Below are 56913 nucleotides of genomic sequence, written 5' to 3' on the forward strand. Positions count from 1 at the left end.
CATCAGGCCGAAGGCGCTGGCGACGGCTACGCCCTGGCTCATCAGCGTCTGGTATTCCTCCATCTGACTGGTGTGGCCAGCGAGGAACGTCCTGCCCGTCAGTTGGGTGATCTGGTCGCGGACCAGCTTCTGCTCGTAGAAGCCGTCACCGAGACGCTTCTGCGTCATCTGCGGATCGATGCCCAAGGCTCCAAGCATGTAGTCGCTGGAAATGAATCGTGTGTATTGCGTGAAGCGCGGGTCCGTGGCGACGAGGTAGGTGTCGCCCGGCGCAGGACGAATCGTGTACAGCCCGTTGGTCGGCAGGGTGAGGTTCGGAACGCCTCCCCCAGGTGCCGCGCCGGCGGCCAATCCAGTACTGCCGTCGCCACCGCCCGTCACCGTCGCCCCCACGGTATCCACCGACCTCACGCTGACATCCGGGGCGCTGGTCTTCACCGCCTGATTCGCCGTGGCGATGGCCGCGAGCGCCGCCACAGTGGTGGGCGCCTGCCGCGTGCTCGGATGGGGAACGACCTCGGTCTTGCTGCTGTACCCAGTTCGCTGGTGCCAGTAGAACGTAGAGGTGTCCTGCGTCGTGATCTTTTGCTGCAACACCGTGCCGACATCCTCGACCTTCCCGGCAACACGCACGAGGTTCGCACCCGCTGCCATGGTCGATGACTGGTTGAAGATGCTGCCGCCCTCGCTGTTGATGCGGATGTTGCCGCCGGCCTGGATCTTCGCGGCTTCGGTGGCGCTGATGAGCCGGTCCGTCGCCGTTGTCGTGACGGTATCGCGAGAAATCTCGGTGTAGTCGGCGCCGAAGTTTTGCTGACGCACATCGTCCGGCCGGATGTGGATGTTCGGGTCCCAATCGGGCCAGAAGGTGATGCTGTAGGTGTCGCCGTTGTCGAGGATCGCCTCGTAGTACTGCGTCGCGCGCGTGGCGATCGGGCGTGAGCAGATGCCGGTTTCGGCGTTGCAGTTGCTTGGCAGTCCGACGCCCAGACGATATTCCTCGATTGGGGATTCCGTGAAGGAGAGCGTCCGCTTGTCGGTGTCGAGTTTGGTGACGGTCGATTTGTCGACGGTCACCGTGATTGGCGTGCGCAGTGCGTTTGTCTGGGGCGTGCTGACCGGCGCGCGACCGGTGCCCCACGTCCAGCCCGGAAAGGTGATGCTGCGGTGCCAGTTCAACTCTCCGTCCGGAAGACCCGCCTGCCAGAGCCTGAGCGTCTTCACCGCCATCTGCACTGGCGTCCCCGCTTCGGTTACGATGCGCGTGCGTGTATTGCGAACGTCCTTCGCAGCGATGTCGATGTCGCCCCCGGCCTCGATCGTCGCGGATCGGTTGACCAGTTCGCCCACCTGGTTGCGCAGTAGACCCGTCTCGGGATCGCGCTCGCCGTCGCGGGCCACCTGCAGGTTGCCTGCGCTGTAGAGCGTGGCGCCATCGAGGTTCCGCACGGAGTCGGCGGCATAGACATGCAGGTTCCTCACCGCCGCGACCAGCGCAGCCGGCCCGTGGTTGACCACCTCGCTACCTTGCACGGTGACGTCGTTGCCGATGATCGCGCCGGTGTTGGTGGTTGTCGCACTGCGGGTCTGGACGGTATCGCCTTCGATGCGGCCCGCATTGGCGAGCGATTGCGACGCTTCGACTGTGGTGCGCGTGCCAACCATGCCGGCGCCCGCGGCATTCACGACCTCTGCACCTAGCACGGTCAGGCCGCCGACTGCTGCGAGCGTGCCGGTGTTGGTGAGCTTGCCGGTGGTCGAGACGCGCATGTCGCCATCGGCCCGCAGCCTGTTGTTCGCGTCGTTCTCGTAGTTGCCCGCGACGTCCAGTGACAGGTTGCGCGCCGCCGCGATCTCGCCGCTTCCCGAGATCGCGCCCGCCACGGCCACGTCCCGGTTTGCCTTGATGGTGCCCCGGCGATTGTCGAGCGAGGCGACCTGGAGGCTGACATCGGTGCCGCCGAGGAGTTGGCCGCCAGCGTTGTCGAGCGTGGCGCCAGCGTGGTCGAACGTGAAGCCCCTGCCGCCGAGGAAGATACCGCCGCGATTGCTGACGGCCATCGCGCCGTCGAGCCGCAGCCCACCGGCAGCCTGTACCGAGCCGTCGTCGTTGTCGAAGCGGCCCGCCGAGGCGATGGTGGCAGTGTCCTGGGCGCCGATCTTTCCACCCCGGTTCGACACGCTCCCGGCCGTCAGCGCCAGTGCGCCCTGGCTCGCCATCTGGGCCCGGTCGTGGAGCAGGGCGCCTCGAGCGGAGGCGGACAGATTTCCGCCCGATATGCTTGTGGCGCCCGTCAGGTCGAGATCGGCCGCGCCGGCCTGCAAGTCAAGATTCCCGCCAGCGGTGCTCTGGCTGCCCGCGAGGTCGAGTCCCGCGCCTTGCAGCAGCATGTTGCCACTGGCCTGGTTCTGGCCCGTAGCGGCGAGCTTGCCGGTGGTGGCGGTCACGCTGAGGTCGGCCGGCGAGGCGACTGTGCCATCGGGGCTCACGCCCGCGGCCAGCGTGCCGGTGGATGCCACACTGCCGCCGGTGGCGGAGAGCCGCCGCTGCGCCGCCAGCGTGCCGCTGTTCGATAGCGTGCCGTGCGCGTGGATCGACACCTGCTGCATGCCATAGGTCGTGCCGCTGTGCTCGATACCGCCGCGCGAGCGCGCGTCCAGATTGCCGCTGGCTGAAGTCTGCCCGGCCATGACGAGTCGCCCCGCCGACGTCAGCGTCAGGTCTCCGGCCTGCGCCGCTGCCACCCCGCGCAGTGACACGCCCACGCCGTGCTCGGTGGATGCCAGCAGGATCTTGTTGGCGTACATCCCGCCGAGCTCGGCCACGTCGATGCCGATGGACGGGGCAGGGCCGGCGCCGTCGATTGGCGTAGCCGCGAGCGTGTCGCGGCTGACCTGGTTGGCGCCGCCGATGACGTTGAGTTGGTTCGCATACGTCGCGGCATTGACATGCACCGCGCGCGCGATGAGATCGATCCGATCGACATGGGCGGCATTCAGCCCGTCTCCGCGCACCGCGATCTGGCCGCCAGTCACCCGGAATGCATCCAGGCTGCCGCTGCCGCCGTACATGGGCGTGCCCGTGGTCAGCGTGGCGCGGCTGGTGTTGATGAAGCCCGCACCTTCGACGAGGATGCCGGTGGGGTTGGCCACGATCACCTCGCTGCGCGGCCCCGCCACTTCGAGGTAGCCCCGTAACTGGCTTGGGTTCGAACTGGTGACCTGATTGACGATGATCCGCGCGGAACCGCCTGGCAGCAGGTTGGCGTTGCCGTTGATGAAGCCGGCCTGCTGGGTCGGCACGGCGGTCGGCGAGTTGTTGAGAATGACACCCGACCTCGGCACGTCGAACCGCGTGTAGTCGTTGATGGAGACCCCGGCGCCCGACGGCCGCGTGATATCGATCTGGGGCAGTCCGTTCGCAGTCTGGCCGATGGTCGGGCGATGCGGGCCAGCGTGGGTGTCCGCCACCACCTGCGCCCACCCGTGCACCGGCACGCCCGCTGCAATCCAGGCCGAAAGCGCCAGCCACCGGAGGGTGAAACGCACGGGAGGCGCGCCAGCGCAGTCCGATTGGACCCGGCTGCCACCATCCCGGCCTTTACCTCGGCTCACGGCGCATTCCTCCACGGCCATGAGCATGCGGCGATGCGGGTTGAAGACGAGACGGTAGCGACTGCGGTTCATAGGTTCGGCCATGCGTGTAGTGCGGGATGGCGCGGACTGTAACCGGCGGGTTGTTGGTCAGGACTTAACGACGATCAAGGCATCTGGAATCAGTTATTTTGGATTTTTTTCTATTTACATCAACCGGTTAGGCGGAAAGCGGGAGCGGCAGCAGCATCTTATTATTCAATTAACCGCCCAGCGCATTGACCGACTACGAATGCCGGGACGAAAAAAATCCCGGCTGCCTGCGTACAGGGGCCGGGGTTTGAATCGATACCTTTGGATCGGCACCGAGGAGACATGGATACGGTGCGGGCGACGTGTATTACGATGTCGCCACCGTTGGCGAAGCGCCTTGCCATCCGAAGGAAGAGAGCAGGGCGCTTGGCCAACGGACCGGCCGGAGCCGGTTCGCTGGAGCTTACTGAAGCTTAGGCAGCAGCCGTCGGCTTCTTGGCAGCCGTGCGCGCAGTGGCGCTGGCTTGCTGGGCAGCCTTCGAAGCGGCCGTGGCGGCAGCCTGGAAGTTGCTTTCGGCCATTTCAACAGCTTGCTTCGTGGCCTTCTGGACCGACTCGTAAGCGTTGTTGGCAGCCGAGATGGCCGACTTCACGATGGCTACGGTCGATTCCGAACCGGCCGGGGCGTTCTTGGCGAAGTTGTCGACCAGGGCTTGCACGTTCTTCGAGCCTTCGGCCAGTTGGGCTTCCGCTACCTTGGTGAACTCGCTTTGGGTTTCCGAAGCGATTTCATACAGGTGGCGCGTGTAGGCCAGGGTCTTTTCGGCAACCGGCTGAACCAGCGCGGCCTGGATGGTCAGGAATTCCTGTGCGTCCTTGGCCGACAGTGCCTTCTTGGCGTTGTCGACGTTTTCGGCGAACGTTGCCTTGACCACTTGCAGGTTCAGCTCGACCAGCTTTTCCACGCCTTCAAAGGCTTTCGAGGTCAGACCAAACAGGGTCTCGAGGTTGGCTTTTTGTGCGGCTGCAACTTGTTCCGGGGTCAGAATCATGCTGGTCTCCAGTGGTGAACTTCAAGGTCTAGCAAAGTGAAATTAAGCCGCCCAGATGTCAAAGCCATGACTTGTTTGTATCTTGGCTAGCCCGAGCGTATGTCCGTTTGTCAGCGCCGCGTCCCCGGCCTTTTTTGGTCCTGAGGGCTTTGATGCGCCGCAACAATTCCAATTCTAAGAATTCGGCGATAGGTGTCAAGCGGTTTTTGTGCATCGCACAAAAAATAGAGGGTGGGTGGGGGTGATAAGGGCAGGGTGCTACACGTACGCAGTGTCATACAAGGGTAAATACCGATGCGGCAACTTGGTGCGATGCACGAAAGGCAGGCGTTTGAAGCGCCATGACGCATTGCGTGCAGGACGGTGCTACCATCGCTGACTGCCCGGTCGGTCAATGATGTGAAGCCATCACAAGCCGCCCGTATCTGCTCCGCCCCGTTCCCATGTTCGCCTTCTACGCCGACCACTTCGTCCTGCCGCTGCCTCCCGGCCATCGGTTCCCGATGCGCAAATACAGCATGCTGCGCGATGCCGTGGTCCGAGAGGTGCCGGGCTTGGTGCTGCATGAAGCCCCACGAGCCGACGATAGCGACCTGACGCTGGCCCACACCCCGGCGTATGTTGCCGAAGTCTCATCCGGACAACTCGATGCCGCGCGTCAGCGCGAGATCGGTTTTCCGTGGTCCCATGAAATGGTGGAGCGCTCTCGACGTTCGGCCGGTGCCACGATTGCCGCATGCCAGACCGCACTCACGCAGGGCATCGCCGTGAACCTTGCCGGCGGCACGCACCATGCCTATGCCGACAAGGGCGGCGGTTTCTGTGTGTTCAACGATGCCGCCATCGCCGCGCGTCGATTGCAGCGTGATGGCGCCGTGCGTCGCGTGGCCGTGATCGACCTCGATGTCCATCAGGGCAATGGCACTGCATCGATTTTGCGGGACGATTCCAGCATCTTCACGCTCTCGCTGCATGGCGAGAAGAACTACCCCTTCCGCAAGGAAGCGAGCGATCTCGACGTAGGCCTGCCCGATGGGTGCGACGACGATACGTACATGGCGGCGCTCGCCGGCGCGCTCGACATGCTTCATGCCCGCTTTGCTCCCGACCTGCTGATCTATCTGGCCGGCGCCGATCCCCATGAAGACGATCGACTGGGGCGCCTGCGGCTGACCATGGCGGGCCTGGCGCGACGCGACAAGATGGTGTTCGACTTCGCGCTGTCGCAACGTCTTCCCGTTGCGGTGGCAATGGCCGGTGGCTATGGCAACCAGATCGAAAACACCGTGGCTGTGCATACGCAGACGGTGGCTCTGGCTGCGCAGTATCATGCGCGCCATTCGACAGAAAGCTGCGTGCAAGATGCAGCGGCCTTTGTCACCGCATCATGACTTTGTTGCAGTCATCGCAAAAAGTTTGGAACCTTGCGGCGTGCCGCGTGCTCATACGACCTTTCGTGTGGCGTCGGCAGCGCTATCCCACTGGCCTGTTGCCGTTGTAGTCCGACTGACTTCCTCTCGATGAAGCCCGAACCTGCTCACCGCTCCGCGTACAAGCACTTCCAGCCGATCACCACACGTTGGATGGATAACGATGTCTATGGCCACGTGAATAACGTTGTCTACTACAGTTATTTCGATACGGTCGTGAACACGTACCTGATTCATGCGGGTGCATTGGATATCGAAGCAGGCAGCACTATCGGATTGGTGATCGAGACGCAGTGCAATTATTTCTCGTCGCTGACTTTCCCGGACACGGTGGTGGCCGGATTGCGTGTGGCGAAGCTTGGCAACACGAGCGTGCGCTACGAGGTGGGGCTATTTCGCGGGGATGCCGAGATCGCTGCGGCGCAGGGCCATTTCGTGCACGTCTACGTGGATCGCGAGACGCGGAGGCCGGTAGCGTTGCCGCAGCCGTTGCGCCAGGCACTTGAGAGGCTGGTCGTGAACCAGCCCCATGACAACAACGCAGTGAACAAGAACTAAGGAGACCGCCAAGTATGTCGAACCCCGATGAGGCAGCCTGCGTCGATCGCGCCATCACCACGCGTCGATCGGTGCGCGCATTCCTGGATACGCCAGTGCCGCGCCAGACCATCGAAGACATCCTGGCCGTGGCCAGCCGTGCGCCTTCGGGCACGAATACGCAGCCGTGGAAGGTCTACGTACTGTCCGGCGACGCCAAGGTGCGTTTCTGCACCGATGTGCTGACGGCATACGACGATCCTGAACGCGATGCCAAGTATCGCGAGGAATATCCGTACTACCCGCGTGAGTGGGTCGATCCCTACCTGGCGCGCCGCCGAAAGGTGGGCTGGGACTTGTACAGCCTGCTCGATATCCGCCGCGAGGATAAATCGCGCATGCACGAGCAGCACGCGCGCAACTTCCGTTTCTTTGATGCGCCGGTCGGACTGATCTTCACCATCGATCGCATCATGGAGCAGGGAAGTTGGCTGGATTACGGCATGTTCCTCCAGAGCATCATGGTGGCGGCGCGCGCACGTGGGCTCGATACGTGTCCGCAGGCGGCTTTCACGCAGTTTCATCGCATCATCAAGGAACACCTGAAACTGACCGATGAGGAGATGGTGGTGTGCGGCATGTCCCTCGGCTTTGCCGATCCCGATGCTACGGCCAACCAGTTGATGACGGAGCGTGAACCAGTTGGACAGTTCGCGCGTTTTCTGTCCTGACTTATCCGCTGGCGAAACCTTTCGGTATCGCCGGGAGTAGTTGCACTTTGTTGTATTTGTGGTAGCGAGTGAATGACTTAAGCGGCTCATTTTTCATAATGTGGAAATGTTTGTAATTCCAACTTTAAAGAGCCGCTGTAAGTCATTAATCTTGCTATAGATTTCTTAATTTTCTAAACTAGCGCCATTCCGCAGCCGCGCTGAGCAGACCATGTTCCGGACCGAATCCTTTATGTCTCGACTCTTCGGCCTTCCCCAACTGACGGCCTTTGCCACCACGGCATTGGTGTCCGTTGCCTTGATGACCGCACCGGTAGCGTACGCAGCGACGAAGTCGACTGCGACGAAATCGTCGGCCAAAAAGACCGAAAAAGTTTCAAAATCCGCTAAATCCGTAAAATCCTCGAAGAAGACTGCAGCCATTAGTGCCGCGCCGTCCTCGCGCAAGGTGATTGTCGTGAAGAACGGCAAACGCACCGTGGTGGCCAGCCGTGCCGCCCCGGTCCGTGCCGCGTTCGTGCCGGCCAAGCCGTCGTTGGGCGAGGCCATGGGCCTGCGCGATACCGATGACGCGCTGTCGCTGCGTTCGTCCGTCGCCCTGGTGCTGGATCAAAACACCAACGAGGTGCTGTTCCAAAAGAATTCCACGGCCGTGCTGCCCATCGCCTCCATTACCAAGCTGATGACGGCGCTGGTGGTGATGGATTCCCGGTTGCCGATGGATGAAATGCTGACGGTTTCCGAGGATGACCGGGATACCGAGAAACACAGCAGCTCGCGCCTGCGCTTTGGGACCACGCTGACGCGCCATGAGATGCTGCTGCTCGCGCTGATGTCGTCCGAGAACCGCGCCGCGTCCGTGCTGGGCCGCAGCTATCCGGGTGGCCTGCCGGCGTTTGTAAGCGCGATGAACAAGAAGGCGCGCGAACTGGGCATGAACGACAGCCACTTCGTCGACTCCAGCGGGTTGTCGAGCAGTAACGTCTCCAGTGCGATGGATCTCGCGCGCCTGGTCAATGCGGCGTACCGCAATCCCACTATCCGCGAGTTTTCCACGCAGACCGAGCACGAAGTGAATGTGCTGGGCCGCTCGCAGCACTACGTCAGCACGAATCGCCTGGTGCGCGGCGGCAATTGGGAGATCGGCCTGCAGAAGACTGGCTACATCTCCGAGGCCGGCCAATGCCTGGTGATGCAGACGCGCGTCAATGATCGCAACGTGGTGATGGTGTTCCTGGATTCGGTGGGCAAGCTGTCGCGCTTTGCCGATGCCACCCGGGTGCGAAGCTGGCTTGAGCATCAGCCTCCGTCGGCAGGGGGCCAGCCTCGCCCTTTTCCTTCGACGCCCAATCTTACGCAGGGTCCTAAGTCCCCTGCGATGGTCCTGGTGTCCCATCACTCGCACGGCACCTGATCACATTCAGATTGCTGCAACGAAAAACGCGCCGGAGGGCTTGGCCCCCGGCGCGTTTTTCATTGCATGGCTTGCCGAGCCGGACTGCGATCAGGCCGCCACCGTATCGGGCACATAGCCCATGCCGCGCGAGATCTGCAGCGCGGTTTCCTTGAGGTTCTGCAGCCAGCTATCCTGCAGCCGATCCGCGGGTGCTGACAGCGACAGGCCAGCCACCAGCCGACGCGAATCGTCGTAGATGCCGGCGGCGATGCAGCGCACGCCAAGCTCCAGTTCTTCGTTGTCGCGTGCATAACCGTTCGAGCGGACCCAGCTCAGCTCGCGTTCCAGCCGGGCAATCTCGGTGATCGATGTGCGCGTATGGCCGGCCAGGCCGGTGCGCGTGGCGTAGTTGCGTACGCGAGCCGATTCGTCAGCGGCCAAAAACAGCTTGCCGACCGAGGTCAGATGCAGCGGCGCGCGGCCACCGATGGCGCGCACCACCTGCATGCCCGAGCGCTCGCTGTACGCGCGCTCGATATACACGATCTCATCGCCCTGGCGTACCGACAGGTTCACGGTTTGACCAGTGACGCGATGCAGCGCGCGCATCGGCGCCAGCGCCGCGTCGCGCACCGACAGGCGCGCCTTGACGAGATTGCCCAACTCCAGCAGCCGCATGCCCAGGCGGTAGCTGCCTGGATCGGAACGATCGACAAAGCGGCACGCCACCATATCGTTGAGGATGCGGTGCGCGGTAGAAGGGTGCAGGCCGGTAGCCAGCGAGAGTTCCTTCAGGCTGACGGGGTCTGCGTGCTGGGCCAGCGCATCCAGTAGCGTCATCATGCGCTCGATCACCTGGATCGAGGTCTTGCCGGGTGACTTGTCTGCTTCTGCCATAGGGAAAATGTTGCCGTGCGGCAAAAATTAAGCGTCTGCCTGATTCTATCTCGCATTGTGAAAATTTCAACTGGTGAAATGCGATTCCCGAGATTTCCTTCCAGACATTGCGCGATGAGCGGCCGCATGAAATGAAGCATGCGCCTCATGAAAAGGTGAGGTGCACAGCACCGCCCAAGGGTTTCCCCATGCACGCCGATGCCCGCAGTGGCCGGGCAGGCAGGCATAATTGCGGGGTTTCCGGGTCTGGAGTAAAGGTTTAACGATGCGAATCGGACTGTTCGCCACCTGTCTGGTGGACCTCATGCGTCCCGAGATCGGGTTTTCGGTGCTGAAGCTGCTGGAGTCGGCGGGCTATGAGGTCATGGTGCCCGAGGCGCAAACCTGTTGCGGGCAGCCCGCCTACAACTCCGGCGAACGAGGCGTCTCGCGTGACCTTGCCGAGAAATTCCTGCGCGAATTCGAGATGTTCGATTATGTGGTGGTGCCGTCAGGTTCATGCGGCGGCATGATCCGCCAGCACTATCACGACTTGCTGCGCGACGATCCCGAACTTAACGGCCGCTACGAGCGGCTGCGTGAACGGGTGTACGAACTTACCGATTTCCTGGTCAACGTGGCGAAGATCGAATCGCTTGACTCGGGTTTTTCCGGGCACGTTACGTATCACGATTCCTGCTCTGGGCTGCGCGAACTCGGCGTCAAGCAGCAGCCGCGCGCACTGCTTGGCAAACTGCCCGGCGTGCAACTGACCGAGATGAAGGATTGCGAATCATGCTGCGGGTTTGGCGGCACGTTCTCGGTCAAGTACGGCAATATCTCCACGGCAATCGTCGACGAGAAATGCACGAACATTCAGGCCAGCGGCGCCGATGCCGTGGTGCTGGGAGACCTCGGCTGCATTCTCAATATCGAAGGCCGCTTGCGGCGGTCCGGCGATTCGCGCACGCGCGTGCTCCATATCGCGCAGGTGCTGGCGGGCGACGCCTGAACGCGTCCACGCCAACCCACAATCGGAGCCCCCACGATGCAAGTCCACAGCATGGAATTCAAGGCGCGCGCCGGCCAGAAGCTGGCCGACCAGCGCTTGCAGCAGAATCTCAAGAAGCTCTCCACGAAGTTCGTGACCGCGCGGGCCGATGCCATTCGCGATATCGACTTCGATGCCACGCGCGCCGCGCTCAAGGAGCGGCGCAACCGGGCGCTGGAAAACCTCGACGTCTGGCTCGCCACGTTCGAGGAGAACGCAACGAAGCGCGGCGCCACCGTGCTGTTCGCGGAGTCCACTGCGGACGCAGCCAGGCTTGTGGCCGAGATCGCGCAGAAGCACGGCGTGAAGAAGGTCATCAAGAGCAAGTCGATGGTGACCGAGGAAATGCGGCTGAACCAGGTGCTTGGCGAGATGGGCGTGCAGAGCATCGAGACCGATCTCGGCGAGTACATCCTGCAGATCAACGATGCCGAACCGCCGTCGCACATCATTGCGCCGGTGATCCACAAGGACAAGGACGAGATTGCCGATCTCTTCGCCAAGGTCCATAACAAGCCGCGCCTGACCGATATTCCGGAGATGACGCGCGAGGCCCGCGAGGTACTGCGTCCGGAGTTCCTGTCCGCCGACATGGGCGTGACGGGCGGCAACTTCATCATCGCGGAGACCGGCTCGGTGGCCGTGGTCACGAACGAGGGCAACGAAGGCATGTGTACGATCATGCCGCGCGTCCACGTGGCCGTGACTGGTATCGAGAAGGTGCTTCCGACGCTGGAGGACCTGGCCACGGTGATGCGCCTGCTGCCACGCTCGGCGACCGGGCAGGCCATCTCCAACTATTTCTCGATCCTGACCGGGCCGCGCGCGGAAGGCGAGCGCGATGGTCCCGAACATATGTACTTCGTGCTGGTCGATGGGGGACGCAGCGGGCTCATCGGCGGCGAGTTTCAGGAGATGCTGCGCTGCATCCGCTGCGGGGCCTGCATGAACCATTGCCCGGTCTACCAGAAGATTGGGGGGCACGCGTATGGCTGGGTGTATCCGGGGCCGATGGGCAGCGTATTGACGCCGAGTTACGTGGGGCTGGCCAACGCCGTGGACTTGCCGCAGGCGGCTACGCTGTGCGGTGAATGCAACCGCGTGTGTCCGGCGTCGATCCCGTTGTCCGACCTGCTGCGCAAGCTACGCGAAAAGCAGATGGAGCGCGGCCTGCGGCCTTGGCAGGAGCGCATGGCGCTGCAGGTCTGGGGCTATGTGGCGCGTCGACCGGATCTCTACGCGTTCGTCACTCGCCTCGGCGCGCGGCTGATGGCGCGCATGGGCGGGCGTGGCAAACTGATTTCCCGATTGCCGATGGCCGGCAAGGGGTGGACCGATACCCGCGACATGCCGGCCCCAAGCGGTCGCACGTTCCGAGAACTTTATAAAGAAAGGAGGGCGCGTTGATGGGCGCCAATCAATCTACGCTGGCCGCGATGCGGCAGACACTCGATTCGCACATCGCCGGCCAGTTGCCGGTCAGCGAACTGGTCGCGCAATGGCGTGCCTCGGCGGCGTCGCTGACGTTGCCACCGGTATTCGGTCAGGCGATGGAAGAATTGCTGCGCCGCATGGAGATGGCTGCAGCGTTTGCGCAAGACAGCTGCTCGTTTTCGAGCACGGCCGTGACGGATCAGTTGGGAAAATGGCTGGAGAAGGCGGGGACGGTTTGATCTGAACCTACCGCGGTAGCGCTCCCCTCTCCCACATCGTGGGAGAGGGGCTGGGGGAGAGGGCAGGAGGTTCTGCTTGCCGACATGCTGCAATTTGAACCGCTGGCCCTCTCCCCCGACCCCTCTCCCGCAGGCGGGAGAGGGGAGTAACTTCCAGAGTTAATCACCCCAACAACAACGCATCATCATCCAGCTGCTCATGCCGTGTCTGCTCGAACATCTTCAGCAGATCCGGCACGTCGAGCCCCTTGCGCTGCTCGCCGGACACGTCGAGCACGACCTGCCCCTGGTGCAGCATGACCGTGCGCTGTCCATAGTCCAGCGCCTGGCGCATCGAGTGCGTGACCATCATCGTGGTCAGCTTGCTTTCCTCGACGATGCGTGCGGTCAGTTCCAGCACGAACGCTGCAGTCTTTGGGTCCAGCGCGGCGGTGTGCTCGTCCAGCAGCAGAATGCGCGACGGCTGCAGTGATGCCATCAGCAGGCTCACTGCCTGACGCTGGCCGCCCGAAAGCAGACCAATACGGTCCGTCAGGCGATTTTCCAGGCCGAGGTTCAGCAAGCGCAGCTTGTCGCGGAACAACTCGCGCGAGGGCTTGTTCAGCGCCGGGCGGAAGCCGCGACGCGAGCCGCGTGCCATGGCCAGCGCCATGTTCTCCTCGATCGTCAGCGCCTCGCACGTACCGGCCATCGGATCCTGGAACACGCGCGCCACCAGATGGGCGCGATCCCAGGCCGGCTGGCGCGTCACGTCCGTGTCATCGATCATGATCCGGCCGGTGTCGACCATCGTGTCGCCGCTCACCGCGTTGAGGAACGTGGACTTGCCCGCGCCGTTCGAGCCGATCACGGCGACGAACTGGCCCGCCGGGATTTCCAGGCTCAGACCGCGCAGCGCGCGGTTCTCGATTGGCGTGCCCGGGTTGAACGTGAGTTTCAGGTTTTCAGCGCGCAACATGTCAGGCACCTCCATTCTTGCGGCCGAACAGCTTCTTGCGCGTGGCCGGCAGCACCAGCGCCAGCGTCACGAGCGCGGCGGTGACAAGATTCAGATCCTGCGCCTTGAGGCCGATGAATTCCGAGTTCAGCGCCAGCGCGATAAAGAAGCGATACAGGATCGCGCCGATCACGACGGCCAGCGTCACGTAGACGAGGCGACGCGCCGGAATGATGGTCTCGCCGATGATCACGGCAGCCAAGCCGATCACGATCGTGCCGATACCCATCGAGATGTCGGCACCGCCCTGCGTCTGGGCGAACAGCGCGCCAGCCAGCGCCACCAGCGCGTTCGACAGTGCCATGCCGGCCAGCGTGGCACGGCCGGTGGGCACGCCCTGTGCGCGCGCCATGCGCGGGTTGGCGCCGGTTGCGCGCATGGCGAGGCCGAGTTGCGACGAGAAGAACCAGTCCAGCGCGAGCTTGGCAAGGATCACGACGACGAACAGCACAAGCGGGCGCAGCACGTAATCGGGCAGCCATTCGGGCTGGAGAATCGTGAAGATCGTCGGCTCGGTGATCAACGGCACATTGGGTCGGCCCATGATGCGCAGGTTGACCGAGTACAGCGCGATCATCATCAGGATACTGGCGAGCAGATCCATGATCTTGAGCCGCACATTGAGCCAGCCGGTGACAAAGCCGGCCATCGCGCCGGCGACAATCGCCACCAGCGTCGATACGAACGGGTCTTGACCGGCGGAAATCAGCGTGGCCGCCACGGCGCCGCCCAGCGGGAAGCTGCCATCGACGGTCAGGTCGGGGAAATTGAGGATGCGGAACGAGATCAGCACCCCGAGCGCCACGAGGCTGAAGATCAGACCGATCTCCAGGGCGCCCAGCAGGGAAAACAGGGACATGGGGGAATCCTTTGCGGGCCGTCCGGATGGCCCGGGTAGGGCCATGGGGGCGCTTCGGGCCGCGCGCCGCAGGGTAGGGCGCGCGGCGCGGCGGTATTACTTGATGACGGTCTTGGCTTCCTTGACCAGATCCGGGGCCAACGTCACGCCCTGCTTGCCAGCGGCGGTGGTGTTGACGAACAGTTCCAGGTTGTCGGAAGTTTGCGAGGCAATCGCACCGGGCTTCTCGCCCTTCAGGATGCGAACCACGACCTTGCCGGTCTGATGGCCGAGATCGCCGTAGTTGATGCCCAGCGCGGCAATGGCGCCACGCTTCACGCTGTCGGTGTCGGACGCCACCAGCGGGATCTTCGATTCGTTGGCCACCTTGACCAGCGATTCGTAGGCCGAGACCACGTTGTTGTCGGTGTTCGTGTAGATCACGTCGACCTTGCCGATCAGGCTCTTGGCAGCCGGTCCGATGTCCACGGTACGCGGTGCGGCGGCTTCCTTGAGCGACAGGCCCTGCTTGGCCAGCAGTTCCTTCAGTTCCTTGACCACCACCACCGAATTGGCTTCACCGGGGTTGTAGACCATGCCGACGGTCTTGGCGTTGGGAACGACGCGCTTGATCAGCGTGACCTGCTTGTCGAGCGGCAGCTTGTCCGAGACGCCCGTGACGTTGGTGCCCGTGGCGGTCCAGGTCTTCACGAGCTGGGCAGCCACCGGATCGGTCACACCGGAGTACACCACGGGAACGGTCTTGGTGGCGGCGACCACGGCCTGTGCCGACGGCGTGGCGATGGCCACGATGGCGCTCGGCTGGTCGCCCACGAACTTGCGTGCGATCTGTGCGGCGGTCCCCGGATTGCCCTGGGCGCTCTGGTATTCCCACTTCAGGTTCTTGTCGGCGTCGTAGCCGGCAGCCTTCAGTTCGTCGCGCACACCGTCGCGAATGGCGTCGAGCGCCGGGTGATCCACGATCGACAGGACCTTCACGGTAGCCGTCTGGGCCTGCACGGCGCCGCCGTAGAGCAGGGCCAGCGCGACCGCGCTGCCGAGGATGGTCTGGGTGGTGGATGCCTTGAGACGCAGCATGTAATTGTTCTCCCCCGAAGGATCGGTGCTATCAGTCAGCCGCAAGCGGTACACGGCCGTCCTGCCAGGGCGACCACGTACACGAAAAGCGTGCTGCATGACGGCCCGGCGGTCCAAGGAGGACGCTGCGCGCCTGGCGGCAGGTGCAGGCGCGCGCGTGACCGCATCGGATGCGACGGCGCGAAGCCTGCGAGGATACCATTTTCGGGGGTGGGATGGCTCGCTTTTAGTGCTGCATAGCGGCATATCCTGCCGTAAAACGCCTCCGGGGGACGAGGCTACCGCAAGAAATTGCGCCGAAAAGCCGATTTTGGCGTGTTTTGGCTCACCTGCCGCAAGCGGCTCCTGCTACAAATTGCGTCACGGTGCAAGGCGGGTAAACACATAGTCCCGGTCCTTCACGAGCGCGTTGTGGCAGGCAAAGCAGGTCTGATGCTGGGCCAGGTCGGCCGGCTTGCCGTCAATGAAGCGCCCGTAGCCCCAACCGCCCGATGCCGCGTACTTCTTCGAGTCCTTGACCATGACCTGCACGGTGGTGGCCTTGCCTGGAACCAGCGCGGAGGCGAAGTCGGGCGACTGCGTGTATTTCCACGCCAGCTTGACCAGTACCGCGCCGTCCGGGAACGGCAGCTTGCCGCTCTTGTAGGCGTCGATGGCGATCTGGTTGCCCACCACGGTACGGAGTTCGTTGAGTGGCTCGTGTTCCAGTGCCGGTGCCACCAGTTCCCACTTGCGATAGCCCTCGGGAATCGTCACGCCGTAGATCGGCGAGGCATTCGGATTCGCTGCGGCCTTGTCCGCCGACTTCTCTGCGGCGATGGCGTGCGCGGCGAAGAGCGTGGCGCACAACGTGGCGGCGCCTGCTGCAACGATGGCGGCAGTGTGGATCTTCTTCATGGGGCTTCTCCAGGCGGGGTTTGGTCTGGGCTCCATTGAGACGGGGCCGTGTATTGCCTTTGTGTCTGGGAAGGGGCGGGCTTGTATCGGCGTGTATCACGGCTTTGCCGCGATACGTCGGATCACACAACGCCCACCGCAAGCTACGGATGCGATACGTCGGCGCCTTACAGTGGCCCTCATGGCAGCGCGATTCAACGTTGCCGTGCATTTGGAGAAATACCATGCGAAACCTGAATACCGCCTATATCGATGGCCAGTTCGTGCGCGTGCAGGGCACGGAAACCCTGGAGATTGCCAACCCGGCAACCGGTGCGCCGCTCGCCGTGGTGACGCTGGCAAATCGTGCCGACGCACGCCGCGCCATCGCCGCCGCGCGAGATGCCCAGGCGCTGCTGCGCCAGACTGGCAAGGCCGAGCGCATCGACATGTTGCGGCGTCTGCAGACTGCGGTGTTGCGCTACACCGATGCGATCCGGGATGTCACCATCGAAGAGTACGGAGCGCCGGTGGCGCGGGCCCAGTGGGTCAGCCAGTACGCGTCGCAATGTTTCGCCAGTGCAGCGCAGGCGCTGGAGGATTACCCGCTGAGCTACGAGGTGGGCACGGCCACGGTGACGATGGAACCGGTAGGTGTCTCGGCGTTGATCGCACCGTGGAACAGCACGGCGGGCACGGTGTGCAGCAAGCTGGCGTCCGCGCTCGCGGCGGGTTGCGCCACGGTGATCAAGCCGAGCGAACTGAGCCCGCTCCAGACCCAGGTTCTTTGCGAAGCGCTGCACGAGGCTGGCCTGCCTTCCGGTGTGTTCAATGTGCTGCTGGGCCGTGGCGCCGATGTGGGTGACGAGATCTGTACCAGCCCGCATGTCGCGCGGATTTCCTTTACCGGCTCCACGCAGACCGGCAAGGTCATTGCGCGGGCCGCAGTGGAGACCATGAAGCGCGTGACGCTGGCGCTATCGGGCAAGTCGGCGGTCATCGTGCTCGATGACGCCGACCTGGCCCACGCGCTGCCGTTGGCGGTGGGCGGGGCGTTCATGAACAACGGCCAGGCTTGCGTGGCCGGCACACGGCTGCTGGTGCCGCATGCGCGCATGGCCGAAGTAACGGAGCGGGTGCGCGAGATCGTCGGGAAGCTCCAGGTGGGCGATCCGCGCGACCCGGCCACGACGATCGGCCCGCTGGCCAGTCGCGCACAGTTCGATCGCGTGCAGCGTTTCATCCGTCGCGGCCTGGAGCAGGGCGCCGTGCTGGTGGCCGGTGGCGAAGGCCGTCCGGAAGGTCTGCCCGAAGGTTTCTTCGTGAAGCCTACGGTATTCGCCGGCGTCCACAACGATATGGAGATCGCCCGAGAGGAAATCTTCGGCCCGGTCCTGTCGATCATCGGCTACGAGACCGAACAGGAGGCCGTCGATCTTGCTAACGACTCGGTCTACGGCCTGTTCGGCTACGTGTACTCGGCGGATGTGGCGCGTGCGCGGGGCGTGGCGGCGCAGATGCAGACCGGATCGGTGCTGGTCAATCGCATCGATCCGGAGGTGCTGGCGCCGTTCGGCGGGGTCCGTCAATCGGGTGTGGGCCGGGAGTTCGGCCTGGCGGGGCTCGTTTCATACCTTGAGCCGAAGACGGTGGCGGTGCGCTGATTTTCCCGAAACAGCCGGGGTGGCGATATCGTCACCTCGCATAGGGTGCAGTAAATGAACGTATAGGGTGGGCGAACTCACGTTCAATGGTGCGTGCACTGCGACCATGGTGTCATACCGTTCAGCCGTTCTGTGAGGCGGCTTACGGAGAATGTGATGACCATGCAACCGACCCTTTCGCACCGCATCGCCGCGCCTGCGGCGCCACTGACCGCGGCTGAGACCGGGCCGGCCAAGGGCGTCCTGCGTCGCTGCGGCGATATTTTTGCGCGCTACGATCGCGTACGCATCGGTGTGTCGGCGCTCCTGGTGATGCTGCTCGGGGTTGCTGCGTGGGTCGGCCTGCATGGGGTGATGGGACGCGTGACCGCAGCGGCGGAGATAGCAATTTTCGTGTTGCTGGCCTGCGTGATGGGCTTCGCCGTCGTTGCCGCGCTCTGTGCGGCGCATCTGCTGGCGGTGCAGGCGGCCCTGGGTACGCTCGCCTCGCGGATCGAGAATCCGCCACCGTCCGACGATGTGGGCCAGTTCCTGCCAGTGGAGGGGCCGGCCGTCGTCAGGCGGCTCGTACAGACAATCAATCTGGCGAAGCAGCAATGCGTGGAGCGTGAATCGGAATTGCTGGCGGTGCAGGCGTCGTACGCCCACGACTTGCGCACGCCGATGACCCGGTTGATGCTGCGCAGCGAACTGATCGACGATGCCGTGCTGCGCGGTGCCATCGAGCGCGATCTCGACGAAATGCGCGAACTAGCCGAGGCCAGCCTGGCCTGCGCCCGCATGCAGGGCAGTGCGCCCCAGTCATTGCGGCATGTCGATGCCGATCATTTGCTCGATGCGCTGCTGGTCAACTATCGGGACGCCGGTCTTCCCATCCCGCTGGAGGGCCGCATCGGATGCCCCGTGCTGACGTGCCCCCATGCGCTGCGACGGATACTCGTCAACCTGATCGACAATGCACTGCGCTATGGCTGCAATGTGCAGATGTCGGTGCGCGTGGAGGCGCAGCGGCTGACGGTTTGCGTCCTGGATTCCGGCCCGGGGATCTCTCCCGCGCAACTCGAAACGGTGTTCCAGCCCTGGTATCGCGCGCCGGAAACGGCGGCGCGCGCACAGGGCAGCGGGCTCGGGCTCGCCATTGCCCGACGGCTGACGCAGGCGATTCGCGCGGACCTGCGGCTGGCCAATCGCAGTGAAGGCGGCCTGGAAGCGCGCCTTACGTTGCCGCTCTGAGCGCGGTGGCACACTCGCGCACGAGCGTGGGGCCGCGATAGATCAGGCCGCTGTACACCTGCACCAGCTCGGCACCGGCATCGATCTTTGCACGCGCGCCGGCACCGTCGAAGATGCCGCCCACGCCGATGATCGGTAGCGCATCGCCAATCACTTTGCGCAGCTCTCGCACCACACGCGTCGACGCATCGAATACGGGGCGGCCCGACAGCCCGCCTGCTTCCTCGGCATGGGGCAGGCCCTTGACCGCATCGCGTGAGATGGTCGTGTTGGTGGCGATCACGCCATCAATCTGGTGGCGCACCAGTGCATCGCCGATATTGCGGATCTGATCGTCATCGAGATCGGGAGCGATCTTCAGCGTGACCGGCACGTAGCGCTTGTGCTGGTCGGCCAGCCGCTGTTGCGCGGCCTTGAGCGTGGACAGCAGGCTGTCCAGTTCGCTGGCGCCCTGCAACTGGCGCAGGTTCGTGGTGTTCGGCGACGAGATGTTGACCGTCACGTAGCTTGCGTGCGGATAGACGCGTTCCAGGCAATAGAGGTAGTCGTCCGCCGCGCGCTCGATTGGCGTATCGGCGTTCTTGCCGATGTTCAGTCCCAGCACGCCACCCTCGGCCTTCCAGCGCGACGCCTGCACGTTACGCACGAACGCATCCACGCCGCCATTGTTGAAACCCATCCGGTTGATCAGCGCATCCGCCTGCGGCAGCCGGAACATGCGCGGACGCGGGTTGCCGGGCTGCGCGCGGGGCGTCACGGTTCCCACCTCGATAAAGCCGAACCCGAAAGCGGCCAGGCCGTCGATATAGGCGCCGTCCTTGTCGAGTCCGGCTGCCAGGCCCACAGGATTCGGAAAGCGGATGCCCATCACGGTGCGCGGATCGCTGGCAATGCTGTTGCCGATGCAGCCGGCCAGCCCCAGGCGCCGGGCGCGCATCAGGTTGTTGAGCGTGAAATGGTGGGCGTCCTCCGCATCCATCGAGAACAGGGCGGGGCGAAACAGGGGGTAGAGCGCGTTGAGCACGGGGCAGGAGCGGCCGGCGGCCGGCGTGAAGTCGGTATCAGGCCGGCATTGTAGCCGCTCAGCGATGGCTCATTCCTGTGCCGGACCCGGCTGGCGTGGCGCAGGCGGTGGAGCGGCGGGTGCCGACGCTTCGTCGAATGCCTGCCACTGGTTGCCCGTCAGCACCTGCAGCGGCTGGAAGCGCGCCTTGTAGGCCATCTTGCGGCTTTCGGCGATCCAGTAGCCCAGGTAAAGGTGTGGCAGTCCAAGTTCGCGCGTCTGGGCGATCTGCCAGAGGATGTTGTACGTCCCATAACTGGCGCCCTCGATCAGCGGATCGTAGAACGTGTAGACCGAAGACAGGCCGTCATCGAGCACGTCGATCATGCTGACCATGCGCAGCTTGCCGGCCTCGGCCGAGCCAGGCGGCTCGCGGAACTCCACGAGCCGGGAGTTGACGCGGCTCTGCAGCAGGAACTGCTCGTACTGGTCGCGGCTGTCCTGATCCATGCCGCCCCCGGCATGACGCATCGACTGGTACATCAGATAGAGCGCGTAGTGTTCTTCGACATAGGTCAGCGGCGCCACCAGCGCCTGCAGCCCCTGATGCTGGCGCCAGGCCCGGCGCTGGCTGCGATCGGGCCGGAACTGGTCTGTCACCACACGGCAGGGCGTGCAGGCACGGCATTCGTCGCAATAAGGACGATACGTGAAGATGCCACTGCGGCGGAAGCCGGCGCGTACCAGCCGTGAATAGACGTCGGCATTGATCAGGTGGGCCGGCGTGGCCACCTGCGAGCGCGCCATGCGACCATCGAGATAGCTGCAGGCGTAGGGCGCCGTCGCATAAAACTGCAGCGCGGATAGCGGTAGTTCCTTTAGCTTGCTCATGACGTCTAGGGGCGGAGGTCGAGCACCGGCTCAGGGCTGTTCCAAGGGTGTGATAGGCAGTCTATCAGACACGATGGAGGACGGTGAGCCGGGGTCCGGCGCGGCTCATTTGCGCGTTACGAAGGCGGCATGCATTTTGAGAGTCGTCCCATATCGCTTTCGCGCCATCACTCCTTACCATGTGGGGCATCTGGCACATGAATGGAGAAGAACATGAGACCCCTGGCGATAACGGACGCTGGCACGGCAGGAAATGCCGGGTTGGCGGGGGACGGCGGACGATGGAGCCGATACGCCAACATGGCAACGGTTGTCGCGGTCGGCATCACAGTGATCGCCGCCGTGTTTGGCATGCTGCAGCAGCAGACGGGGATGATCCAGCAGAGCATTCGCGCCGAAGTCGGGAAGGCTGTCCGCGAGGAGGTGGAGCGGATTGTCCCGCAGGTGGTCCGTGACGAGGTGCAGCGTGTGCTTCCGCAAGCCATCCGGAGCGAACTTGCGCCACTCGAAACAAAGATCGAGGAGATGGACAAGCGGCTGACCGGCACCATCGACGAATTGGACAAGCGGCTGGCCGGCAGAATCGAAGAAATGGACAAGCGGTTGACCGGCAGGATCGATGAAATGGACAAGCGGTTGTCGGGCCAGATCGACAAGGTCGAGCGCCGGCTGGACCGGGTGGATCGACGGCTGGAGTTCCTGTCCGATAACGCTTCGCAGCTCAACTCCCGCATCGGCCGGCTGGAAGGGGCGCTGCTGCCGCGCCAGTAGCAGTCAGCCGTGAGCGGCGTTGGCCTGCGAACCCGTCCAGTGGGTCAGAGCCGTTTTGTCGAAGCGCCAGGGTTGAATGTCCGGCGCGGCAGTCGCTTGCCGCACATGGGCCACAAATTCTCCACGCGGAATTGGCTGGGCGCCAAGGGAGGCCAGATGGTCGGTCTCCTGCTGGCAGTCGATCATGGCCACGCCGTGATTCGCGAGAAAACCGCACAGGGCCGCCAGCGCGATCTTCGACGCGTCCGTGCGATGCGCGAACATCGACTCGCCGTAGAACATGCGGCCCAGGGCCACGCCATACAGCCCGCCAACGCGCTCTCCCTGATACCAGGTTTCCACGGAGTGTGCGCGGCTTCCCCGATGCAGTGCACTGTAGGCGGAAACGATCTCGTCGGTAATCCACGTGCCGAGCTGTCCGTCGCGCGGCGTCATGGCGCAGGCCCGCATCACTGCGACGAAGTTGTCGTCCACGCGGATTTCCCAATCCGGGTCGCGCAGTACCCGTCGCAGCGTTTTGCGCAGGGAGGGGGATATCTTGAGGGCCGCAGGGACCAGGACCATGCGGGGGTCGGTGCTCCACCACAGCACCGGCTGACCATCGGAGTACCACGGGAAGATGCCCTGCCGGTAGGCGAGCAACAGCCGCTGGGGTGTGAGGTCTCGGCTGGCTGCGAGAAGACCGGGCGCGTCACTTGTTTCGCCAAGCGCGTGCTCGACGGGTGGAAACGGATCCTGCGGGTCAAGCCAGGTGATCATGCGCGGGAGGGTGCGAAGCGCCTGGTAGCCGTCAGGGTGCGACCGTGGCGGGACTGGTCAGCGGACGCATCGGCTTGTCGATGTCCATCGTGTGCAGTCGGAAATCGCCTGCCGCAATCCTGCCCGACGCACGATCGGCGAAGAAGCTGCGCAGCGTGTGAATGACGGTGGGAAAGGCCAGTTCGTCCCATGGCACCTCGGACTCGTCGACGAGCTTGACCTCGAGGCTTTCCTCGCCGGGGGCTATATCGAGGTCCTGCAATTGTGCGAGGTAGAACAGATGCACCTGATGGACGTGCGGCACGTTGAGCATCGAGAACAGTTCGCCTACCTGCACGCGGGCACCGGCTTCCTCCAGTGTCTCGCGTGCTGCCGCTTGCGCCGTGGTCTCACCGATTTCCATGAAACCGGCAGGTAGTGTCCAGAACCCATAGCGCGGCTCGATGGCACGTTTGCAGATCAGGATCTTGTCTTCCCAGACAGGGATCGTGCCAACGACGTTGCGCGGATTCACATAGTGGATGGTGCCGCAGCCGTCGCAAACGCTGCGCGGACGATTGTCACCTTGAGGCACGCGCAGGACCACCGCATGACCACAGTTCGAGCAGAATTTCATGGAGGAGCGTCCGGGAAGAATGGCGCCAAGTGTAACACCGCGCCGCCCGGTCGCTCCTGTGGCGCCATGAGTGAAAAACCCTGTGAAACGCAGTTAGCGTCCGCTACCCGGCGCGGTTGTGCCGGTGCCCGGCATCGTGCCCGGAGTCGTGGCCGGGGTCGTGCCAACGGCCGGTGGCGTAGTCCCCGGTGCGGTTCGCGGATGCATGCCACCCGGATCGGTGGTGGTGCGGCCAGTCGTGTTGTTGCGGCGGGTGCTATCTGTGTTGCGGCCCGAGTCGTACGTGGACCCAGTGGCCGTCCCATCCGAGCGCGGGGACGCGCCGGTTGCATTGCCGGGTTTGGTGGCTGTGGGGCCGGGGTTGGTACTGGTGCCCGGCGCACCGCCGCTCACACCAGTGCCTGCACTCCCACCACCGGAGCCGCCACCACCAGAACCCTGTGCCAAAACTGCGCCGCTAGCGAGCAACGCTGAGGCTGCCAATACTGCCATGGTCTTTTGCATCTTCATCTCGGACTCCTTGGAATTCGTTGCGAAGGAGCTAGAGGGTCTGCAATTCCCGTTCCGGCCGGGCTTATCGCCCGAATCACCATGAGTTGTGATGCGCGCGCCATGTCGATTGAAGAATGCGCGGGACACGGATGAAGAATTTGCGGGGAGGTTGTGCAGAGGGAGGGGGCGGGGGCGCTGCAGCGAAATGCAAAGCAGAAACCCAAACAAAAAACCCGCCAAGGAAGGCGGGTTTGTTTGATTTCGACAGGTTGCGATGCTTGGTTGCGGGGGCAGGATTTGAACCTGCGACCTTCGGGTTATGAGCCCGACGAGCTGCCAGACTGCTCCACCCCGCGTCCGTCGAAGAGGTGATTATAGGTGACCTGTTGGCGCATTGCAACAGAAACTTTGCCGATCCCTTTATCACGCTCGACCGGGCGCTTCACGGCGTCCGTAAAGCATTGGAGTGCGGATGCTCGGCGTCGTTCAAGCGGTGGGCGGTATTTCGCTTGTGCGGTGCCGCAGGGTCTGCCAATAAGAACTTTCGAACTCGAAGCTGTCGCGCTGCTGCAGGTCGTCGCGCTGCCAGATCACGCGGTCGCGGCGGACCGTCAGCATCCATGTGGTGGTGGCCAGCGGTTGGGGTGGGTCGAATGCCTTGGGCGTCAGCACCGCGCCGCAGATGCCAGGCTCGGGATCGCGCACGGCTGTGTAGAGGATCAGGCCGATGCGGGCATCCCGAGCCGATTGGGCCAGTGCCTGGCACGCGGTGTAATCGTTCGGGTCCAACCAGCTTTCCGACGCCTGGTCGAAAGGAGGGGCGGTCAACGCAATGCCGTCCGTGCGCACACCTACCTGGAACAGCGTCTGCGCACGAGCGTCGATGCGAGGCAGGTCGGGGCAGTCCATCAGGAAGCTCCAGCGCCAGTAGCCCAGTTCCGCGCAAGCCGTGCGGACGGTCTGGGCGCCATAGAACACGCCGGGGTCCGGGCCGCCGCGAAAGCGCGATCCCCACGCCGTGGGTGGATAACGGAACGGGGTGAACATCAGGTAGTGCAGGTGACGGGCGTCGGGAGGGATCGCCGGTTTGCCGGCGTCGAGCACGGCTTCGAGGACAGCCTGTTCTTCCAGTGTGTCGACGAGGGGCATGGTCGAGACCACATGCTGGGCTTCCACAGCCCGCCACAGTGTGAGCGCGAATGGCTTGCGCTCAGATGCGACCACGGGTGGCGTCCAGGTAGTGAACGACACGGACGAGACCTTCGGTGGTACGGATCAGTTCGAGCGGCTTGCCGCCGAGGGCGAGGTTGTCATGGGTGAGCCAGAGACGGGCTTGTTCATCATGGCCCAGGATGGCGTCGAGCGAGCGAAACAGGCGCACAAACAGGACGCCGAATTCCCATTCCTTGCGATGCGTATCGAGTACATAGCCGCCTGAGGCCATGCGAGACACCGATGCGGTACTGATGCCCAGCACGCTGGCCACGATAGCCTGGCTGATGCCCAGGAAGCCGGCCGCCCGCATGACGGCCTTGGTCAGCGTCACGCCGGGGTCGGGGCTGCCGCCGGGTTCGGTCTCCGGAATCTGCCTCGATTGCATCGCTCTGCTCCTGTTTCTTGAGAAACATTATAGGTAGCAGGTTTCAGAAGGGAAGGCGGATTTCCGGGCGAGCGCGCTAGGGGCAACCCTTAATAGGTTTCGATGTGGAGGCGTCCCTCGGCGCGCAACGCCGTCTCGATATCGGACCACGCGTGCCCCGCACTCGCACAGACATCGGCGAATGCCTGCAGCACGCCTTCCTCCATGCCTTTGAGTCCGCAGATATAGATGTGACCATGCGGGTCGGCCAGCAGGGCGGCCACGCTGGCCGACGCCTCGCGGATGGCGTCCTGCACGTAGCGGCGGGGTACGTCGGCGTCGCGCGAGAATGCGAAGTGGATATCGAGGAAGTCCTTCGGCAGCTTCAGCAATGGGCCGAAGTACGGCAGCTCCCGGCGATTTCGCGCGCCGAAGAACAGCAGCCGCCGGCCGGCGAAATGCTCCATGTTGCGACGCATGCGCTCGGTCATCGCGCGCATCGGTGCAGAACCCGTGCCGGTGCAGATCATCATGATGCTGGCCTCGCGATGGTTCGGCATCAGGAACGTGCTGCCGAACGGCCCGACCACCTGCACCGTGTCGCCTTTGTTCAGGTCGCAAAGGAAGCTCGACGCCACGCCTCGCACCGGATTGCCATCGTGATCGACATCCACGCGTTTCACGGTCAGGGCGAGGTTGTTGTAGCCGGGGCGCTCGCCATCGCGCGGGCTGGCGACCGAATACATGCGGATGTAGTGCGGCTTGCCGGACGCATCCACACCAGGCGGCACGATGCCGATGGCCTGACCCTCCAGGATCGGAAAGAACTGACTGCCGAAGTCGAGCACGATGTGATGGATGTCGCTCGATGCATCGGCCTCGGTCAGCCGGTAGTTGCCTGCCACCGTCGCGGTGGCAGGCGTGCGCAGGCCGTGGAGATTGACATAGGGGTGCGCGGCCGACCACGGCGCGCGGGCCGAGGTGTGGCGGCTGGTTTCCACCTGCTGAACGGGGGTGTCCACTGCCCCAGGACCATCGGGTGCGGCATCGATGGCGATAGCGGTAGCAGAAACTTCGGGCGGCACCTCTGCGGGCAGCTCATCCCACAGCAACTGCGCGTCGATGGGATAGGCATCGGCCTTATGCACCGTGCGCCAGTTATCAATGGCGCCCGTGGGGCAGGGCGAGAGGCAGGCACCGCACGCGTTGCAGACATCGGCCTTGACCACGTAGTTGCGGTCGTCGTGCGTGATGGCGTCGATCGGGCAGGTGTCTTCGCACGTGTTGCAGCGAATGCAGATTTCCGGATCGATCAGGTGTTGCTTGATGAGGTCGGCGGCGCCCATGGTGAGTCGAAGTTCGTGTCGGGTTGGATCGGAGTCAGTTGAAGCGCACGTATTCGAAATCCACGGGTTGCCGGTTGATGCCGATGGCCGGCGGTGCGATCCAGTTGGCAAACTTGCCCGGGGCTACCACGCGGCCCATCAGTGACGCCACGAAGCGGCGGTCTGCTTCCGTGGCCAGCCACTTGTCTTCGTTCGCGTTCCATTCGGCCTCGCTAATGACCTCGCCAGCGGGCGACACGTGCAGGTTGGCCAGCGTACCGATCTTGCGGTTGAATGCCTTGTGCGGCACGGTCAGGCGGAAGTCGATGCCGGCTTTCTCGATCACCTTGTTCCAGCGCGCCACGCCGCCCATCGAATCCTTGATGTAGTCGTCGCGCAGCACCTCGTTCAGCGCGTTCAGCATCGGCACCTCGCGTTCGCCGAGCCGGCCATCCTTGACTTCGAGAATGCGGTAGACATCGCTCTTGAGCACGTGGTCGTCGGCGCGCTTGCCTTCCTCGAAGCGGCCCTTTAGGCCGGCACTATAGAAGGTGGCCGCGTTCGACGACTGGTCAGCGCCGAACAGGTCGATGGTCACGCTGTAGTGGAAGTTCAGGTAGCGCTGAATGGTTTCCAGATCGATCACGCCAGCCGCGCGCACATCGGCGGGATCGCGGATATCGCGCTCGCGCATCACCTCGCAGGTGCGCTGGATCACGCGTGACACCCCGGACTCGCCCACGAACATGTGATGCGCTTCCTCTGTCAGCATGAAGCGGGTGGTGCGGGCCAGCGGATCGAAACCCGATTCGGCCAGCGCGCAAAGCTGGAACTTGCCGTCGCGGTCCGTGAAATACGTGAACATGAAGAAGGCCAGCCAGTCCGGCGTGCGCTCGTTGAAGGCCCCCAGGATGCGCGGGTTGTCCTCGTCGCCGGAGCGTCGGCCCAGCAGCGCTTCGGCTTCCTCGCGGCCATCGCGGCCGAAGTGCCGGTGCAGCAGGTAGACCATCGCCCAAAGGTGGCGGCCTTCCTCCACGTTCACCTGGAACAGGTTGCGCAAGTCGTACAGCGATGGCGCTGTCAGGCCCAGGTGACGCTGCTGCTCCACCGAGGCCGGCTCGGTGTCGCCCTGCGTGACGATGATGCGGCGCAGGTTGGCACGATGTTCGCCGGGTACTTCCTGCCAGGCCGCTTCGCCCTTGTGCTCGCCAAAGTGGATGCGGCGCTCGGCATCGGCCGGTTGGAGGAAGATGCCCCAGCGATAGTCGGGCATCTTCACGTGATCGAAATGCGCCCAGCCGGAAGGATCGACCGATACGGCCGTGCGCAGGTAGACATCGTAGCCGTGGGAGCCATCGGGACCCATGTCCTGCCACCAGTCGAGGAACGCCGGCTGCCAGTGTTCCAGCGCGCGTTGCAGCGTGCGGTCCCCGGCCAGATTGACGTTGTTCGGAATCTTCTGGCTGTAGTCGATGTTCATGGGGTCTCCTCTTATATGAATGGGTTTGGCAGGGGAGGGGTCAGACCCGGTCCCAGTCGAAGCGCGGCTTGTTGCCCGTGCCGAAAACCTTGAGCGCGCCCTGTTCGCCCACGGCATTGGGGCGATTGAAAATCCAGTTCTGCCACGCGGTCAGGCGGCCGAAGATACGGGTTTCCATCGTCTCCTTGCCGCCAAAGCGGAGGTTGGCTTCCAGCCCGGTCAATGCATCGGGCGAGAGGCTTGCGCGTTCTTCGAGCGCGATGCGAATTTCATCGTCCCAGTCGATGTCGTCGAGCGCTGCCGTGACGAGTCCCAATTGCTCGGCTTGATCGGCGTCGAGTGGTTGTCCCACCGCTTCGCGCACAGCGGCGATGTCGGATGCATCCTCGTAGAAGCGCGCTGCGAGCCGCGTGAGGCCATTCGGCATCGGATATCGGCTGAAGTTTGCCGAGTGAACGTGGAGGCAGGGCGTCTCATCTTGAGCGTCGGGCAACAGCAGCATGTAGGTGCGATCCGCTGCGAGCGCCAATTCCAGCAGCGTCCCGGCAAAGCACGAGCCCGGCTCGACAAGTGCGAACAGGCTGCGCGACGACACGTCGAGCCGCGCCAGCGTACGGCGCAACATGCCGATGGTCTCGCGCACGAACCAGTGGCTGGCGTGGGCATCCATCAGTGCATCGGCGGCCAGTACTTGCGCGGCATCGCCCTCGGTCTTCAGAATCCACATGCCGATGTCGAGATGGTTCGTGCGCAGTGTGAGGATGGCGTCGTCGAGTTCGCGCGCCATCTTGAGCGGCCACCACTGGGCGCCAGCGGCGAGCAGGCCGGGCAGATCGGTCGGTTGGTCCGATGCAGGTGCCGCAACCGTGATGGTGGCGCGGCGCGTGTCGGGATCGACATCGACGTGTACGGTGTCATAGCGATAGCCGTTGTCCTCGACCTTGCGTGCGAGCGGCGTCAACGTGATGCCAGCAGCGTCCGAGGGCCGATCGCTCTGGGCAGCCAGTGCCTGCGCACGTTCGCGCACGTGCTCGGCAAATCGCGCTGGCTTGACCACCTCGTCCACCAGCCGCCAGTCGCGAGCCCGCTGGCCGCGCACGCCCTCGGTGGTCAGGCAAAAGATGTCGGCGTGGTCGCGGCGGACGCGGCGCTTGTCCGTCACGCGGGTGAGACCGCCGGTGCCGGGCAGTACGGCGAGCAGGGGAACCTCGGGCAGGCTGACGGCTGACGAGCGGTCGTCCACGAGCACGATCTCGTCGCAGGCCAGCGCCAACTCATAGCCGCCACCAGCCGTGGTGCCGTTGCAGGCGGCGATGAACTTCAGGCCGGAGTGGCGGCTCGCGTCCTCGATGCCATTGCGTGTTTCGTTGGTGAACTTGCAGAAGTTCACCTTCCACGCGTGGCTGGATTTCCCAAGCATGAAGATATTGGCGCCCGAGCAGAAGATGCGGTCACGGGCGCTGGTGATGACCACAGTGCGGACTTCCGGATGCTCGAAGCGGATGCGTTGCAGCGCGTCGTGCAGTTCGATGTCCACCCCGAGATCGTAGGAATTGAGTTTCAGCGTGTAGCCGGGACGCAGCCCACCTTCCTCATCAACGCCCATCGCCAATGTGGCGACCGGGCCGTCAAACGCGAGCTTCCAGTGGAGGTAGTGCGCAGGATCGCGCTCGAACGTGACAGGCGAGGGCGCGGGTTCGGCGACGTTGAGGTCCGTCGGCATGGGGATGTCTCCTTCGGTGCACTATAGTGCCGTATCGTTTGGCATGAAATATAGTGCACTGTCAGGCGCGTTGCAAGGCCGCCGGAACCCTACCTTTTCCCGCTCGGGTCGAAGGGCGTCAATGCGGCGCCGGTACCAGCATGGCCTGCAGCGCCTTGAGGGAGGTGGAAGCGTCCTGACCGCTGGTATCGAGCGATACGTCGGCACGCGAGTAGAGCGGCGTGCGGGCCTGCAGGATGCGGCGCAGGTCGGCCATGGCCTCGCGGTTGCCTTCCATGGGGCGCATGTCGCCCTGGGCCACCACACGCGCCATGTGTTCCTCGGGCGAGGTCCGTACCCAAACCGTGAAGCACCGGGCCAGCAGCAGGTTAAATGTGGCCGGTTCCGAGACAAGGCTGCCCGGCGCGGCCAGCACCATGGTGTCGTGCTCGCGCAGCACGCGATCTAGTGCGCGGCTTTCATAGCGACGATAGGCCGCCTGGCCGTACAGCGAGTGGATTTCAGACAGGCTGGCGCCGGCTTCACGCTCGATCACTGCATTGAGTTCGACGAACGGCATCCCCTCGGCCGCGGCCAGTGCGCGCCCCAGCGTGGACTTTCCGGCGCCGCGCAGGCCAATCAGCGCGATGCGTCGATGCCGTGCATCGCGTGATTCCGCCGGGGCAAGCGCGTGGCGGGCGGCGTCGCGAACGCGCGCCAGATCGCCGGCTGGCAGTTGGGCGAGCCATTGCACCAGTTGGGAGAACTCGGCGGCGCGATGGCCGGACTGGCCCGCACCATCGATATGGCCGTCCACCTCTGCCAGTACCACGGGCAGGGGTACGTCGAGTGCGCTGGCCACCTGGCGCAGCAGCAGCACCGACGCATTGCCGGTGCCGGTCTCCAGATTGGCGAGATAACGTTCCGAGACATCGGCGCCGCGCGCCAAGTCCTTGCGCGACATGCCGCGCGCCGCGCGTAGCGAGCGGATGCGCTCGCCCAGGTGCGTGAGATAGGGGTCGCGCTCGCCCGTGGCGCGAGGTTCGGCGCTGGTGCCTGGCGTCAGGAGCGATTCGGGATCTCGGCGCATGCTGGGTTCGGTCAGAAGAAATGTGTGAGACGTTTCGGTAATGCGGTGAAGCGGGGCGCGCGCATTATACGGCGGCTACCCTCGGTTATATAGTGCATACCCTCGCTTGCATAATAGTCGATATGAAATAAAATGCATCGCATAACCTCCGGCGGATGCGCGGACCGGACAAGAAGACAAACTGCTGACAGCCACACGGGCCGCATTTGGACTTTCGATGACCCGGTTGGCCAGAGGAGTGAGACATGCCCCCAACTTCCAGTGCCGCCGAGGCGACCCCGGTGACGGCGCTTCCTGCGCGCTACAACGCCGCCGACGACTTGCTCTCGCGCAATCTTCGCGCCGGCCGTGGCGGCAAGCCCGCATATATCGATGATGCGGGCGCGCTCACCTATGCCGAACTCGATGCGCGCAGCCGGCGTTTTGCGGGGGCGCTGCGTCAGGCAGGTTTTCGTCGTGAGGAGCGCGTGCTGTTATGCGCGCTCGACACCATCGATTTTCCCACTGCATTTCTTGGCTGCCTGCTGGCTGGCGTGGTGCCGGTGGCAGTCAACACACTGCTTACCGTGGACGACTACGCGTACATGCTGGAGCACAGCGGCGCGCGCGCCGTGGTGGTGTCCGCTCCCCTGCTGCCCATGATGCGCAACGCCATGGACAAGGCAGCGCTGTCGCCAGAGATCATCGCGGCCGCTCCCCACACCGACCCGGGCGAGGGATTGCCCACCGTGGGGAACTTGGCGGACACCGCCGCGCCTCTCGAACAGGCCGTGGCGACGGGCCCGGACGATATCGCGTTCTGGCTCTACTCGTCGGGCTCCACAGGGCGGCCGAAAGGCACAGTGCATACCCACGGCAACCTCTTTCATACCGCCGATCTCTACGCACGCCAGGTGCTCGGCATTCGCGAGGACGACGTGGTGTTCTCGGCGGCCAAGCTGTTCTTTGCCTACGGACTGGGCAATGCACTGACCTTTCCGATGTCGGTGGGCGCCACGACCGTGCTGATGGCCGAGCGGCCCACGCCGCAAGCGGTATTCCAGCGGCTGACCGCGCATCGTCCCACGGTGTTCTGCGGGGTGCCGACCTTGTTCGCCGGCATGCTTGCCAGCGCAGACCTGCCCGAGCGGGCCAGCGTAGCGCTGCGCGTCTGCACATCGGCCGGCGAGGCGCTGCCGCGCGACATTGGTGACCGCTTTCTGGCGCATTTCGGCTGCGACATCCTCGATGGCATCGGCTCCACGGAGATGCTGCACATCTTCCTGTCGAACCGTCCGGGCGAGGTACGCTACGGCACCACGGGCAAGCCTGTGCCCGGCTACGAGCTGAAGTTGCTCGACGAACAGGGGCAGCCCTGCGCAGCGGGTGAGATCGGCGATCTCTATATCAAGGGGCCATCGGCGGCGCTGATGTACTGGTGCAATCGTGACAAGAGCCGCGATACGTTCCAGGGCGCCTGGACGCGCAGCGGAGACAAGTATGTCTGCGATGCGGATGGCTATTACACGTACGCGGGCCGCAGCGACGACATGCTCAAGGTGGGCGGCATCTACGTATCGCCGTTCGAGGTAGAGGCGGCGCTGGCCCAGCATCCGGCCGTGCTGGAAGCCGCCGTGATTGGCGTGACCGATGCCGATGAACTGGTCAAACCAAAGGCATTCGTGGTACTGCGCCCCGGACAGCAATGGCACGACGGCATGGCGGGCGAGTTGCAGGCGTTCGTCAAGACGAAGCTGGCGCCGTACAAGTATCCGCGCCAGATCGAATGCGTGGCCGAGTTGCCGAAGACGGCCACTGGCAAGATCCAACGGTTCCGCCTGCGCCAGCGTGAGGACGCAGCACGGGTGGCGTGAGGCGCGGCGTGAAGTGAAGGGCAGCGAGGCAGGGTGATGACATGAGCAGTGAAGCGGTGCGCATTCCGTTTGACGGGCGGCAGATCGAGATTGAATACCAGTGGCTGCGGCCCGAGCGCGCGCGGCGTCCGCTGGTGGTGTTCCTGCATGAGGGGCTGGGCTCCGTGGCCATGTGGCGCGACTTCCCGCACAAGCTGTGCGAGGCTGGGGATTTTCGTGGACTGGTGTTCTCGCGGTATGGCTATGGCGGTTCCACGCCCCGGCCACACGACGAAAAGTGGGGCGTCGACTTCATGCATCGCCAGGCGCGCGAGGCATTGCCCGCACTGTTCGAGGCGCTCGACATCGGCCCGGGGCGTCGCCATGGCAAGCCCTGGCTGCTTGGTCACAGTGATGGCGGGTCTATCGCGCTGATCCACGCGGCCAGCTTCCCCGATGCAGTGGACGGCATCACGGTGCTGGCGCCGCATATCGAGGTGGAGGATCTGTCCGTGCGCAGCATTGCCGCCACACGCCACACCTACCTGACCACCGACCTGCGCGCGCGGCTGGCACGCCACCACAACGATGTGGACTCGGCGTTCTGGGGCTGGAACGATATCTGGCTCGATCCGGCGTTTCGTCGCTTCGACCTGCGTCCGCTGCTCGACGGTATTCGTTGCCCGGTGCTGGCCGTGCAGGGCGAGGACGACGAGTACGGCACGATGGCGCAGATCGAGGGTATCCATCAATTTGCCCCGCAAACCGTGCTGCTTAAACTCGCGCGCTGTGGGCACTCGCCGCACCGCGACCAGACCGGTGCATTGACGGCGGCCACCGTGGCGTTTATAAACACACATACTTCAATCCTAAAATAATTGGCGCCGCCGGCTTCTCGGTTCCCGGGTTTCAACGCTCCGGGCTGCAAGGCGTGCCTCGGGCTTCAGACCACCAGGAGGAGATTTCATGCATCGCAATGCATCGCGCAGGCCGCCCCGCGTTCGTCGTTTGTCCCTTTGGCTCGGCACCGCGGCGCTGCTCGCGGCCGGTACGGGCGCCGTCGCCCAGACCGCTGCGCCGGCTGCACCCGCATCGGGCGCCAAGATCAAGGTGGGTTTCATGCTGCCCTACACGGGCACCTACGCGGCGCTCGGCACGGCCATCGAGAACGGTTTCCGGATGTATGTGCAGCAGCAGGGCGGCAAGCTCGGCGGGCGCGATGTGGAGTACTTCAAGGTCGACGATGAATCGGACCCGGCCAAAGCCCCGGAAAACGCCACCAAGCTGATCAAGCGCGATCAGGTCGATGTGGTGGTGGGCACGGTGCATTCCGGCGTGCAGATGGGCATCGTCAAGGTCGCCAAGGAAAACAACACGCTGCTGATCATTCCCAATGCCGGTGCAGACGAGGCCACTGGCCCGTTGTGCGGCCCGAACATCTTCCGCTCGTCGTTCTCGAACTGGCAGCCCGGCTACGCAATGGGCCACGTGGTGGCCGAGCGTGGCATGAAGAAGGTGGTCACGCTGACGTGGAAGTACGCGGCGGGCGAGCAGTCGGTCAAGGGCTTCAAGGAGGCGTTCGAAGCCAAGGGCGGCAAGGTCGTCAAGGAACTGAGCGTACCGTTCCCGAACGTCGAGTTCCAGGCGCTGATTACCGAGGTGGCATCGCTGAAGCCTGACGCCGTGTTCGTATTCTTCGCTGGCGGTGGCGCAGTCAAGTTCGTCAAAGACTGGCAGGCTGCGGGCCTCAAGGACAAGATTCCGCTGTACGGCTCGGGCTTCCTGACCGACGGCACGCTGGAGGCGCAGGGCGCGGCGGCACAGGGGCTGGAGACCACGCTGCATTACGCCGATGGCCTGACCAATCCGCGCGACAAGGCCTTCCGCCTGGACTACGCCAAGCAATACAAGCTGCAGCCCGATGTCTACGCGGTGCAGGGCTTCGACGCCGCGCAGTTGCTGGCGGCTGGCGCCAACGCGGTGAAGGGGGACATGACGCGCAAGCCCGAAGTCATCAAGGCCATGGAAGCGGCCAAGGTGGATAGCCCGCGCGGTGCGTTCACGTTGTCGAAGGCGCATAACCCGGTGCAGGACTTCTACTTGCGCAAGGTAGATGGTCGCGAGAACAAGGTCAGCACCGTGGCGGTGAAGGCGCTGGCCGATCCGGCGCGCGGCTGCCGCCTGTGATCGTTCCTGCTTTGTCTTTCGTGACTTTGGTGACTTTGGTGCAACGGTAAGCCCGCATGGACCTCGTTTCGTTTCTGATTCAATGCCTGAACAGCGTGCAGTACGGTTTGCTGCTGTTCCTGGTGGCCAGCGGGCTGACCCTGATCTTCGGCATCATGGGCGTGATCAACCTCGCCCATGGCAGCTTCTACATGCTGGGCGCCTACCTGGCATTCACGCTGGCCAGCCTGACCGGCAACCTGTTCATTGCGTTGCCGCTCGGCATCGTGCTGGCGGTGGCATTCGGCTACGTGCTTGAATGGGCCTTCTTCAGCTACCTGTACCACCGCGACCACCTGCAGCAGGTGCTGATGACCTATGGCCTGATCCTGGTCTTCGAGGAGTTGCGAAGCATCCTGGTGGGCGACGATGTGCACGGCGTGTCCGTGCCAGAGCTGCTGGCCGGGTCGCTGCCCATCGGCAACGACATGACGTATCCGGTCTACCGGCTCTTCATCTCGGCGGTCTGCCTGCTGGTGGCCGGTGCCATGTACTACGTGATTCGCCGCACCCGCGTGGGGATGATGATCCGCGCCGGCGCCTCGAACCGCGAGATGGTGCAGTCGCTCGGCGTCAATGTGAATGTGCTGTATCGCTTCGTGTTCGCCCTGGGTGTGGCGCTGGCCGTACTGGCGGGGATGATTGCGGCGCCTGTGTCGTCGGTCTATCCGGGCATGGGCGGGCAGGTGCTGATCATCTGCTTCGTGGTGGTGGTCATCGGCGGCATCGGCTCGGTCAAGGGCGCGCTTGTGGCATCGCTGCTGATCGGCTTCGTCGATACCTTTGGCAAGGTCTTCTGGCAGGACGCCGCAGGGGTTCTGGTGTATCTGCTGATGGCGGTGATCCTGATCTGGAAGCCGCAGGGGTTGTTCAAGGCGGGGTAGAACGAAGGATGACCGATTGTTTGCTCCCCTCTCCCGCTACGCGGGAGAGGGGCAGGGTGAGAGGGTAGGCGGTGCAAATTGCAATTCGTCTGGAACGAGGCGCTGGCCCTCTCCCCCGACCCCTCTCCCGCCAGGCGGGAGAGGGGAGCGCGTAACCGAGCTGGATTCAAATGCAAACCAACACCGAAACCCCGCCGCCGCTCGAAGTCCGCCGTCCCGCATGGCTGGCTGCCGCTGGCTGGGTCATCGCGCTAGCGTTACTCTGCGCCGCGCCGCTGCTGCTGACTGCGGATAGCCACAAGTACTACGTCGAGCTGCTCAGCAAGGTGATGATCATGGCGATCTTCGCGTTGTCGCTGCAACTACTGATCGGATACACAGGGCTGGTCAGCCTGGGTCATGCGGCGTACTTTGCGATGGCCGCCTATGCCACGGCCATGCTCGCGCCCCAGGGCGGGGCAGGCAACGGCTGGCTGCTGCTGCTCGGGGCGGTGGGCGCGTCGGGACTGCTGGCCCTCGTGGTGGGTGCGCTGGTGCTGCGCACGCGGGGCATCTATTTCATCATGGTCACGCTGGCCTTCGCGCAGATGGTGTATTTCGTGTTCCACGACACCAAGATCGCGGGCGGCAGCGACGGCACCTATATCTACTTCCGCCCGGAGTTCGGGCTGTTCTCCGAGCAGCCGATGACCGTCAACGAGCCCGTGCAGTTCTACTGGCTCGTGCTGGCGGCGCTGGTGCTGACAGTTGCCGTGCTCGCGCTGCTGCTGCGGTCGCGGTTCGGCCATGCACTGGTTGGCATTCGTCACAACGAGCAGCGCATGCGCGCAGCGGGATACGCCACGTATCGCTACCAGCTCGGCGCCTTCGTGGCGGGCGGGATGCTGGCGGGTGTGGCGGGCTTCCTCTACGCCATCCAGTTCGGTTTCGTGAATCCGGAGATCGCCTCGTGGCACCAGTCGGGCAATGCGATGCTGATGGTGATCCTGGGCGGCGTGGGCAGCCTGGCCGGCGCGGTGCTGGGCGCGTTCTCGTTCGTGCTGCTGGCCGAATGGTTCGGCGCGCTGACCAAACACTGGCAACTGCTGATGGGCGGTTTCATCATCGCCGCCGTAGCGTTGCTGCCACGCGGACTGGTCAGCGTGCCCACTGTGCTGCGCCATCGCTCGCCGCGTCGCCAACGCCAGCAGGGCGAAGCGCCGGAATCCGCTGCACGCAGCCGGGAGGCCGTATGAACACGGATTCGAATACGAATCGCGCCGCACCAGTGATGCAGGCGCATGCGGTGACGCGCCGCTTCGGTGGCCTGACGGCGGTGAACCAGGTGGATCTGTCGCTTCACCTGCACGAGATCCACGCGGTGATCGGCACCAATGGCGCGGGCAAGTCGACGCTGATCAACCTGATGTCGGGAGAACTGCCGCCCAGCGAAGGCCGCCTCGACCTGCAGGGACAGGATGTCACCGGCTGGCCGCAGCCGAAGCTGGCCCGGCAAGGGGTGGGGCGCAGCTACCAGCGCAACAACATCTTCCTGCCGCTGACCGTGCGCGAGAACTGCAGGCTCGCTGCGCAATCTCGCGCGCAGCGGGCATGGCGGATCTGGGAGCCGGCGCAGGGTTGCCGTACCAGCCGCAGCCTGGCCGACGATGCGCTGGAGCGCGCCGGGCTGGTGCAGCACGCCGATCGCGTGGCCAGCGAACTCGCCCACGGGCAGAAGCGTCAACTCGAAGTGGCGATGTGCCTGGCGACGGAGCCCGTGGCGTTGCTGCTCGACGAGCCGCTGGCCGGCATGGGTGCCGAGGAATCGGCCCGCATGCTCGATCTCCTGCGCGGCCTGCGCGATGGGCACGCGATCCTGCTGGTCGAGCACGATATGGAAGCCGTGTTCGCGGTAGCGGACCGCATCACGGTGATGGTCAACGGCAGCGTGATCGCATCGGGTGATCCGGCTTCGATCCGTGCCAATCGCGAGGTGCAACTGGCTTATCTCGGCGAGGAAGAATCGGTATGAGCGCCGCAGACATCATCGACATTGCTGGCGTCAACGCCTGGTATGGCTCCAGCCACGTGCTGCGCGGCGTCGACTTCCGCGTTGGGGCTGGCGAGACCGTGGGCCTGCTGGGTCGTAACGGGATGGGCAAAAGCACACTGCTGCGCACCATCCTCGGCCACGTCCGCGAGCGCGAGGGCGCGATCCGGGTGGCCGGACGCGATATGTCGCGTGCCCGGCCGCATGAGGTAGCTCGGCTCGGCGTGGCCTATGTGCCGGAAGGGCGCGGAATTTTTCCGAACCTGAGCGTGCGCGAGAACCTGCTGATGGCGGCGCGACCGGGCTGCAACGGGCGCCGCGACTGGGACGAGTCGCGCGTGCTCGACCTGTTCCCCCGGCTCAAGGAGCGCCTCTCGCACGGCGGGCAGCAGCTATCCGGCGGCGAACAGCAGATGTTGTCGATTGGTCGCGCGCTGATGACGAACCCGGATTGCCTGATCCTCGACGAGGCCACCGAGGGCCTGGCACCGAAGATCGTCCACGAGATCTGGAACGTGATTGCCACGGTGCGTGCCACCGGGATTGCATCGATCGTTGTGGATCGCAACTATCGGGCCGTCCTGGCCCATGCCGAGCGCGTGGTGGTGCTGGAGAAAGGGCTCGTCGCCATGGCGGGCCCAGCCGCCGAGTTGGCCGCTGCGCCGGCTGCGCTGGATCGATACCTTGGCGTCTGACATCGCGAAGACGGGCGTTTGAAACCATCACATTACTAAAAGTGGAGCTTGATCCATGTCTGTCGTGCTCTCGCAACGGCGGCACGGTGTGATGTCCCACGGTTCGAGCGCGTGCCGAGCTTGACCCGGCGAGCCTTCTTTCCCATCCTTGATCGATCGTGCGGCTGTGCTGGGAATTACAACAGTGGTCGTCCTACGGCACTTCCTCTAGAATGCGCGCGTTTGTGCAACGCAATAGAAACTGAGAAGGCCAACACGCCCCATCGGGGACCGGAACCGCTTGCGAGAGAGAAACTGTGCCCGCCAAGTCACTTTGGCGTGCGGAGGCCGCGAGCCGGTCCACCTGACCCAAATCCATGACCACCCAGTCCACAACCAGTCACTACTTCGTCGAAAGTCCGAGCACGCGTGCCCTGATGATCGGCGCGATCGGCGTCGTCTTCGGCGACATCGGCACTAGCCCGCTCTACGCCCTCAAGGAATGCTTCAGCAAGGACCACGGCATTCCGTTCAGTCCCGAAGCCGTGCTCGGCATCATCTCGCTGCTGTTCTGGGCAATGATCGTCGTGGTGTCCATCAAGTACGTGCTGTTCGTGATGCGCGCCGACAACAACGGCGAAGGCGGGGTGTTGGCGCTCATGGCGCTGGCGCTGCGCACGGCGGCCCCCCGTTCGCGTATGGCCAAGATCATCATGATGTCGGCCATCTTCGGCGCCTGCATGTTCTATGGCGACGCGGTCATCACGCCGGCTATCTCGGTGCTGTCGGCCGTGGAGGGCCTGGAGATCGCCGCACCGGGGCTGTCGCACTTCGTGATCCCGATCACCCTGTCCATCCTGTGCGTGCTGTTCTTCATCCAGCGCCACGGCACGGCCGCCGTGGGCAAGTTCTTTGGCCCGATCATGGTGGCGTGGTTCCTGGCGCTTGGTGCGCTGGGTGTGTACAACCTGATGCAATCGCCCGAGATCCTCAAGGCGATCAACCCGTGGTACGGGATTTCGTTCCTCCTGGATCATTCGCTGCAGGCGTTCATCGTGCTGGGCAGCGTGTTCCTGGTGCTGACCGGGGCCGAGGCGCTCTATATCGACATGGGCCACTTCGGTGCCCGGCCGATCCGTTACGGCTGGTTCGTGATGGTGATGCCGTGCCTGATGCTGAACTATTTCGGCCAGGGCGCCATGCTGCTGGGCAACCCCGCGGCCATCGCCAATCCGTTTTTCCTGATGGTGCCTGACCTGCTGCAACTGCCGATGGTGCTGCTGGCCACGGCGGCCACCGTCATCGCGTCGCAGGCAGTGATTTCCGGCGCGTTCTCGCTGACGAGCCAGGCCATCCAGCTTGGATTCCTGCCTCGCATGCGTATCCAGTACACGTCGGCGGCGGAGATCGGCCAGATCTATCTGCCGGTGATCAACTGGGCGCTGCTGGTGCTGGTGATCTGCGTGGTGCTGTCGTTCAAGAAGTCCGAGAATCTGGCTGCGGCATACGGCATTGCCGTGACCACGACGATGCTGATTACCACGTTCCTGGCCGTCATCGTGATGCGCCGGTTCTGGAAGTGGAACCGCGTGCTGGTGGTGGCACTCGGCGCAGTATTCCTGATCGTCGACCTGTCGTTCTTCTCGGCCAACCTGCTCAAGGTGGCAGAGGGCGGCTGGTTCCCACTGCTGATGGGCTCCACGGCGTTCTTCCTGCTGATGACCTGGCACAACGGCCGCAAGCTGCTGCGCGCCCGCAGCCTCGAGGATGGCATTCCGCTCGAACCGTTCATCGCCGGCCTGCTGGCCCACCCGCCGCATCGGGTGGAGGGCACCGCCGTGTTCCTGACGGGCAATACCGAATCGGTGCCGGTGTCGCTGCTGCACAACCTGAAGCACAATCGCGTGCTGCATGAGCGCGTGGTGTTCCTGTGCTTCGTAACGCGCGACATTCCCTATGTCGACGATGACCAGCGCCTGAGCTGCAAGGATCTCGGCGGCGGCGTGTTCATCCTGAATTCCGAATATGGCTTCAAGGAAACCCCCGACGTGCAACGCGTGCTGGACCTTGCGCAGCGCAAGCTCAACATGCAGTTCGAACTGATGGAGACCTCGTTCTTCATCGCCCGGGAATCGGTGATCCCATCCAAGCTGCCGGGTATGTCGATGTGGCGCGAGAGCCTGTTCGCCTGGATGCATCAGAACGGCGCCAAGCCCTCGGACTTCTTCTCGATCCCGACCAACCGGGTGGTGGAGTTGGGGACCAAGGTGGAGATTTGAGGTACGTGATGCAATAAAAAACGCCTCGCAGCTGCGAGGCGTTTTTATTTTCTGAGGACTGTTCCCCTCTCCCGCGCGCGGGAGAGGGGTTAGGGGAGAGGGCCGGAGGCTCTGCTTGCCGACCAAGCGGAAATTTTCACTGCTTGCCCTCTCCCCCAGCCCCTCTCCCGCAACGCGGGAGAGGGGAGCACACCAGTGGGATGCGAATCGCTTACCGCTTCAACTTCGCAAACGCAGCCGCCATCGCACCTTGCGTTTCCGGTTGACGCTGACCGCCGCCAGCATTGCGATTGCCACCGCCGCTACGCTGGCCGCGATCATTGCCGCGATCGCCACCACCGCCAACGCGCGCAGCCGTCTGGCCCGGTTCGTCGTCCAGGCGCATGGTCAGGCCGATCCGGTTGCGCTTGACGTCCACTTCCATCACCTTGACCTTGACGATCTGGCCGGCCTTGACCACTTCATGCGCATCCTTGACGAACTTCGTCGACAGCGCCGAGATGTGGACCAGCCCGTCCTGGTGTACGCCGATATCGACGAACGCGCCGAAGGCGGCCACGTTGGTGACCACGCCTTCCAGGATCATGCCCGGCTGCAGGTCCTTCACGTCTTCCACGCCTTCCTGGAAGGTCGCGGTCTTGAACTCGGGGCGCGGGTCGCGGCCCGGCTTTTCGAGTTCTGTCAGGATGTCGCGCACGGTGGGCAGGCCGAACTTGTCATCGGCAAACTGCTGGGCGGATACGCCGCGCAGTGCGTCGCGGTTACCCATCACGTCGGACAAGCCCTTCTTGATGTGTTCCAGAATCTTCTGCACCACCGGATAGGCTTCCGGGTGAACCGACGAGCGGTCCAGCGGATTGTCGCCGGTGTTGATGCGCAGGAAGCCAGCGGCCTGTTCGAACGTCTTGTCGCCCAGGCGTGGCACGTTCTTCAGCGCATCGCGATTCGCGAAGGCGCCGTTGGCATCGCGGAAATCGACGATGTTGCGCGCCAGCACCGAATTCAGTCCCGATACCCGCGCCAGCAGCGGCGCCGAGGCCGTATTCACGTCCACGCCCACCGCATTCACGCAGTCTTCCACCACGGCGTCGAGCGCGCGGGCCAATTCGCGCTGGTTCACATCGTGCTGATACTGGCCCACGCCAATCGACTTCGGATCGATCTTGACCAGTTCCGCCAGCGGGTCCTGCAGGCGGCGGGCGATCGACACCGCGCCACGTAGCGACACGTCCAGTTCCGGGAACTCCTTGGCAGCCAGTTCCGATGCGGAGTACACCGAGGCACCAGCCTCGCTGACCACGATCTTGGTCAGCTTAAGATCGGGCAGGTTCTTCATCAGGTCCTGCACAAGCTTGTCGGTTTCGCGGCTGGCGGTGCCGTTGCCGATCGAGCACAGTGCCACGTTGTGCTGCTTGGCAAGGCGAGCCATCACAGCCAGCGAGCCATTCCAGTCGCGGCGCGGCTCGTGCGGATAGATCGTAGCTGTTTCCAGCAGCTTGCCGGTGTGATCGACCACGGCGATCTTGCAGCCGGTGCGGATGCCCGGATCGATACCCATCACAGACTTCGGACCCGCCGGTGCGGCCAGCAGCAGTTCGTGCAGGTTGCGACCGAAAACCTTGATGGCCTCGGCTTCAGCGGTCTCGCGCAGTTGCGTCAGCAGTTCGGTCTCGATGTGCGGCTGCACCTTCACGCGCCAGCACCAGCGGCACACATCGGCCAGCCACTTGTCCGCCGGACGGTTACGGTTCTCGATGCCGACATGGCGCGCGATCATGCCTTCGCACGGATGCGGCACCATCGCGTCCTGTTCCTCGCCCAGGCCGAGCTTGATCAGCAGCACGCCCGCATTGCGTCCGCGGAACAGGGCCAGTGCACGGTGCGACGGCACGGTGCGAATGGTCTCGCTGTACTGGTAGTAATCGCGGAACTTCTCTTCCTCGGCGGTTTCCTTGCCTTCCATGACGGACGAGGCCACTACGCCGTTGTTCCAGAGGTGCTCGCGCAGTTTACCGAGCAATTCGGCGGTTTCGCCAAATTGTTCGGAGAGGATGTCGCGCGCGCCATCGAGCGCAGCCTTCACGTCGGGCACGCCACCATCGGCGGTCGGGTTGCCGTTGACGAACTTGGCGGCTTCGGCTTGCGGGTCGAGCGTGGGATCGGCCAGCAGCGCTTGCGCCAGTGGCTCCAGACCGCATTCGCGGGCGATCTGCGCACGCGTGCGGCGCTTGGGCTTGTAGGGGAGGTAGAGGTCTTCGAGCGTCTGCTTGGTCTCGGCAGCTTCGATGGCCGTGCGCAGTGCATCGGTCATCTTGCCCTGTTCCTCGATGGAGGCCAGGATCGTGGCGCGGCGGTCTTCCATATCGCGCAGGTAGAGCAGGCGCTCTTCGAGATTCCGCAGATGGGTGTCGTCCAGGTTTCCTGTGACTTCCTTGCGGTAGCGGGCGATAAAGGGGACCGTGGCGCCTTCGTCCAACAGGTCGATGGCAGCCGCCACCTGGCGGGGTTGCACGGATAGTTCGGCCGCGATCAGCGACACAATCTTTTGCAGGACGGCAGCAGGCAGCTTGGACATCGAGAAAACGGTCAGTCGAAAGCGGGGCATTGTGCCACAAGCGCAGGACCGTTCCGGTGACGGAGAGACACCTTTTACACCCGCAATTCGGCACGATGCGCGCGGCCATGGTCCCGGGCTCACTTCGTAACGCTTCGCGCGGGGGCCCGATGTGGCCCCGGATGCTAGAATCGCGCCATGATCGTCAAGCCCCAAGCGGCCGTCATGGCTCTCCCGCTTTCCCTTACTGTTTCCGCCTTCGCTCTGGCCGCACTGCTGGCCGTCGCGCCGCATGCTGCGCAGGCGCAGGCGTCGGCCCCATCCGCGGCGGCTGCCAATCCGGCTATTCCGGCCGATCCGGGCACGCCGCGCGACTTCCAGGCCGAGCGCCGCGCCATCGACGATTCGCGCGCATGGGCCAAGTACCGTTTTGCGGTGGCCGAGCGCGAGTGCTACAGCAAGTTCCTGACCAACAACTGCATCGACAAGGCCAAGGATCAGCAGCGCGCGGAGTTACAGGTGCTGCGCGCCAAGGATCTTGAGGTGGGCGATGCCGAGCGGGCCTTCCGGGCCGCCCAGCGCGACCGCAACCAGGCTATCCGCCGCGCCGAGTACGAAGCGGGCCAGCCGGGCCGCGCGGCCAACGAACAGGCCAGCCGCGACGCGTTCGACCGCAAGCAGCAGGAGCAGGCGGCGCGCGATGCGCAGGCCAATGCGCAGGCGCCTGAGCGCGCTGCCAACGCGGCGGCGTACCAGCAGAAGCAGGGCGAGCGCGACGCCCGCATCGAGGAAGCCCGTCAGAAGGGGGCCGAGCAGGCGCGTCAGCGACAAGAAAACGTCAAGGCCTACGAGCAGAAGCAGCAGGACGCGGTGCAGCGCCAGAAGGATCTGGATGAACGCCGGGCCAAGGCCGAGGAAAAGCAGAAGGAAGGGCAGGGCAGCGGGAAGAGTCCGAGTCCGTTCGGCTTCTGATTCGGCGCGCCCTTTGCGGTGGCATCCGCCGCCGCAGTGCAGCAGGAAGGCATCATGGATGAACATCTGAACACCCTGGAACGGCAGATCATTGAATTACAGATCGAACACCGCGATCTGGATTTCCTGATCGACCGACTGTCATCCGATCCCGCGCATGACGAACTGCAGTTGCGTCGGCTCAAGAAGCGCCGGCTCAAGCTCAAGGACGCCATCACGCTGCTGCAACTGCACGTGGAACCGGACGTACCGGCCTGACCCCGGTAGCAGTGCCCGGCCCGTTCGCATCAGGCGAGCCCGCCCAAAAGAAAACCCCACCCAAACATCTTGCCCCAGCCCGATCTCCTCTCCGACGCCGCAGACCTGCCCGGTGATCCAGCCGCCGACACGCCCGAACCCGCCGAGCCTCCCGAATCCATCGGCGAAGCGGTAGCGGTGGCTTCTGCCAGCCAGGTGGCCTTGCAGAAGTCGCAACTGTCGACGATGTTCGCGGAGACCGGCACGCTGGCGACGGCCATTCCCGGCTATCGTCCACGGGCCTCGCAGCAGAAGATGGCCGAGGCGGTGGCGGATGCCATTTCGCAGAACGATACGGTCATCGTCGAAGCCGGCACCGGCACCGGCAAGACCTTTGCCTACCTCGTACCGGCGATGCTGTGGGGCGGCAAGGTCATCCTGTCCACGGGCACAAAGAACCTGCAAGACCAGCTTTATCTGCGCGATATCCCGACGGTGCGTCATGCACTGAACGTGCCGATATCGATCGCGCTGCTCAAGGGCCGTGCCAACTACCTGTGCCACTACCACCTGGAGCGCGCGCAGGCCAATGGCCGGTTGGCATCCAAGCAGGATGCGGCATGGTTGCGCGACATCGCGAAGTTCGCCAAGACCACCGCGACCGGTGACAAGGCCGAACTGGCTGCCGTGCCCGAAAACGCGCCCGTCTGGCAAATGGTCACGTCCACGCGCGACAACTGCCTGGGCAGCGAATGCCCGCAGTACAAGGAATGCTTTGTGATGCGGGCGCGCAAGGAGGCCCAGCAGGCGGACGTGGTGGTGGTCAACCACCACCTGTTCTTTGCCGATGTGGTGCTGCGCGATACCGGCATGGCCGAGCTGCTGCCCGCCGCCAATACCGTGATCTTCGACGAAGCCCACCAGTTGCCGGAAACGGCCACGCTGTTCTTCGGCGAGACGCTGTCCACGAGCCAGTTGCTTGAACTGGCGCGCGATACCGTGGCCGAAGGGCTGTCCCATGCACGCGATGCCGTGGACTGGGTGGCCCTGGGTGCGCCGCTCGAACGCGCCGCGCGCGACCTGCGGCTGGCGTTCAGCAAGGAGAACATGCGGCTGGCGCTGGGTCAGATCGAGGCCGATCCACGCATGCGCGAACCCTTCAATGAAACGCTCGATGCGCTGGACACTGCCTTGTCCGATTTTGTCGAGGCGCTGGAGTCGCAGGCCGAGCGTGCCGAAACGCTTGAGCAGTGCCATCGCCGCGCCGTGGAACTGGCGCAGCGACTGGCGGCATGGCGCGATGACCGCGTGAGTGTCACCCCGACACCCGCCGTGGCGGAAGAAGGTGCGGATGGTGCCGAGACGGCTGCAGCGCCCGAGCCGATGTCACTGGGCCCGGAAACCGTGCGTTGGGTAGAGGTGTTCTCGCACACGGTGCAACTGCATCGCACACCGCTTTCGATTGCGCCGATCTTCTCGCGCCAGCGCGCCGGGCATCCGCGCGCATGGGTATTCACGTCGGCCACGCTATCGGTCAAGGGCAATTTCACGCACTACGCCGCGCAGCTCGGACTCGACAAGGACCGCTCGTTGACGTTGCCTAGCCCCTTCGACTACGCGAAGCAGGGCCTGCTCTACGTGCCGCGCGAGATGCCGGCGCCGAATTCCCCGCAGTTTACGGAAGCCGTCGTGGAGAAGGCGCTGCCGCTGATCGAGGCGGCCGGAGGTCGCACGTTCCTGCTCTGCACCACGCTGCGCGCGGTGCAGAAGGCGTCGGACATGCTTTACGACCTGTTTGCCGAGAAGGGTCTGAATCTGCCGCTGCTCGTCCAGGGCCAGGCGAGCCGCACGGAACTGCTGGACCGCTTCCGCCAACTCGGCAATGCCGTATTGGTGGGCAGCCAGAGTTTCTGGGAAGGCGTGGACGTGCGCGGCGAAGCGCTCTCACTGGTCATCATCGACAAGCTGCCATTCGCGCCGCCCGATGATCCCGTCCTCGCGGCGCGCATGGAGGTGCTGCAGAAGAAGGGTTTGAGTCCGTTTGCCGTGCATCAGTTGCCGCATGCGGTCATCACGCTGAAGCAGGGCGCTGGACGCCTGATCCGGTCGGAGTCCGATCGCGGCGTGCTGATGATCTGCGATACACGGCTGGTGGAAAAACCCTACGGTCGCCAGATCTGGCAGAGCCTGCCGCCGTTCACGCGTACGCGTGAGGCCGAGACGGTGATCCGCTTCCTGGAAGGGCTGAACGGCAAGACGGTCGAAGGAGCGGGAGGGCCTGAGACCAGCGACGCCGATGCCTGAGTAATGCCTGAGGCCGATGCGCAGACGGCCCCGCAAAACAAAACACCCCGAAGCCAGTGACCGGCGTTCGGGGTGTTTTGTTTTCAGGCAGTCAATGCTGCATGGTCAGTGCTTCCAGATCAGAAGACTTCCCACCACGCCTTGTCCTTCTTGCGCGCACCGTACTTGATGAAGTCGCTGTTCGGGTAGTTGCGTTCCATCACCCGTGCGGTGTCGTCGCGCAGATCCTTCATGCCAAGCGCGTCGTACGAGCGCACCATGATGTAGAGCGCTTCCTCGTTGGCCGGAGCACCGTCATAGTCTTTCAGCGCCTGCTGCGCGCGATTGACTGCGGCGAGGTAGGCGCCGCGACGGTAGTAGTAGCGTGCCGCATGCACTTCGTGCTGGGCCAGCGAGTTGACGATGTACTGCATCCGCTGCGTGGCATCGGGCGTGTACTTGCTGTCAGGGTAGCGCGTGATCAGGATCTGGAACGCATCGTAGGCAGCGCGGGCGGCCTTGGGGTCGCGCTCGCTGAGATCCTGGCCCGAGAAGCGGCCCAGCCAGCCCAGGTTGTCGTTGAAATTGATCAGGCCCTTGAGGTAGTAGGCGTAATCGATATTCGGATGGCTCGGGTGCAACTGGATGAACCGGTCCACGGCTGCCAGCGCGGCAGCGGTCTCGCCATCCTTGTAGCTGGCATAGGCAGTGTCGATCTGTGCCTGCTGCGCGTAACGGCCAAACGGATAGCGGCCCTCGAGCTTTTCATAGAGCTTCACGGCACGCGTATAGTCGCCGCCGTCGAGGGCATCCTTGGCTTCCGAATATAATTTGTTAGCCGACCAGCTGGCTGTTTCGTCAGGCTGGTCTCCAAGCAGGCCGCATGCCGACAGCATGACGCAGCCGCCTGCGAGCAAAACCGCTCCAATTTTCGCGCGCCAATCCGCGCGTTTCATGCTCTGCAATTGCATGGGCAACCTGTTCCGGATGAAGAAAAATACCGCCAAGCATTATAGCCGAAGCCCCAGCGCCGAAACCGGTCTGGACAGTCAGGTCGAATCCAGGGAGGCCGCAGCCCCCGTCAATGGGGACTTGAACGACCCATTCGAGGTCCTCGACGAAGGTGGGGAGTTGCAGGACGACGTGCTCGTGGCAGCGCCTGCCGCCCCCGATCTCGTGCCCCAGTTCATGGAAGTCGGCAGTGCCGATCACGGCGAACGGCTCGATAAATTGCTCGCACGCCACTTCAGCGAGTTCTCCCGCAGCCGCATCCAGCAATGGATCGAAGAGGGCGCCGTGCGCGTGGACGGAGAACCGAGCCGCGCCAAGGCATCGATGCAGATGGGGCAGCAGATCGAGATCCGCCCGCAGGCGGCACCCGAATCCACGGCTTTCACGGCCGAGGATGTGCCGCTCAACGTGGTCTACGAGGACGATACGCTGCTGGTCATCGACAAGCCGCCCGGTCTGGTGGTGCATCCTGCTGCAGGAAACTGGAGCGGCACGGTGCTCAATGGCCTGCTGTATCGCGATCCGCACGCGGCACGGCTGCCGCGCGCCGGTATCGTGCATCGGCTGGACAAGGAGACATCCGGCCTGATGGTGGTGGCCCGCACGCTGACCGCGCAGACCGATCTGGTGCGCCAACTGGCTGCGCGTACGGTCAAGCGGACCTATCTCGCGCTGGTGTGGGGCGAAACGCCCGAGGAAGGCACCATCGACGCACCGATTGCCCGCGATCCGCGCGAGCGGACCCGCATGGCCATCGTCTACACGAACAGCGGCAAGCCTTCGCGTACGCATTTCAAGACGCTCGGCACCGTGCCGCTGGGCCGGTCGCACGTGTCGATGGTGATGTGCCAACTTGAAACGGGCCGCACGCACCAGATTCGCGTGCATTTCGAGTCCATTGGTCATCCGCTCGTGGGCGATCCGGTCTACTACAAGGCCACCCAGCGCGGTCAGCGTCAGGCAATCCGGGTGCCGCTGCCGGTGCCGTATACGCGCCAGGCGCTGCATGCCTACAAGCTTGGACTCGTGCATCCGGCCACGGGTCGCAAGATCTCCTGGGAAACCCAGCCACCCGAGGACCTGCAGGCGCTGATTGCCGCGCTCGACTTTGAGGGGCACGCGGAACAGGACGATGACTACGACGATTACGACGACGAAGGCACGTGGTACGAAGGCGAGGCCGATGACGACTGAATCGACAGCTATTTCGACTTCGTGGCTCGTCCCGGACTGGCCGGCCCCGGCAAATGTGCGCGCGCTGTCTACCACGCGTCAGGGCGGTGTCAGTCGCGGCGCCTATGGGCTGGCCGATGGCTCGACGGGCGGGCTGAATCTTGGCACTCATGTCGGCGACGATCCGTGCGCCGTTGCGGCCAACCGTGCGCGGCTGGCCCGCAGCCTGCCCGCCATGCCGCTCTGGTTGGAACAGGTGCATGGCTGTGGCGTGGCCACGGCAGAGCATGGCGATGCCGGCAGCGAGATCCAGCAAGCCGATGCCAGCATTTCGGGGCGGCCGGGCGACGTTTGCGCGATCATGACTGCCGATTGCCTGCCCGTGCTGCTTTGCGATACGGCGGGTACTGTCGTCGGCGCGGCGCATGCCGGCTGGCGAGGTCTGTGCGATGGCGTGATCGAGGCCACGCTGTCGCGCATGGCGCAGCGCGCGGGCGGCATGCCACAATGGCTGGCGTGGCTGGGGCCTGCGATCGGCCCCGATGCGTTCGAAGTGGGCGCGGAAGTCCGCGCGGCATTCCTCGATCGCGCGTTCCAACACGAACAGGCCGAAGTCGATGCGGCATTCGTCGCGGTGGGGCAGGGCAAGTACATGGCCGACCTCTACGCGCTGGCACGCATACGCCTGGCGCGAGCTGGCTGCACGCAGGTCTTTGGCGGCGATACCTGCACGGTAACCGACGCAGACCGCTTCTACTCCTATCGCCGCGACCGCACTACGGGTCGCATGGCCACGATGGTCTGGCTGGAAGCCTAGGCGTCGCCGTCCCGCACGGCAGAAGACGGCGCGTTCGAAGTTCCCCGGGTTGTCGGCGTCGCCGGAGCCTGCCGGGTTTCCGCCGCGTCCACCGCCGCGCGGGCTTCCGCTTCTTCCCGTGCGCGTCGCCGCTGCCGCCTGCCCGGCGTGCCCAGGATGTACATCACCAGCGAGACGGGCGCCAGCCCGTAGCACAGGAACGTGGCCACACCGGCCACCACGTTTGTCTCCGTGATGGCCATCATCAGCGCCACATACAACCAGCCAATTGCCACGATATACATCAGCCGTTCATCTCTCTCTGGTAGGAGGGTTCCGGAACCCGGTAACCCGCCTGGGGATTACCGTCCGGTAGGTCGGACATCACTTCCACGGCGCCCGCATGGGAATGCGGAATTCCGCATTGACAGCCTCTACATTGCAAGGCAACAATGCCTTCAAATGTATCGGAACCGAGGAAGTATCAGGGTTTCGCCGGCAAGCATAGCGTAAGTGGCGAGCCGCTCAGGCGGCCCGCGAACGCATCCCGGATTCCGGGGCGGGTCGGGAGACAGTTACCCCGTGCCCGTCAACCATCACGACGGCAGAGAGACGAATACATCATGGCGACCGGCAAAGGTGCGGCAGCTTCCGGAAAGGAAGACAAGTCCCAACCGTTTCAATTTGCGCCGGGGCCATTTGACCCAGCCGCCTGGCTGGAGTGGTCCCGTCAGTGGGCACCCGAAACCAGCGGCATGATGCCGCCTGGTTTTCCGGCCGGCATGGCCGGTGCATTCCCCGGTGGCTTCCCGAATGGTCTTCCGAACGGTTTTCCCGGCAGCTTTCCGGGCGGCGATGCATTCGCCAAGGCGTTCCAGGCTCTCCAGGGCAATGGTGCCAATGGTGCGGTGAAGATCGCGCCCACGCAGCTGGCCAGCATCCAGGAACGCTATCTGAAGGACTTCACCGAACTCTGGCGTGAAATGGGGGCCGGGGCGATGGTGCCGAACGGTTCGCCGCAGGCCGGGCAAGCCGGTGCTGCGAGCCAGCGCCTGTCCGATCGCCGCTTTGCCAGCGATGCATGGCGCAACAACGCGGCATATCGCTACACGGCCGCGTTCTACCTGCTCACGGCGCGCGCCATGACCGAGCTTGCCGATGCTGTGGAAGCCGATCCCAAGGTGCGCCAACGCATCCGCTTTGCGGTTTCGCAGTGGGTCGATGCGATGTCGCCGGCCAACTTCCTGGCGACCAATCCGGATGCCCAGCAGCGCCTGATCGAGTCCGGCGGCGAATCGCTGCGCAACGGCGTGCGTAACATGCTGGAAGATCTGGGGCGCGGCAAGATTTCGCAGACCGATGAGACCGCCTTCGAGGTGGGCCGCAATGTTGCCGTAACCGAAGGCGCTGTCGTCTACGAGAACGAATACTTCCAGTTGCTGCAGTTCAAGCCGCTGACCGACAAGGTCTACGCGCGGCCGCTGCTGCTGGTGCCGCCGTGCATCAACAAGTACTACATCCTTGACCTGCAGCCCGAAAGCTCGCTGGTGCGGCACGCGGTGGAGCAGGGGCACACGGTGTTCCTGGTGTCGTGGCGGAACCCCGATGCCTCGATGGCCGAGCGGACCTGGGACGACTACATCGAGCATGCAGCCATCCGCGCGATCGAGGTGGCGCGCGACATCAGCGGTCTCGACAAGATCAACGTGCTCGGGTTCTGCGTGGGTGGCACCATCATTTCCACGGCGCTTGCCGTGCTGGCGGCACGCGGCGAGCGGCCCGCAGCCAGCCTGACCCTGCTCACCACGCTACTCGACTTTGCCGACACCGGCATCCTCGACGTCTTTGTCGATGAATCGCATGTGCAACTGCGCGAGGCTACGCTGGGCGGCGCATCGGGTGCGCCGTGCGGTCTGCTGCGGGGAGTGGAACTGGCGAACACGTTCTCGTTCCTGCGTCCGAACGATTTGGTCTGGAACTACGTGGTCGACAACTACCTGAAGGGCAACACGCCTGTGCCCTTCGATCTGCTGTTCTGGAACGGCGACGCCACCAACCTGCCCGGACCCTGGTATTGCTGGTACCTCCGCCATACCTACCTGCAGGACGAATTGAAGGTGCCGGGCAAGCTGACCGTCTGCAATGCCCCGGTGGACCTGGGTGCCATCGACGTGCCGACGTATATCTACGGCTCGCGCGAGGACCATATCGTGCCGTGGTCGGCTGCGTATGCTTCCACCGCACTGCTGAAAAACAAGCTGCGCTTCGTGCTGGGCGCCTCTGGGCACATTGCCGGCGTCATCAACCCGCCAGCCAAGAAGAAGCGTAGTCACTGGACCAGTGATACGCTGCCCGTTTCGGCCCATGAATGGCTGGCTGGCGCGGAGGAACATCCGGGTAGCTGGTGGCCGGACTGGATGGCATGGCTCGGCAAGCAGGCCGGCCAGAAGCGTGCGGCGCCTGATACCTACGGCAACGCCCACTACAAGGCGATCGAGCCTGCACCGGGACGCTACGTCAAGCAGCGCGCCTGATTTTGCCGGGGCGGCGGATGAGCCGCCGGCCCCGTTTCGAACCGATCCGCGATTCGTTTTCTCGAAAGGACCTCACATGACCGACATCGTCATTGTTTCCGCAGCTCGCACCGCCGTAGGCAAATTCGGTGGCTCCCTGGCCAAGATCCCCGCACCGGAGCTGGGCGCACTCGTGATAAAGGCCGCGCTGGAGCGCGCAGGCGTCAAGCCCGACCAGGTGAGCGAAGTGATCATGGGCCAGGTGCTGACGGCCGGCTCGGGCCAGAACCCGGCCCGCCAGGCGTCGCGCGCAGCCGGCCTGCCGGACATGGTGCCGGCCATGACCATCAACAAGGTGTGCGGCTCGGGCCTGAAAGCCGTGATGCTGGCCGCCAATGCCATCATCGCCGGCGAGGCAGAGATCGTCGTGGCGGGTGGCATGGAGAACATGAGCGCGGCCCCGCACGTGCTGCCGGGCTCGCGCGACGGCTTCCGCATGGGTGATGCCAAGCTCGTCGACACGATGATCGTCGATGGCCTATGGGACGTGTACAACAAGTACCACATGGGCATCACCGCCGAAAACGTGGCCAAGGAATATGGCATCACGCGCGAAGCGCAGGACGAGTTCGCAGTCGGTTCGCAGAACAAGGCCGAAGCGGCTCAGAAGGCCGGCAAATTCGACGAGGAAATCGTGCCGGTGATGATTCCGCAGCGTAAGGGCGATCCGGTGGCGTTCAAGACCGATGAGTTCGTGCGTCAGGGCGCCACGCTGGATAGCATGTCGGGCCTGAAGCCGGCGTTCGACAAGGCGGGCACGGTGACGGCCGCAAATGCCTCCGGCCTCAACGACGGCGCTGCCGCCGTGGTGGTGATGTCGGCCGCCAAGGCCAAGGAACTTGGCCTGACGCCGCTGGCGACGATCAAGGCGTACGCCAATGCCGGCGTGGACCCGGCCGTGATGGGCATGGGCCCGGTGCCGGCCAGCCGACGCTGCCTGTCGCGTGCGGGCTGGGGCGTGCAGGATCTCGACCTGATGGAAATCAACGAGGCATTTGCGGCGCAGGCGCTGGCGGTGCACAAGGAAATGGGCTGGGACCAGTCGAAGATCAATGTGAACGGTGGCGCGATTGCCATCGGCCACCCGATCGGCGCATCCGGCTGCCGCATCCTGGTGACGCTGCTGCACGAGATGAAGCGCCGCGACGCCAAGAAGGGCCTGGCCTCGCTGTGCATCGGCGGTGGCATGGGCGTGGCGCTGGCAGTCGAACGTTGAACTGCAATACATAACAAAAGCATTGGCTAGACGTGCATGAGGGGTATGCCGGCGGTACGTACCGAGGAACCGCCGCCGGCATTGACAACAACGACCGAAAAGTTTCGACAACAACGAACCGATCGAGCCAACTAGGAGTGGATATGACTCAGCGCATTGCATACGTGACCGGCGGCATGGGTGGCATCGGAACCGCGATTTGCCAACGCCTGGCAAAAGAGGGCTATAAGGTGGTGGCGGGCTGCGGCCCGAACTCGCCGCGTCGCGAGAAGTGGCTCGAACAACAACGCGCGCTCGGTTTCGAGTTCGTGGCGTCCGAAGGCAACGTGGCGGACTGGGATTCGACCAAGGCGGCTTTCGAGAAAGTGAAGGCCGAGGTGGGTGAGGTCGACATTCTGGTCAACAACGCCGGCATCACGCGCGATGTGGTGTTCCGCAAGATGACGCGTGCCGATTGGGATGCGGTGATCGACACCAACCTGACGTCGCTGTTCAACGTGACCAAGCAGGTCATCGATGGCATGGCGGATCGTGGCTTCGGCCGCGTGATCAACATCTCGTCGGTGAACGGCCAGAAGGGGCAGTTCGGCCAGACCAACTATTCGACAGCCAAGGCCGGCCTGCACGGCTTCACGATGGCCCTGGCGCAGGAAATGGCCACGAAGGGCGTGACGGTCAATACCGTGTCGCCGGGCTATATCGCCACGGACATGGTGAAGTCGATCCGTCAGGATGTGCTGGACAAGATCGTCGGCACGATCCCGGTGAAGCGCCTGGGCGAGCCGGCTGAAATCGCATCGATCTGCGCCTGGCTGGCTTCGGAAGAGTCCGGTTTCTCCACGGGTGCGGACTTCTCCCTGAACGGCGGCCTGCACATGGGCTGATGGTCGAGGCGGCCCTCTGCGACGGTGCGTTGCCCGCAAGGGGCGGCAGGCCGTCACGGAGGTTGCCGTTGATGCGGCGCATCTGGCGCGCTGCACAAACCATTGAGTGCTGCACCGAGATGCCCTGGTATTTCGCATCACCGTCCGCATGTCGCTGGCATGCGGACGGTTTGCTTTTGGGGGCTAGACAATCAAATGCTGCGGGTTTTCCTTAAACGCGGCCAGCTTTCCATAGTGCTTTCTTGAGCATAGAATCAGGGCAATGGCGCAACCGGCACCAAAGTGGCGCGGTCCACATGGGTCTGGTCCGGTTGTTTCTTGCGCGCCTGCAGCGTGTTTCTCGGCGGGGAAGACGCGCTCCATTGCGCACTGCACTGCATGCGGTGCAGCAGCGCGAGTCAAGGCGCAGCAGCGGTGCCGACCCACGGCACCAGCGACGACAAAAGGATAGAGCACCGATGGCCACGACCAAAAAAGGCGCAGAGCGACTGATCAAGAAATACCCCAATCGCCGGCTCTACGATACGCAAACCAGCACCTACATCACGCTCGCTGATGTGAAGCAGCTGGTCATGGATACCGAGGACTTCAAGGTCGTCGACGCCAAGAGCGGCGAGGAGCTGACACGCAGCATCCTGCTGCAAATCATCCTGGAAGAGGAAACCGGCGGTGTGCCGATGTTCTCTAGCGCCATGCTTTCGCAGATCATCCGTTTCTACGGCCACGCGATGCAGGGCATGATGGGCACCTACCTCGAAAAGAACATCCAGGCATTCATCGACATTCAGGGCAAGCTGGCCGAGAACTCGAAGGGTCTGTACTCGGGCGAGGCATTCAGCCCCGACATGTGGTCGCAGTTCATGAACCTGCAGGGTCCGATGATGCAGGGCATGATGAGCAACTACATCGAGCAGAGCAAAAACCTCTTCGTGCAGATGCAGGAACAGATGCAGAGCCAGGCCAAGAACATGTTCGGCACGTTCCCGTTCAACCAGCAGGACAAGAAGTAGCCTCACGAACGCACGCCGCGACGGCCCTGTGCAATGCAGGGTCGTTTTGAGTTGTTGGCTTGCCACGCATTTTTGTGAATGCGTGTCCGATGTGCGTCTTTTAGCCTTTTTTCTCCGCTATTGATTGCAGAGCAAGGATTTGGGGAGCCGCCATGTGCTCCAATCGGCCAACGCCCTGAGCACTGGGCGACCCGATAACAATCCTGCTTTCACTGCACGATGGCTTTTTCCAAGCGTATCCCGCCTTGCATGCCATCCGGTCTGGTCCGGAGGGTAACTTATGTCTGACAGCGCGAATCTCTGGCGCATGGCGCCTGAACCCGCCGATCCAACCGGCTTGACCCGGCTCGTCGAATTCGCCGGTGGCATCTACACCCAACTGACGTGCATCCAGCGCGAGGTAGGCGAGGTGAAGGCTTCGCAGCAGGCGCTTGAAGCGCGCGTCGAGCGCGGGGAGCGTCAGCTCGATGCGGTGGAGGTGGGAGTGCGCAATGATTTGCGCGAGGTGGAGGGGCGGCTTGCCGGGCAAATCTCGACGCTCGACTCGCGTATGTCGACGTTCGATACACGTTTGTCGACGCTTGATACGCGTATGTCCGCTGGTCATGCATACCTGCTCGACCGGATCGACGCCTCGGAGTCCAGGGTGTTGGCGGCAATCGAACAGCTTGCAACGCGATTCGACAAGTTCGAGACGCGCGTCGACAGGATGGAAGTGGATCTGCACACCCGCATCGATGCGACGGAAAACAAGATCGAGCATGTGCGAACGGACCTTGGTAGGCAGATCCGGGAGAGTAGGGGCGACCTCGAAATTCGCATCGATCGCGTGGCAACGGACCTCGGTGATCGCATCCAGAAATGCGAGGACAAGACCGAGGCCCGTTGTGATCGTCTGGAAGATAACCTGTCCGCCCAGATCAAGAGTAACGAAGGCCGGATACTTGCCTTGCGGGACCGTGTCAACAAGGTGATTTGGTTCACCTCGGGAGGTGGAGCCATGCTCGGATACGCCATCGGCGGAGACGTCGTGATGGATCGGTTGACCGGCCTTCTGGGTCTATAACCAGGACGCGTTTCCAGCCAGCCGGGCCGGCTCCTTCCGAACCTCACGCCAAGGCGGCCCGATCAAGGTAAAATCTCCGCCTTTCATGGCAATTGCGGCGCCCGGCAGGCTCGCCGGATGCCCTTAAGCCAGCGGCGCGCCACCGGGGACGGTAGGACGTGCCCAATCCCCACATACGCGGTGCCCCATGTCGTCTGAAAACATTTTGTCCACTCCTGCGCCGAAAGTCGGCTTTGTGTCACTTGGATGCCCCAAGGCACTGGTCGATTCCGAGCAGATCATCACGCAACTGCGCGCCGAAGGTTACGCGATCAGCGGCACCTATGACGGCGCCGACCTTGTGGTGGTCAACACTTGCGGCTTCATCGACGAGGCGGTGCAGGAGAGCCTGGATGCCATTGGCGAGGCGCTGAACGAGAACGGCAAG

At 63.9% G+C, this 56913-nt stretch carries 50 protein-coding genes and 1 tRNA gene (1 of these 51 only partly in view); 29 read left to right on the top strand and 22 right to left on the bottom strand.

The genetic code is table 11. From position 1 onward, the window contains the following. Positions 1 to 3699: filamentous hemagglutinin N-terminal domain-containing protein (locus tag ABDB81_RS08990; RefSeq protein ID WP_346810628.1), on the bottom strand; the 3699-nt coding region annotated here is incomplete at its 3' end. Positions 3700 to 4100: 401 nt separating this feature from the next. Then, positions 4101 to 4679: a TIGR01841 family phasin PhaP1 gene (gene phaP1 / locus ABDB81_RS08995; RefSeq protein ID WP_137928596.1), complete on the bottom strand. Its 579-nt coding sequence runs from the start codon at positions 4677 to 4679 to the stop codon at positions 4101 to 4103. A 443-nt stretch (positions 4680 to 5122) separates the two neighbouring features. Here phaP1 and ABDB81_RS09000 point away from each other — a divergent pair, with 443 nt between their 5' ends. From ABDB81_RS09000 to pbpG, 4 genes are all read left to right on the top strand, one after another. Further along, on the top strand, positions 5123 to 6070 hold the full coding sequence (locus tag ABDB81_RS09000) for a histone deacetylase (protein WP_137924397.1): 948 nt from the start codon (positions 5123 to 5125) through the stop codon (positions 6068 to 6070). 129 nt (positions 6071 to 6199) lie between these two features. Next, on the top strand, positions 6200 to 6667 hold the full coding sequence (locus ABDB81_RS09005) for a thioesterase family protein (RefSeq protein WP_346810630.1): 468 nt from the start codon (positions 6200 to 6202) through the stop codon (positions 6665 to 6667). A gap of 14 nt (positions 6668 to 6681) precedes the next feature. Further along, entirely contained in the window at positions 6682 to 7377 is a 696-nt protein-coding gene (locus tag ABDB81_RS09010; RefSeq protein ID WP_137924399.1) for a nitroreductase, read from the top strand. Positions 7378 to 7588: 211 nt separating this feature from the next. Continuing rightward, positions 7589 to 8791, top strand: coding sequence for a D-alanyl-D-alanine endopeptidase (gene pbpG / locus ABDB81_RS09015; protein ID WP_346810632.1), 1203 nt, complete (start codon positions 7589 to 7591; stop codon positions 8789 to 8791). 90 nt (positions 8792 to 8881) lie between these two features. On the opposite strand, the gene ABDB81_RS09020 is transcribed toward pbpG, so the two are convergent. Beyond that, positions 8882 to 9670: an IclR family transcriptional regulator gene (locus ABDB81_RS09020; RefSeq protein WP_137924401.1), complete on the bottom strand. Its 789-nt coding sequence runs from the start codon at positions 9668 to 9670 to the stop codon at positions 8882 to 8884. 265 nt (positions 9671 to 9935) lie between these two features. On the opposite strand from ABDB81_RS09020, the gene ABDB81_RS09025 reads away from it, so the two are divergent. The 3 genes from ABDB81_RS09025 to ABDB81_RS09035 are packed head-to-tail and all read left to right on the top strand — an operon-like array spanning position 9936 to position 12373. Further along, positions 9936 to 10661, top strand: a complete 726-nt coding sequence (locus ABDB81_RS09025) for a (Fe-S)-binding protein (protein ID WP_346810634.1) — start codon at positions 9936 to 9938, stop codon at positions 10659 to 10661. Positions 10662 to 10697: 36 nt separating this feature from the next. Beyond that, complete coding sequence (locus ABDB81_RS09030; RefSeq protein WP_137924403.1) at positions 10698 to 12107, top strand: LutB/LldF family L-lactate oxidation iron-sulfur protein; 1410 nt, start codon at positions 10698 to 10700, stop codon at positions 12105 to 12107. Continuing rightward, positions 12107 to 12373, top strand: coding sequence for a hypothetical protein (locus tag ABDB81_RS09035; RefSeq protein ID WP_160472099.1), 267 nt, complete (start codon positions 12107 to 12109; stop codon positions 12371 to 12373). Before ABDB81_RS09030 ends, ABDB81_RS09035 begins: the two co-directional genes overlap by 1 nt. A 163-nt stretch (positions 12374 to 12536) precedes the next feature. On the opposite strand, the gene ABDB81_RS09040 is transcribed toward ABDB81_RS09035, so the two are convergent. The 4 genes from ABDB81_RS09040 to ABDB81_RS09055 all read right to left on the bottom strand — a co-directional run bounded on the left by ABDB81_RS09040 (position 12537) and on the right by ABDB81_RS09055 (position 16203). Then, on the bottom strand, positions 12537 to 13331 hold the full coding sequence (locus tag ABDB81_RS09040; RefSeq protein ID WP_137924405.1) for an ABC transporter ATP-binding protein: 795 nt from the start codon (positions 13329 to 13331) through the stop codon (positions 12537 to 12539). 1 nt (position 13332) lies between these two features. Beyond that, positions 13333 to 14229: an ABC transporter permease gene (locus ABDB81_RS09045; protein WP_346810636.1), complete on the bottom strand. Its 897-nt coding sequence runs from the start codon at positions 14227 to 14229 to the stop codon at positions 13333 to 13335. 96 nt (positions 14230 to 14325) lie between these two features. Beyond that, entirely contained in the window at positions 14326 to 15306 is a 981-nt protein-coding gene (locus tag ABDB81_RS09050) for an ABC transporter substrate-binding protein (protein ID WP_137924407.1), read from the bottom strand. A gap of 360 nt (positions 15307 to 15666) precedes the next feature. After that, a complete protein-coding gene (locus ABDB81_RS09055) occupies positions 15667 to 16203 on the bottom strand; it encodes a cytochrome P460 family protein (protein WP_137924408.1) in 537 nt (178 codons plus the stop codon). 224 nt (positions 16204 to 16427) lie between these two features. Here ABDB81_RS09055 and ABDB81_RS09060 point away from each other — a divergent pair, with 224 nt between their 5' ends. Together ABDB81_RS09060 and ABDB81_RS09065 are read left to right on the top strand one after the other, a co-directional pair. Further along, positions 16428 to 17846, top strand: a complete 1419-nt coding sequence (locus ABDB81_RS09060; protein ID WP_346810639.1) for an aldehyde dehydrogenase family protein — start codon at positions 16428 to 16430, stop codon at positions 17844 to 17846. Between the two features lie 156 nt (positions 17847 to 18002). Next, positions 18003 to 19079, top strand: coding sequence for an ATP-binding protein (locus ABDB81_RS09065; RefSeq protein ID WP_346810641.1), 1077 nt, complete (start codon positions 18003 to 18005; stop codon positions 19077 to 19079). On the opposite strand, the gene ABDB81_RS09070 is transcribed toward ABDB81_RS09065, so the two are convergent. Both ABDB81_RS09070 and ABDB81_RS09075 read right to left on the bottom strand, forming a co-directional pair. After that, a complete protein-coding gene (locus ABDB81_RS09070) occupies positions 19063 to 20103 on the bottom strand; it encodes a quinone-dependent dihydroorotate dehydrogenase (RefSeq protein ID WP_346810642.1) in 1041 nt (346 codons plus the stop codon). The genes ABDB81_RS09065 and ABDB81_RS09070 overlap by 17 nt on opposite strands. 69 nt (positions 20104 to 20172) lie before the next feature. Beyond that, a complete protein-coding gene (locus tag ABDB81_RS09075; protein WP_137924411.1) occupies positions 20173 to 20973 on the bottom strand; it encodes an arginyltransferase in 801 nt (266 codons plus the stop codon). A 201-nt stretch (positions 20974 to 21174) separates the two neighbouring features. Between ABDB81_RS09075 and ABDB81_RS09080 the strand changes: the two genes are divergently transcribed. Further along, positions 21175 to 21744, top strand: a complete 570-nt coding sequence (locus tag ABDB81_RS09080; RefSeq protein WP_346810644.1) for a hypothetical protein — start codon at positions 21175 to 21177, stop codon at positions 21742 to 21744. Between the two features lie 3 nt (positions 21745 to 21747). Here the strand turns inward: ABDB81_RS09080 and aat are convergent, their stop codons facing one another. The 10 genes from aat to ABDB81_RS09130 all read right to left on the bottom strand — a co-directional run bounded on the left by aat (position 21748) and on the right by ABDB81_RS09130 (position 30787). After that, the gene (gene aat / locus ABDB81_RS09085; RefSeq protein WP_346810646.1) at positions 21748 to 22503 is read right to left on the bottom strand and encodes a leucyl/phenylalanyl-tRNA--protein transferase; all 756 of its coding nucleotides are present in this window, start codon (positions 22501 to 22503) and stop codon (positions 21748 to 21750) included. A gap of 31 nt (positions 22504 to 22534) precedes the next feature. Continuing rightward, a complete protein-coding gene (locus tag ABDB81_RS09090; RefSeq protein WP_137924414.1) occupies positions 22535 to 23119 on the bottom strand; it encodes an NUDIX hydrolase in 585 nt (194 codons plus the stop codon). 93 nt (positions 23120 to 23212) lie between these two features. Beyond that, on the bottom strand, positions 23213 to 23629 hold the full coding sequence (locus tag ABDB81_RS09095) for a hypothetical protein (protein ID WP_137924415.1): 417 nt from the start codon (positions 23627 to 23629) through the stop codon (positions 23213 to 23215). Between the two features lie 261 nt (positions 23630 to 23890). Beyond that, a tRNA-Met gene (locus ABDB81_RS09100) sits at positions 23891 to 23967 on the bottom strand. A gap of 130 nt (positions 23968 to 24097) precedes the next feature. Further along, positions 24098 to 24862: an RES family NAD+ phosphorylase gene (locus ABDB81_RS09105; protein ID WP_346810648.1), complete on the bottom strand. Its 765-nt coding sequence runs from the start codon at positions 24860 to 24862 to the stop codon at positions 24098 to 24100. Then, the gene (locus ABDB81_RS09110; protein WP_137924416.1) at positions 24822 to 25211 is read right to left on the bottom strand and encodes an MbcA/ParS/Xre antitoxin family protein; all 390 of its coding nucleotides are present in this window, start codon (positions 25209 to 25211) and stop codon (positions 24822 to 24824) included. Before ABDB81_RS09110 ends, ABDB81_RS09105 begins: the two co-directional genes overlap by 41 nt. A gap of 89 nt (positions 25212 to 25300) precedes the next feature. Next, positions 25301 to 26536, bottom strand: coding sequence for a benzoyl-CoA 2,3-epoxidase subunit BoxA (gene boxA / locus ABDB81_RS09115; protein WP_346810650.1), 1236 nt, complete (start codon positions 26534 to 26536; stop codon positions 25301 to 25303). Between the two features lie 34 nt (positions 26537 to 26570). Continuing rightward, positions 26571 to 27995: a benzoyl-CoA 2,3-epoxidase subunit BoxB gene (boxB, locus tag ABDB81_RS09120; RefSeq protein WP_137924418.1), complete on the bottom strand. Its 1425-nt coding sequence runs from the start codon at positions 27993 to 27995 to the stop codon at positions 26571 to 26573. Between the two features lie 40 nt (positions 27996 to 28035). Next, positions 28036 to 29718 carry a 2,3-epoxybenzoyl-CoA dihydrolase gene (gene boxC, locus ABDB81_RS09125; protein WP_346810651.1) on the bottom strand — a complete coding sequence of 561 codons (1683 nt, stop codon included), beginning with the start codon at positions 29716 to 29718 and terminating at the stop codon, positions 28036 to 28038. A gap of 118 nt (positions 29719 to 29836) precedes the next feature. Continuing rightward, positions 29837 to 30787 (bottom strand): helix-turn-helix transcriptional regulator, encoded by a 951-nt coding sequence (locus tag ABDB81_RS09130; protein WP_346810653.1) that lies wholly within the window; start codon positions 30785 to 30787, stop codon positions 29837 to 29839. Between the two features lie 245 nt (positions 30788 to 31032). On the opposite strand from ABDB81_RS09130, the gene ABDB81_RS09135 reads away from it, so the two are divergent. From ABDB81_RS09135 to ABDB81_RS09170, 8 genes are all read left to right on the top strand, one after another. Continuing rightward, a complete protein-coding gene (locus tag ABDB81_RS09135; protein ID WP_137924421.1) occupies positions 31033 to 32640 on the top strand; it encodes a benzoate-CoA ligase family protein in 1608 nt (535 codons plus the stop codon). A 41-nt stretch (positions 32641 to 32681) separates the two neighbouring features. Next, positions 32682 to 33497 (top strand): alpha/beta hydrolase, encoded by an 816-nt coding sequence (locus ABDB81_RS09140; protein ID WP_137924422.1) that lies wholly within the window; start codon positions 32682 to 32684, stop codon positions 33495 to 33497. Between the two features lie 88 nt (positions 33498 to 33585). Next, positions 33586 to 34806, top strand: a complete 1221-nt coding sequence (locus ABDB81_RS09145) for an ABC transporter substrate-binding protein (protein ID WP_160472111.1) — start codon at positions 33586 to 33588, stop codon at positions 34804 to 34806. A gap of 56 nt (positions 34807 to 34862) precedes the next feature. Next, positions 34863 to 35729, top strand: a complete 867-nt coding sequence (locus ABDB81_RS09150) for a branched-chain amino acid ABC transporter permease (protein WP_137924424.1) — start codon at positions 34863 to 34865, stop codon at positions 35727 to 35729. A gap of 170 nt (positions 35730 to 35899) precedes the next feature. Beyond that, positions 35900 to 36964, top strand: a complete 1065-nt coding sequence (locus tag ABDB81_RS09155) for a branched-chain amino acid ABC transporter permease (protein ID WP_137924425.1) — start codon at positions 35900 to 35902, stop codon at positions 36962 to 36964. Then, the gene (locus ABDB81_RS09160; protein WP_137924426.1) at positions 36961 to 37740 is read left to right on the top strand and encodes an ABC transporter ATP-binding protein; all 780 of its coding nucleotides are present in this window, start codon (positions 36961 to 36963) and stop codon (positions 37738 to 37740) included. The genes ABDB81_RS09155 and ABDB81_RS09160 overlap by 4 nt, the downstream gene beginning before the upstream one ends. Continuing rightward, positions 37737 to 38453 (top strand): ABC transporter ATP-binding protein, encoded by a 717-nt coding sequence (locus ABDB81_RS09165; protein ID WP_137924427.1) that lies wholly within the window; start codon positions 37737 to 37739, stop codon positions 38451 to 38453. The genes ABDB81_RS09160 and ABDB81_RS09165 overlap by 4 nt, the downstream gene beginning before the upstream one ends. A gap of 356 nt (positions 38454 to 38809) precedes the next feature. Continuing rightward, positions 38810 to 40711: a potassium transporter Kup gene (locus tag ABDB81_RS09170; RefSeq protein WP_137924428.1), complete on the top strand. Its 1902-nt coding sequence runs from the start codon at positions 38810 to 38812 to the stop codon at positions 40709 to 40711. Positions 40712 to 40922: 211 nt separating this feature from the next. On the opposite strand, the gene ABDB81_RS09175 is transcribed toward ABDB81_RS09170, so the two are convergent. Beyond that, positions 40923 to 43286 carry a Tex family protein gene (locus ABDB81_RS09175; protein WP_346810971.1) on the bottom strand — a complete coding sequence of 788 codons (2364 nt, stop codon included), beginning with the start codon at positions 43284 to 43286 and terminating at the stop codon, positions 40923 to 40925. Positions 43287 to 43463: 177 nt separating this feature from the next. Here ABDB81_RS09175 and ABDB81_RS09180 point away from each other — a divergent pair, with 177 nt between their 5' ends. The 3 genes from ABDB81_RS09180 to ABDB81_RS09190 all read left to right on the top strand — a co-directional run bounded on the left by ABDB81_RS09180 (position 43464) and on the right by ABDB81_RS09190 (position 46778). Further along, positions 43464 to 44237 carry a hypothetical protein gene (locus tag ABDB81_RS09180; protein WP_346810657.1) on the top strand — a complete coding sequence of 258 codons (774 nt, stop codon included), beginning with the start codon at positions 43464 to 43466 and terminating at the stop codon, positions 44235 to 44237. Positions 44238 to 44291: 54 nt separating this feature from the next. Next, positions 44292 to 44495, top strand: coding sequence for a DUF465 domain-containing protein (locus tag ABDB81_RS09185; protein WP_137924430.1), 204 nt, complete (start codon positions 44292 to 44294; stop codon positions 44493 to 44495). Positions 44496 to 44654: 159 nt separating this feature from the next. Beyond that, positions 44655 to 46778: an ATP-dependent DNA helicase gene (locus tag ABDB81_RS09190; RefSeq protein WP_249359231.1), complete on the top strand. Its 2124-nt coding sequence runs from the start codon at positions 44655 to 44657 to the stop codon at positions 46776 to 46778. A 119-nt stretch (positions 46779 to 46897) separates the two neighbouring features. On the opposite strand, the gene ABDB81_RS09195 is transcribed toward ABDB81_RS09190, so the two are convergent. Continuing rightward, on the bottom strand, positions 46898 to 47728 hold the full coding sequence (locus ABDB81_RS09195; protein ID WP_137924431.1) for an outer membrane protein assembly factor BamD: 831 nt from the start codon (positions 47726 to 47728) through the stop codon (positions 46898 to 46900). Positions 47729 to 47744: 16 nt separating this feature from the next. Here ABDB81_RS09195 and ABDB81_RS09200 point away from each other — a divergent pair, with 16 nt between their 5' ends. Together ABDB81_RS09200 and pgeF are read left to right on the top strand one after the other, a co-directional pair. Beyond that, the gene (locus tag ABDB81_RS09200) at positions 47745 to 48962 is read left to right on the top strand and encodes an RluA family pseudouridine synthase (protein ID WP_346810659.1); all 1218 of its coding nucleotides are present in this window, start codon (positions 47745 to 47747) and stop codon (positions 48960 to 48962) included. Beyond that, on the top strand, positions 48952 to 49758 hold the full coding sequence (pgeF, locus tag ABDB81_RS09205; protein WP_346810661.1) for a peptidoglycan editing factor PgeF: 807 nt from the start codon (positions 48952 to 48954) through the stop codon (positions 49756 to 49758). The genes ABDB81_RS09200 and pgeF overlap by 11 nt, the downstream gene beginning before the upstream one ends. On the opposite strand, the gene ABDB81_RS09210 is transcribed toward pgeF, so the two are convergent. Further along, positions 49755 to 50042 (bottom strand): hypothetical protein, encoded by a 288-nt coding sequence (locus ABDB81_RS09210; protein ID WP_346810663.1) that lies wholly within the window; start codon positions 50040 to 50042, stop codon positions 49755 to 49757. The genes pgeF and ABDB81_RS09210 overlap by 4 nt on opposite strands. 318 nt (positions 50043 to 50360) lie before the next feature. On the opposite strand from ABDB81_RS09210, the gene phaC reads away from it, so the two are divergent. The 6 genes from phaC to rimO all read left to right on the top strand — a co-directional run. Continuing rightward, positions 50361 to 52271, top strand: a complete 1911-nt coding sequence (gene phaC, locus ABDB81_RS09215) for a class I poly(R)-hydroxyalkanoic acid synthase (RefSeq protein WP_346810665.1) — start codon at positions 50361 to 50363, stop codon at positions 52269 to 52271. A gap of 76 nt (positions 52272 to 52347) precedes the next feature. Beyond that, positions 52348 to 53526: an acetyl-CoA C-acetyltransferase gene (locus tag ABDB81_RS09220; protein ID WP_160472116.1), complete on the top strand. Its 1179-nt coding sequence runs from the start codon at positions 52348 to 52350 to the stop codon at positions 53524 to 53526. 143 nt (positions 53527 to 53669) lie between these two features. Beyond that, a complete protein-coding gene (locus tag ABDB81_RS09225) occupies positions 53670 to 54410 on the top strand; it encodes a 3-ketoacyl-ACP reductase (RefSeq protein ID WP_137924437.1) in 741 nt (246 codons plus the stop codon). A 458-nt stretch (positions 54411 to 54868) separates the two neighbouring features. Continuing rightward, complete coding sequence (gene phaR / locus ABDB81_RS09230; RefSeq protein WP_137924438.1) at positions 54869 to 55420, top strand: polyhydroxyalkanoate synthesis repressor PhaR; 552 nt, start codon at positions 54869 to 54871, stop codon at positions 55418 to 55420. 280 nt (positions 55421 to 55700) lie between these two features. Then, positions 55701 to 56486, top strand: coding sequence for a hypothetical protein (locus tag ABDB81_RS09235; RefSeq protein WP_160472118.1), 786 nt, complete (start codon positions 55701 to 55703; stop codon positions 56484 to 56486). Positions 56487 to 56673: 187 nt separating this feature from the next. Beyond that, a protein-coding gene (gene rimO / locus ABDB81_RS09240; RefSeq protein WP_346810668.1) for a 30S ribosomal protein S12 methylthiotransferase RimO crosses the window boundary here: on the top strand, positions 56674 to 56913 show its 5' portion. 1134 nt of this gene lie beyond the right edge of the window; only the first 240 of its 1374 coding nucleotides appear in the window; the start codon lies at positions 56674 to 56676; its stop codon lies off the right edge, out of view.

Source organism: Cupriavidus sp. DL-D2 (genome assembly GCF_039710735.1).
Lineage (GTDB): Bacteria > Pseudomonadota > Gammaproteobacteria > Burkholderiales > Burkholderiaceae > Cupriavidus.

What these genes read in the sequence shown, in the direction of transcription:
- boxA (WP_346810650.1), bottom strand. Translation starts at nt 26,536, where the DNA reads ATGGGCGCCGCCGACCTCATCAAGCAACACCTGATCGATCCGGAAATC.
- ABDB81_RS09135 (WP_137924421.1), top strand. Translation starts at nt 31,033, where the DNA reads ATGCCCCCAACTTCCAGTGCCGCCGAGGCGACCCCGGTGACGGCGCTT.
- boxC (WP_346810651.1), bottom strand. Translation starts at nt 29,718, where the DNA reads ATGCCGACGGACCTCAACGTCGCCGAACCCGCGCCCTCGCCTGTCACG.
- phaR (WP_137924438.1), top strand. Translation starts at nt 54,869, where the DNA reads ATGGCCACGACCAAAAAAGGCGCAGAGCGACTGATCAAGAAATACCCC.
- ABDB81_RS09055 (WP_137924408.1), bottom strand. Translation starts at nt 16,203, where the DNA reads ATGAAGAAGATCCACACTGCCGCCATCGTTGCAGCAGGCGCCGCCACG.
- ABDB81_RS09000 (WP_137924397.1), top strand. Translation starts at nt 5,123, where the DNA reads ATGTTCGCCTTCTACGCCGACCACTTCGTCCTGCCGCTGCCTCCCGGC.
- ABDB81_RS09175 (WP_346810971.1), bottom strand. Translation starts at nt 43,286, where the DNA reads ATGTCCAAGCTGCCTGCTGCCGTCCTGCAAAAGATTGTGTCGCTGATC.
- ABDB81_RS09155 (WP_137924425.1), top strand. Translation starts at nt 35,900, where the DNA reads ATGCAAACCAACACCGAAACCCCGCCGCCGCTCGAAGTCCGCCGTCCC.
- ABDB81_RS09220 (WP_160472116.1), top strand. Translation starts at nt 52,348, where the DNA reads ATGACCGACATCGTCATTGTTTCCGCAGCTCGCACCGCCGTAGGCAAA.
- ABDB81_RS09095 (WP_137924415.1), bottom strand. Translation starts at nt 23,629, where the DNA reads ATGAAGATGCAAAAGACCATGGCAGTATTGGCAGCCTCAGCGTTGCTC.
- ABDB81_RS09235 (WP_160472118.1), top strand. Translation starts at nt 55,701, where the DNA reads ATGTCTGACAGCGCGAATCTCTGGCGCATGGCGCCTGAACCCGCCGAT.
- ABDB81_RS09165 (WP_137924427.1), top strand. Translation starts at nt 37,737, where the DNA reads ATGAGCGCCGCAGACATCATCGACATTGCTGGCGTCAACGCCTGGTAT.
- ABDB81_RS09090 (WP_137924414.1), bottom strand. Translation starts at nt 23,119, where the DNA reads ATGAAATTCTGCTCGAACTGTGGTCATGCGGTGGTCCTGCGCGTGCCT.
- ABDB81_RS09080 (WP_346810644.1), top strand. Translation starts at nt 21,175, where the DNA reads ATGGAGAAGAACATGAGACCCCTGGCGATAACGGACGCTGGCACGGCA.
- ABDB81_RS09140 (WP_137924422.1), top strand. Translation starts at nt 32,682, where the DNA reads ATGAGCAGTGAAGCGGTGCGCATTCCGTTTGACGGGCGGCAGATCGAG.
- ABDB81_RS09075 (WP_137924411.1), bottom strand. Translation starts at nt 20,973, where the DNA reads ATGAGCAAGCTAAAGGAACTACCGCTATCCGCGCTGCAGTTTTATGCG.
- boxB (WP_137924418.1), bottom strand. Translation starts at nt 27,995, where the DNA reads ATGAACATCGACTACAGCCAGAAGATTCCGAACAACGTCAATCTGGCC.
- ABDB81_RS09040 (WP_137924405.1), bottom strand. Translation starts at nt 13,331, where the DNA reads ATGTTGCGCGCTGAAAACCTGAAACTCACGTTCAACCCGGGCACGCCA.
- ABDB81_RS09210 (WP_346810663.1), bottom strand. Translation starts at nt 50,042, where the DNA reads ATGTATATCGTGGCAATTGGCTGGTTGTATGTGGCGCTGATGATGGCC.
- ABDB81_RS09195 (WP_137924431.1), bottom strand. Translation starts at nt 47,728, where the DNA reads ATGCAATTGCAGAGCATGAAACGCGCGGATTGGCGCGCGAAAATTGGA.
- ABDB81_RS09050 (WP_137924407.1), bottom strand. Translation starts at nt 15,306, where the DNA reads ATGCTGCGTCTCAAGGCATCCACCACCCAGACCATCCTCGGCAGCGCG.
- aat (WP_346810646.1), bottom strand. Translation starts at nt 22,503, where the DNA reads ATGATCACCTGGCTTGACCCGCAGGATCCGTTTCCACCCGTCGAGCAC.
- pbpG (WP_346810632.1), top strand. Translation starts at nt 7,589, where the DNA reads ATGTTCCGGACCGAATCCTTTATGTCTCGACTCTTCGGCCTTCCCCAA.
- ABDB81_RS09010 (WP_137924399.1), top strand. Translation starts at nt 6,682, where the DNA reads ATGTCGAACCCCGATGAGGCAGCCTGCGTCGATCGCGCCATCACCACG.
- ABDB81_RS09020 (WP_137924401.1), bottom strand. Translation starts at nt 9,670, where the DNA reads ATGGCAGAAGCAGACAAGTCACCCGGCAAGACCTCGATCCAGGTGATC.
- ABDB81_RS09185 (WP_137924430.1), top strand. Translation starts at nt 44,292, where the DNA reads ATGGATGAACATCTGAACACCCTGGAACGGCAGATCATTGAATTACAG.
- ABDB81_RS09110 (WP_137924416.1), bottom strand. Translation starts at nt 25,211, where the DNA reads ATGCAATCGAGGCAGATTCCGGAGACCGAACCCGGCGGCAGCCCCGAC.
- ABDB81_RS09060 (WP_346810639.1), top strand. Translation starts at nt 16,428, where the DNA reads ATGCGAAACCTGAATACCGCCTATATCGATGGCCAGTTCGTGCGCGTG.
- ABDB81_RS09225 (WP_137924437.1), top strand. Translation starts at nt 53,670, where the DNA reads ATGACTCAGCGCATTGCATACGTGACCGGCGGCATGGGTGGCATCGGA.
- ABDB81_RS09030 (WP_137924403.1), top strand. Translation starts at nt 10,698, where the DNA reads ATGCAAGTCCACAGCATGGAATTCAAGGCGCGCGCCGGCCAGAAGCTG.
- phaC (WP_346810665.1), top strand. Translation starts at nt 50,361, where the DNA reads ATGGCGACCGGCAAAGGTGCGGCAGCTTCCGGAAAGGAAGACAAGTCC.
- ABDB81_RS09160 (WP_137924426.1), top strand. Translation starts at nt 36,961, where the DNA reads ATGAACACGGATTCGAATACGAATCGCGCCGCACCAGTGATGCAGGCG.
- ABDB81_RS09025 (WP_346810634.1), top strand. Translation starts at nt 9,936, where the DNA reads ATGCGAATCGGACTGTTCGCCACCTGTCTGGTGGACCTCATGCGTCCC.
- ABDB81_RS09005 (WP_346810630.1), top strand. Translation starts at nt 6,200, where the DNA reads ATGAAGCCCGAACCTGCTCACCGCTCCGCGTACAAGCACTTCCAGCCG.
- ABDB81_RS09035 (WP_160472099.1), top strand. Translation starts at nt 12,107, where the DNA reads ATGGGCGCCAATCAATCTACGCTGGCCGCGATGCGGCAGACACTCGAT.
- ABDB81_RS09170 (WP_137924428.1), top strand. Translation starts at nt 38,810, where the DNA reads ATGACCACCCAGTCCACAACCAGTCACTACTTCGTCGAAAGTCCGAGC.
- ABDB81_RS09145 (WP_160472111.1), top strand. Translation starts at nt 33,586, where the DNA reads ATGCATCGCAATGCATCGCGCAGGCCGCCCCGCGTTCGTCGTTTGTCC.
- phaP1 (WP_137928596.1), bottom strand. Translation starts at nt 4,679, where the DNA reads ATGATTCTGACCCCGGAACAAGTTGCAGCCGCACAAAAAGCCAACCTC.
- ABDB81_RS09150 (WP_137924424.1), top strand. Translation starts at nt 34,863, where the DNA reads ATGGACCTCGTTTCGTTTCTGATTCAATGCCTGAACAGCGTGCAGTAC.
- ABDB81_RS09200 (WP_346810659.1), top strand. Translation starts at nt 47,745, where the DNA reads ATGAAGAAAAATACCGCCAAGCATTATAGCCGAAGCCCCAGCGCCGAA.
- ABDB81_RS09180 (WP_346810657.1), top strand. Translation starts at nt 43,464, where the DNA reads ATGATCGTCAAGCCCCAAGCGGCCGTCATGGCTCTCCCGCTTTCCCTT.
- ABDB81_RS09130 (WP_346810653.1), bottom strand. Translation starts at nt 30,787, where the DNA reads ATGCGCCGAGATCCCGAATCGCTCCTGACGCCAGGCACCAGCGCCGAA.
- ABDB81_RS09065 (WP_346810641.1), top strand. Translation starts at nt 18,003, where the DNA reads ATGACCATGCAACCGACCCTTTCGCACCGCATCGCCGCGCCTGCGGCG.
- ABDB81_RS09045 (WP_346810636.1), bottom strand. Translation starts at nt 14,229, where the DNA reads ATGTCCCTGTTTTCCCTGCTGGGCGCCCTGGAGATCGGTCTGATCTTC.
- pgeF (WP_346810661.1), top strand. Translation starts at nt 48,952, where the DNA reads ATGACGACTGAATCGACAGCTATTTCGACTTCGTGGCTCGTCCCGGAC.